We start from the raw sequence: 57,671 nt of genomic DNA on the forward strand, positions 1-57,671 counted from the left end.
TTGACTGTCCTGATCGATTCGTCCTATTCTTATTTCATTTTACTATATTTTTATGAAAATCTTAAAAAAATCAGTGAAATTCTGGATTTCACTGATTTGTATTAATAAAATTGTTTATATGGTTGATTGAAAGCTGTTAGGATTTCATCAGATGTTTGTGAATAATCTTTTGTTTCTTTCAAATCACCTTTGACAATAATACGTTCTGTAGCAGCAAGGTCTTCACAGGTTACTAATGTGATTTCATTGACCCCTTCTCTATCATCAACTTCATCAACACGATCCGGTGTCACACGTTTGACTTCACGTATTTCATAAGTATAAACTTTATTTTTATCGGTTAGATAAATCTTCATGCCATTTTTAGCATTATCTAAAGGAGAAAATAACATTTTATTAGCATTATCAACACCAAAGATATGGTGACTAGCTAGACTATAATTTCCTTCCCCCATTACTTGCTCGCGTTTCATTGTACCAGCTCCGTAGAAGAGATTAACATTATCAAGTCCTTTAAAAATCGGCAAATTCATTTCCAATTCAGGAATTGCAATTCCCCCAATAACTGGTAATTTTTGAGCATCCCATTGAGAAGTTAGAACAGCTTCCGAAGAGATAGCTTTGACAGAATCAAAGTCAAAATTGCCTTCTGTATCCTGATTTTCTTCTAATTTTTCTTTTGATACCTGGCTAACTTGATACTTATTGGTATTCCAGACTATGAAAATATTTCGAATTTGCGCATTAAAAATCAAAGCCAGTGACAGTAATATCAGAAATCCTGCTAGGATATTTGTCAGCAGATTTTTTCGCTTGTTTTTCTTTTTATTATTTTTATGAGACATTATTCTTCACCTTCTGTTTCATTTTCTGTCCCAACTTCTTCTTTTTCTGCCACCGCAACCGTTGTGAAAGTCACTATCTGAGCATCTTGATCCAGGCGCATTACTTTAACTCCCATAGTTGCGCGTCCTGTTTGTGAAATATTGGCAAGATTGGTTCGAATCATGACACCTGTATCAGTGATAATCATCAAATCCTCATCCCCTTGAACAGTCATAAGACCGGCCAGCAAGCCATTTTTTTCGGTAATTTTAGCTGTCTGCATTCCCTTACCACCACGACCTTTTGTTGGGTATTCAGTAGCGACTGTACGCTTACCATATCCTTTTTCTGTGATAATAAGAACCTCATCTTGATCAGTAATCAAGCTGGCACCAACAACTGTGTCTCCTTCACGAAGGTTAACACCTTTCACACCAGTGGCGATACGACTCATACCACGAACGGCTGATTGATTAAAGCGAACTGCATAACCAAACTTGGTACCAATGATAATATCCATATCTCCTTCCGCCAACAAGACATTGATTAACTCATCTTCATCCTTTAAATTCAGCGCTTTGAGACCATTTTGACGAATATTGGCAAATTCCTTAACACTGGTTCTCTTCACAATACCGTGACGGGTTGTAAAGAAGAGATAAGCATCATCACTGCGATCAGACTCAACATTGATAACCGTCTGAATATTTTCGTCTTCATCCAATTTCAAGAGATTGACTACTGGTAGCCCTTTGGCAGTCCGACCATACTCAGGAATTTCATAACCTTTCAAACGATAAACTCGTCCTTTATTTGTGAAGAAGAGCAGATGATCATGGGTGCTAGTTGACACTAACTCACGAACAAAGTCATCATCTTTCACTCCTGTTCCTTGGACACCACGACCCCCACGTTTTTGAGCAGTAAATTCAGCTTGGTCCAGACGTTTAATGTATCCTTTGTTAGAAAGGGTAATTAAGACATCCGATTCTTCAATCAAGTCCTCATCCTCGAGACTCAAGACCTGTCCAACCATCAACTCTGTACGGCGTTTATCGGAAAATTTACGTTTAACTTCATCCAATTCGTCTTTGATGATTTGAGAAACACGTTCAGGCTTAGCAAGAATATCCGCTAAGTCCGCAATCAGAGCCAAGAGGTCATCATACTCAGATTGAATCTTATCGCGTTCCAAACCTGTCAAACGACGAAGACGCATGTCTAGGATGGCCTGACTTTGACGTTCAGAAAGCTTAAACTTACTCATCAACTCAGCTTGTGCTTCCGCATCCGTTTCACTAGCACGAATGATACGAATCACTTCGTCGATATGGTCTAGCGCAATCAAGAGACCTTCTAAGATATGAGCGCGCGCTTCCGCTTTTTCCTTATCAAAACGTGTACGACGAACAACTACTTCTTTTTGGTGCTCGATATAAGCATCCAAAATCTGACGAAGAGACAAAATTTTCGGTATACCATTTTGGATAGCCAGCATATTGAAACCAAAGTTGGTTTGCATCTGGGTCATCTTGAAAAGATTATTGAGGATAACATTGGCTGACGCATCACGCTTGACTTCAATAACAAATCGAACACCCTCACGGTTTGACTCATCACGTACTGCTGTAATCCCCTCAATGCGTTTTTCCTGAACCAAGCGAACAATATGCTCATGCACCTTGGTTTTGTTGACCATATAAGGAAATTCTGTTACAACAATGCGCTCACGGCCAGTCTTAGTTTCTTCGATTTCGGTACGAGAACGTAGGACAATCGAACCTTTACCTGTTTCATAAGCCTTGTGGATACCTGATTTCCCCATGACAAGGGCACCTGTTGGAAAATCTGGACCAGGCAAGACTTCCATCAATTCCTTGGTAGTCACTTCAGGATTATCCATGACCAACTTCACTGCATCAATGGTTTCACCTAGATTATGAGGTGGAATATTGGTTGCCATCCCAACAGCAATACCAGTTGCTCCATTAACCAAAAGGTTTGGAAAACGCGCTGGCAAGACCAAGGGTTCCCGTTCATTGGCATCATAGTTATCAACAAAATCAACTGTATTTTTGTTGATATCACGAAGCATTTCCAGAGCAATCTTGCTCATACGTGCCTCGGTATAACGTTGAGCGGCAGCACTATCTCCATCCATGGAACCAAAATTCCCATGACCATCTACAAGCATGTAACGGTAGCTCCACCATTGAGCCATACGGACCATGGCTTCATAAATAGAGGAATCCCCGTGTGGGTGGTATTTACCCATGACATCCCCTGTAATACGAGCAGATTTTTTATGGGGTTTGTCTGGAGTAACACCCAATTCATTCATTCCGTAGAGAATGCGACGGTGAACAGGTTTTAAGCCATCTCGAACATCAGGAAGAGCTCGCGCTACGATAACACTCATGGCGTAGTCGATAAAGCTAGCCTTCATCTCCTTTGTCAGATTGACATTCACTAAATTTTTATCCTGCATTAATAAATGCCTCATTTCACAATTAGTAAGTAACAACATTATACCATAAATTCCCATCTATTTCAGCCTTTAAACCACTAAAACGTTTACATAGAGAACTATACGGCATATTCGTGACAAAGTTTTTTAAAAGTGATAGAATGAAGTTGTCTAGGGAAAATCCCCTAATAAAATTAAGGAGATGTTTAGAACAATGACTTCAACTAAACAACACAAAAAAGTTATCCTTGTCGGTGATGGTGCTGTAGGTTCATCTTACGCTTTTGCACTTGTTAACCAAGGAATTGCACAAGAGCTTGGAATTATCGAAATTCCACAATTGCATGAAAAAGCTGTTGGTGATGCGCTTGACCTTAGTCACGCCCTTGCCTTCACTTCACCTAAAAAAATCTATGCAGCTCAATACTCTGACTGTGCAGACGCTGACCTTGTTGTGATCACTGCAGGTGCGCCTCAAAAACCAGGTGAAACTCGTCTTGACCTTGTAGGTAAAAACCTTGCTATCAACAAATCAATCGTAACTCAAGTTGTTGAATCAGGTTTCAAAGGTATCTTCCTTGTTGCTGCTAACCCAGTTGACGTTTTGACTTACTCAACTTGGAAATTCTCTGGTTTCCCTAAAGAACGCGTTATCGGTTCAGGTACTTCACTTGACTCAGCTCGTTTCCGTCAAGCCCTTGCTGAAAAAATCGGTGTTGACGCTCGTTCAGTTCACGCCTATATCATGGGTGAACACGGTGACTCTGAGTTTGCCGTTTGGTCACATGCTAACGTTGCCGGTGTAAAATTGGAACAATGGTTGCAAGCTAACCGTGACTTGAATGAAGCTGACCTTGTAGAACTCTTCATTTCTGTTCGCGACGCTGCATACTCAATCATTAACAAGAAAGGTGCTACATACTACGGTATCGCTGTAGCCCTCGCTCGTATCACTAAAGCAATCCTTGACGATGAAAACGCAGTACTTCCACTTTCCGTATTCCAAGAAGGTCAATACGGAATTGAGAACGTCTTTATCGGTCAACCAGCTATCGTTGGAGCACACGGTATCGTTCGTCCAGTAAACATTCCATTGAACGATGCAGAAACTCAAAAAATGCAAGCATCTGCTAAAGAATTGCAAGCTATTATTGACGAAGCATGGAAAAATCCAGAATTCTAAGAAGCTTCTAAAAATTAATTTAACTATAGACAACTCCTTGAATCATCAGGGAGTTGTTTTTTTCTGTATTATAGTAGGTTGAAGTTGAAATAGCACCCTATCACTCTAAAACGTTGTTATAAAATGCTTTAAATTCCTAATTGATTTGTTCATATCTTATTTCAATCCATTATACATCTTCCCACAATAAAACGCATAATATCAAGGATTGTCAATACCTTATCTTATGCGTTTTTTCTGATTTCAAAGAATTTTGACTCAGCCTTCTTTTTAATTATTTTCAAAATAGGAATCAACCAACTTTTGAATGCGCCCTTCTTTAGCCGCTGGAATGGTATCTGCTAAAACAAAATTCTTCCTACTGATATCTTTAGAAAGATTGCCAAATATAAAATTAGTGGAAATGTTATAGATAATCTCAGACGGAGCAAATCCATAAACTTGATTTTCTAGGATATGTTTTAAACGTTCTTCAGGATTTGGAAATGCATCTTTTAAACCATTGCTATTATATAGTCGCTTAACCAATTCTGCAATATAGAGGCCTGACTTCATGTACAAATCAATAAATGTCTTAGATGGATCGTCAAATATCCCTGGATTTTCCTTTTCCAAATCATCCACCATTCTTTTTACCACACGTTTAGGAGTGAAAATCTGATTGGTTTTCTGTGGTGGAATATAGTCAAAAATATCTTCTTTTTGATCTTTAAAATAATCCGCCAACTCCTCTTTCTTACGAAGAAATTCTTGGATAGCTTCGTCAAATGTTGCTCGATCAAAGAGATGTCCTGCAAAATCTTGTCCACCATCTCTCAAATAACGAAATTGGTCAATCGTAATAGCAGTCACTTCAAAGAAAACATGCTCAGGAACAAAGGTATCAAAATTATCAAGTGTTAGAGATTGATTGCCATAGGCCATGATGAAACTTGGAATTGTTCGTGCAAATCCTCGAAGATGGTCACGAATCTCATCTTGAGCTGATTGTTTTAACTGTTCAACACGTTTTATCTCAACCTGTTCGATAAACTTCTCAGGCATTTTTTCCACCTCTTTTTTGAGTGTTTGCTCTAGTTTTTCTTTGTGAATGAGATTATTTTCTTCTAAACGTTTATCAAAATCTTCTTGAATCTTATCCTTTTGCTCCTTATCAACCGCTTCCTTGATTTGTTGCTGCAATTCTTGCTTGATATGAGCTTCAGAAATTTTTCTTTCGATATCATTTTTTCGAATTTCATTCTCAAATATTGCTGTAATTTGTTTCTTGATGTGGTCTGCTTCTCGAGTTTTAAGGTCATCATATCCAACTTTCAATTCCTCTACAATCACTGAAGAAACTGTCTTGCTCAAGTCATTGACTAGTTGCTTTTGAGTTTTATCCTCGTCCTTAGTGACCAGTTCAACAACAGACTGACCGAGTCCATAGACTTTTTCTCCAAAAAGTCGCATTTGTTGATTAACTACGATTTCATGGTCAACTACTGCATTTCCCTCATCATCGACTGTAACATCTGAAAAGTCTAATAGATCAGAACTATCTTGTACCTTCCCTTCCTTTTCAACTGGCAGCTCATTTAAAATATCTAGAACTGTTTGACTAGCTTGGAAAATACCGCTGATATTATCAAATAATAGATTGGACATAAAGCCACGTTTAAGAACTTCTCTAGCTTTTATCTGGCGAGGAATGGTTAGAACCGCCTTGGCATCAATTTCAACCATTTTACCAGCACGGTCTTCAGCTATGACAGGGAAGAAATTGAGTAATTCTCTGATGTTTTCTTCACGAGTTGTCGAAGTCCCGCCGCCTCCTGCAGTCGCAAGCGATAAGTTGTTGGCAAACTCATCAAAGAGAATCAAGGTTCTTTCCGGCGCAAAGTCAAATACATAGGCTCTTTCTTTGCGAAAGTGATTTCCTTTGTTATCGATCCATGAGTAAGGATTTTGAGCACGGAAGGCGGCCTGCATATAAAGTGCAGGTGATTTCAAATTCGATAACATCAATACACCTGTCCACTCAGGGATAGTGACACCTGTCGTCAATTGACCGACGGATAGGGTAATGGTTTTGTCATTACCTGCTATCGCTTTTCTAACCAAGTCCAAGGATTTGAGTTTGACTTTATCGTCTTCTTCGGACATACGTCCGTCACCAGCAGCTAGAACGATCTCATAGTTTTCATAGATGGGGTGTTCTTCTAGTAGGGCTTTTAATGCTTTGGCCGAAGCGACACGCTCCAACAGCCAAAAAGTATGCTTGAGTTCATTACGGAGTTCTTTGGTTGAAAATGGATATTTTTAATTGCTTGATAGAGTATCTAACCAATTTCTGACATCTTGCTCATGGATAAATTTACCTTTATCATCTGTAGCGAAAAATTCACTCAAGTCAAAAGCATAGTCAATATTTTCACCATCAAGTTGAGCGCCTTTCTCTAGCTCTTCACCAATCATCTGAGACATTTGATAGGTAAAGAGATTTAACTGAGGTAAGGTTTCATATGGATTTTCCTCTTCTTGCTCAGGCGACCAAATAGTTTTGGCTGCCTGCTCATCAGCATAAGACCAGTTATAGATTTGCTCCTCGGTAAACTCTCCCTTTGCCAATGCTTTAAATGGAGTTCCAGAAAGGTGTAAGGTAAAGTTTCGACGGATCTTATTAAAGGCTTGGTCAGTCTTGAAGGTATCAACTCCTTCATGAGCCTCGTCAATAACCAACAAATCCCAATGCAGATCAGTCACCCATTTGAGTTTATCGTGCTCTCCACCTAAATAAACAGAACCTTTCAAGTCTTGGAGACTGATAAAAGCAAGTTGTCTTACATCGTCATCTAAAATACCAACAAATTCTTTACGTGACAAAGTTGGACGACTCTTAAGGCTATCTGATTCAGAAACAAACTTGTAAGTCGTCTGACCTGCTATGAATGTTTCAAAATCATCATACCATGAGTTAGCAATGGCAGGGCGGTTTGTTACAATTAGGACATTGACAGCTTCCATCCGTCGAGCTAGGTCATAGGTAGACAAGGTTTTACCAAAGCGTGGTTTGGCATTCCAGAGAAACTTGCCTCCAGCATGTTCTTGGAAATAAGCTAATGTCTTAGCAACTGCTTCTTCTTGCTCTTGTCGCAGAGTATAGTCCTGTCCTTTTCCAGGTTGATAACCAGACAAATCATGCTGAACAAATTTATCGAATAGATTTTTAGATTTTTCAGGAGTTCCATTAAAATAGAACCATTCCGTCTTAGGACGACGTTCTACATCATGGAAAGACAAGAAATGGTGGAAATCATGATCCTTGAAAGTTTTCCCCTTATTAGGCTCTTCTGTGTAGGTCGCATCTCCAGTCCACAATATGTCTGTATCTATATGAGCAGTATGCGTTTGCTCCTTGATACGTTGTGTGACATCACGTTCTGTATACCCAATCTTAATCCAGCCTTCATTACTGGTTACCGTAGGTGTGGTGTAGGCATAGATTTTAGGATGAATCTCTTTAGTGGTTTTAATTTCTACTGGCATAAGTTTTCCTTTTTTGAACGTTTGCTAACCAAGTCAATTTATCTAACAAATGACTTTCTCATCTCATAAGTACAAAAAGGGTCAGGGCATCGTATGCTTCCTGACCTAATCCTATATAGTCATTTTAGATCATTGAGCACTATTTGTCAAATAAAAATACTTTTCTAATCCATCTCCCTTACATGATTCTCAATAAAGGCAATTTCTTCAGGGGAAAGGTCATATTTTTGATCAAGCTGGCGGTCAATATCAGCCACTGATTGTGTCCAATCAATGTCCGAATTGACCGTGAAGTCTTGGAGGGGGACGTAATACCAAGTTTTGCGTGAATTATGCTGAGTAACTTTCAAAACACCTAATAATACTCTAGCGAATTTAGTTTTAATAAATTTAATACAAGCATCGGCTTCAAATTTTGTTTTAAAATTACCAATAGATAAAAAAGTATCTGTATGCCCGATTAGGGGTGTTGATAAGACTTCACCTAAGGCACCACTTCCATTAGCTTCTGGTACAAAAACATTATAATTTTCGAATGTTTCCGGTAAATCTAAATATTTTTTATTAATATATCGATAAACACGTTCGGAGCCAATTCTTCCAAGTAGAGCAACATGGTCTTTTTCTTCTTTGTTTTTGAAAACAAAATCTAACTGAGTCAGTGATTTTGAAACAATTTTATTTTTTGTCCCTTTTCCTTGCAACTTTTCAGCATTTGGATAATCAGAAAAAAGTTCATCTGAAAATCTATAAATACCTTGAGGATAAACTAAATCAGAAAAAGTTTCAAAGTCTGGATGTTTTTCGATTTTTTTTACAATACTATTCAAAGATTCAAAAATAGTAAATACTCCGATTGGTCCCAAATCTTTATCAGCATCACGATAAGTTATTGCTACTCCACCCTTAATATCTGTTCCTGTGAATACTTTATCGCTTTTAAGCTCATAGAATTGAACTTTTAAATGCTTATCTTCTAGCATCTTTTCCATCCAATTTTTTGGAGTTTGACCGGCTTTAAATAAAAACCTTGCTGGGGTGATTAGTATAGATTTATCTGCGATTTTATAAGCTTCATCAATAAAATAGTGATATATCGGCTCATCTCTAGCTTCTCCTGTTTCCTGATAAGGCGGATTTCCTATCACGACATCAAATTTCATTTCACTTTCCTCGCTAGATAGGCGCTCAAAACCTATCATTCTATTCTTTTTCCAGTCTTTGATATGGGTTTTAGATTCTTCTACTTCTTGGACTTCTAGCTCATCCGCAAACAAACTCAATTGTTGAGATTGCTTTTGTTTAGCTGAATAAGGACTACTTTTTTTCAATCCATCCATCTGAAAGACATTGTAAGAAATAATAGTCGCAATTTCTTTCTTTTGCTCTAATGTTGGTTGATTTCCAGTCTTAGCTAGATAATAGTCCTCAAAAGTTGCCAAAAGATTCTCACGCGCCAAAAGGAGAGAGTCCCCTTGGTACTCATAACCATACGAAGCACGATAAGCTTCTTTTATAAGTTTATAAAAGGCGACTTCATCTGAAACCTCACGACTAATCCGTTGTAGTTTTCTATCTACAAACCCAACACGCTCAGATAATGGAATTTCCTTACCAGTCACTGTATCATATCTCGTTACCATATAGGGTGCTTCACCACAAGTTATCTCTAACCACCGTAAGTCAACATACTCTTCAAGACTTAACGAGCCTAGTTCCGATTCTACATATCCATTTTGCTTTGCGACCAACCACGTTGGTGTAAACACTTCTGCCCTTATTTTTGTCCGATCTTTTTGTTCATATTTGGATTTTTCAGATCTGGGTTGAATCAAGTTGGCATAGGTTCCCGTCACCTTACTTGGATTGATGCGATCACTTGGAGCAAATCCCTTTCCTAACAATTCATAAGAATGCGTAGCCCAAACAATTGATTTCTTTGTCGTTCGATCTTTTAAAAGAATTTTTAATAAGTCAGCCGATTCTTTAGATAAACTTTCTTCACTAATATCTATTGTCATAAGCAACCTCTCTTGTATTGTAAGCCCTATTATATCATATTTAAAAGAATGAAAATTTACTTGAAAAAAGTAATTCAATAAATATCTCTCCGATGACCAACTTCTAGAATAGCAACGACTAATTCATCATCTACAATTTGTACGATAACTCGATAATTACCAATTCTATAGCGCCATTGACCAACACGATTACCAACCAAAGCCTTTCCGTGTCGTCTTGGGTCTTCCAAAACATTGGCTTGTAAATAGTTTGTAATTAGCTTCTGCGTATAACGATCCAATTTTTTCAATTGCTTGATGAATCGTCTTGTCGGAACTAATTTATACAAATTATTCATCCTCCAAGCCTAAATCATGCATCATTTCTTCCCAAGTAATGGGTTCAACTCCTTTTTCCAAGTCTTCTAAATACTCTTGATAGGCTAAATCTGCCACACGAGCATCGTATTCGTCTTCTAGAGCTTCGAGAGTTTTGGTGCGGATCAGTTCCGACAGGGAAACTCCTTCAAACTTAGCCATTGCTTTCATAAATGTTTTATCAGCTTCAGAAACTTTTAATGTAATAGTAGTCATCTTTTGCACTCCCTTTTTTAATGGTAACACCATTGTATTACTTTTTAGGTGTTCAGTCAATATAAAAAGAACACCTTCTCAGCGTTCTTTCTATATGTCCGTCAAGGGTGTTGCGGTATCTGGTGAGGTATCATAAACCTTAAAGTCCACTCCGACTCCCAGATCAGCTTGAGCCAGCTGATTGACCATGGTCATATGAGCCAGTTCCTTGATATTGTTCTCCTTAGATAAATGCCCAAGGTAGATTTTCTTAGTGCGGTTTCCCAAGGTACGAATCATAGCTTCAGCACCGTCTTCGTTAGAAAGGTGACCGAGGTCAGATAGGATTCGTTGTTTGAGTCGCCAAGCGTAAGAACCTGCTCGCAAAATCTCTACATCATGATTGGACTCAATAAGATAGCCGTCCGCATTTTCGACAATTCCCGCCATACGATCGCTAACATAACCTGTATCAGTCAGCATGACAAAACTCTTGTCATCCTTCATAAAGCGATAAAACTGCGGTGCGACTGCATCATGGCTTACACCAAAACTCTCGATGTCGATATCTCCAAAGGTTTTGGTTTTACCCATTTCAAAAATATGCTTTTGCGACGAGTCTACCTTACCGAGATACTTGCTATTTTCCATAGCCTGCCAGGTCTTTTCATTGGCATAAAGATCCATACCATACTTGCGAGCCAAAACGCCTACTCCATGGATATGGTCTGAATGCTCATGGGTAATCAAGATGGCATCCAGGTCTTCTGGCTTGCGGTTAATTTCAGCAAGTAGGCTGGTAATTTTCTTACCAGATAAGCCTGCATCTACTAAAAGCTTCTTTTTTGAGGTTTCCAGATAAAAGGAATTTCCACTGGAACCCGACGCTAAAATACTGTATTTAAAGCCTATTTCACTCATTCTAGTCTTCTACTTCGTCCTCCCATACTTCTTCTTTCACTGCATCCTTATCATAAGGGAGCACAATGGTAAAGGTTGAACCCTTGCCATATTCACTCTTGGCCCAAATAAAGCCCTTATGTTGTTTGATAATTTCTTTAGCGATAGACAGTCCTAGACCTGTACCACCTTGTGCACGACTTCTAGCACGATCCACACGATAGAAACGGTCAAAGATACGTGGTAAATCCTGCTTAGGAATCCCTAAACCCTGGTCAGAAATGGATAAAATCATCTGGTCTTCAGTTGTCTTCATTCTGACAGTGATTTTACCCCCATCTGGCGAATACTTAATAGCATTATTTAAAATATTGTCGACAACCTGTGTCATCTTATCTGTATCAATTTCCATCCAGATAGAATTGATGGGATAATCTCTCACCAACTCATATTTTTTCTCCTTTTCCTGTCCTTTCATCTTGTCAAAACGATTGAGGATAAAGGTAATAAAAGCAGTAAAGTTAATCAGTTCCACATCCAAGTGACTGGTGGCATTATCAATCCGTGAAAGATGAAGGAGGTCCGTCACCATGCGCATCATACGGTTGGTTTCGTCCAGAGACACCTTGATAAAGTCTGGTGCTACAGTTTCACACAAAGCCCCCTCATCCAAGGCTTCAAGATAGGATTTCACGCTGGTTAAAGGAGTCCGTAACTCATGGCTAACATTGGAAACAAAGAGTCTCCGTTCGCGTTCTTCCTTCTCCTGCTCCGTCGTATCATGCAAAACAGCCACCAAACCTGAAATAAAGCCAGACTCTCGACGTATCAAGGCAAAGCGAACTCGAAGGTTCAAATATTCGCCATTGATATCTTGGGAATCTAGCAACAATTCTGGACTTTGGGTAATCAAATCACGCAATTCATAGTCTTCTTCTATCTTGAGTACTTCCAAAATGCTTCTATTCAGAACATCTTCCTGAACCAACCCCAGTTGCTTCTTGGCTGTATCGTTAATCATGATAATCTGCCCCCGACGATTGGTCGCAAGGACCCCATCTGTCATATAAAACAGAATACTATTTAGCCGCTTACTTTCTTGTTCTAGATTTTCCTGAGTGAGACGAATAACCTCCGACAAGTCATTCAAATTATTGGTAATATTGGTGATTTCAGACCCACCTTGCATATCAAGAACCTTGGAATAATCTCCTGCAATCAAATCTTTAACCTTTTGATTGACTTGCTTCAATCGAATATTATCACGTCTATTCTCCAGTAATAAGAGGGTCACAACAAGGATGAAACCTAACAAAATCAGAATAAAGATAAAATCTCTGGTAAAAATGGTTTGTTTCAGTAAATCAAGCATTATTTCTCATGTAATACCCTACACCACGGCGCGTCAAGATATACTCTGGTCGGCTGGGCGTATCTTCAATCTTCTCACGCAGACGTCGGACAGTCACATCAACCGTACGGACATCACCAAAATAGTCATAACCCCAGACAGTCTCAAGCAAGTGTTCGCGCGTAATGACTTGACCTGCATGCGATGCCAAATGATACAAAAGCTCAAACTCACGGTGGGTTAAGTCTAGTTCTTCTCCATATTTTTTAGCCACGTAGGCGTCTGGAACAATTTCTAAATCCCCAATTTGGATAGGTTGAGGTTTACTTTCTGCTTCCTGCCCATCTACTGGCATAGGTTGAGAACGACGCAGAAGAGCTTTAACACGCGCCTGCAACTCACGATTGGAGAAGGGTTTGGTTACATAGTCATCTGCACCAAGCTCTAAACCGATAACCTTATCAAATTCGCTATCCTTAGCTGACAGCATGATAATAGGCACACTACTAGTCTTCCGAATAGTCTTCGCAACTTCTAAGCCATCAATTTCTGGAAGCATCAAATCCAAAATAATAATATCTGGTTGCTCTGCTTCAAATTGCTCTAGCGCTTCACGACCGTTAAAAGCAGTTACAACTTCGTAACCTTCCTTGGTCATATTAAACTTGATAATATCCGAGATTGGTTTCTCATCATCTACAATTAGTATTTTTTTCATATGTTCACCTTTTTCTCTACTATTATACCAAAAAAATAACAAGAAGACACGATAGCTAGTCTTTGTTACTGTCTAAGTTGGCTTTTGCATAAGCCTGCCAGATTTTTTGTTGGGGTTTGGCAAGTGGGTAATTCTTAAATTCTTCTGGTGAAAGCCAGCGAACTTCCCTATCTGAAAAATCATGGAAGTCAGTCACCTGACCGGCTACAATTTGAACATGCCACTTGCGATGGCTAAAGACATGCTTGACAGTCTCAAAATAAACATCAAGCCAAGCAACATCTAGGTCATAGTCCTGCTGGAAACTCTCCTCTGGACTGGGGCCAAAATTCACACTTTCTTCTGCAACCTGATGAAAGAGGTCAAACTGCTCTTCTTGCGAAAAGTTATCAACTTCTATCAATGGGAAATGCCAAAAACCTGCCAATAGCTTTTCACTTTCATTTTTTTCAAGTAAAAATTGTCCCTGAGTATTTTTGACCACCAAGGCTTTTAGATAAATGGGAACTGGCTTTTTCTTGGGAGCCTTGATTGGATAACGGTCCATGGTTCCATTCTGATATGCCGCACTAAAGTCCTTGACTGGGCTTTCTTCAGGTCTGGGATTTACAGGAGACTCAATATCAGACCCCAAGTCCATCAAAGCTTGATTAAAATCACCCGGACGCTCTGGGTCAATCAAGATCTCCATCATTGCCTGAAAAATTTTGCGATTACTTGGAATCCCAATATCATGGTTGACTTCAAACAGACGCGCCAAGACCCGCATGACATTACCATCTACAGCTGGCTCAGGCAAGTTAAAAGCGATACTGGAAATAGCTCCTGCTGTGTAAGGGCCAATCCCTTTCAAACTGGAAATTCCTTCATAGGTATTTGGAAATTGGCCACCAAAATCAGTCATAATCTGCTGGGCTGCAGCCTGCATATTGCGTACTCGAGAATAATATCCCAGTCCCTCCCAAGCCTTCAACAAACGCTCTTCAGGCGCATTCGCCAAACTTTCGACAGTTGGAAACCAGTCCAGGAATCTTTCGTAGTAAGGGATAACTGTATCCACCCTGGTCTGCTGGAGCATAATTTCAGAAACCCAGATATGATAAGGATTTTTACTTCTACGCCACGGTAAATCTCTTTTGTTTTCATCATACCAACTGAGAAGTTTCTGACGAAAAGAAACAATCTTCTCCTCCGGCCACATGACAATACCGTATTCTTTCAAATCTAACATATCTCTAGTATAACACAGAAGGTTTTAACTGTCCTTTTCCTAGTATTAATACTCTTCGAAAATCTCTTCAAACCACGTCAACGTCGCCTTGCCGTATATATGTGACTGACTTCGTCAGTCTTATCTGCAACCTCAAAACAGTGTTTTGAGCAATCTGCGGCTAGTTTCCTAGTTTGCTCTTTGATTTTTATTGAGTATAAAAAGCCTCTTCCCAAGGGAAAGAGGACTAAATTTTATTGATGAACTGCTTGCAGCAAATAAGAAATAGGTAGGGCAAAAATATTTAAACTCAAAAAACGCATAATATCCGGTGTTGAAAAACCTTGATATTATGCGCTCTATTATGGGAAAATTTACTTCATTTTCTCCTGAAATTGAGTTTTTACCCAGTCTCTCAAAGTCAATTTCAATCCACTAGAACAAGCCTAGTACAGTTCCATCGCTTTCAACATCCATGTTGAGAGCTGCTGGACGTTTTGGAAGACCTGGCATGGTCATAACATCGCCAGTTAAAGCAACGATAAAGCCTGCACCTAATTTTGGCACCAATTCTCGAATGGTAATTTCAAAGTTTTCAGGTGCTCCAAGGGCATTTGGATTGTCTGCGAAGCTATACTGGGTCTTAGCCATACAGATTGGTAATTTGTCCCATCCGTTTTGAACGATTTGAGCGATTTGTATTTGAGCTTTCTTCTCAAAGTTCACTTTGCTACCACGGTAGATTTCAGTAACAATCTTTTCAATCTTTTCTTGAACAGAAAGGTCATTGTCATACAAACGTTTATAGTTAGCTGGATTTTCAGCGATAGTCTTGACAACCGCTTCAGCAAGAGCTACTCCACCTTCCGCGCCATCAGCCCAGACACTAGCCAATTCAACTGGTACATCGATTGAGGCACAAAGTTCTTTCAAGGCTGCGATTTCTGCTTCAGTATCAGAGACAAATTCATTGATTGCTACAACTGCTGGAATACCGAACTTACGGATGTTCTCAACATGGCGTTTCAAGTTGGCAAAACCGGCACGAACTGCCTCTACGTTTTCCTCTGTCAAAGCATCTTTAGCCACACCACCATTCATCTTAAGGGCGCGAAGGGTTGCGACAATGACAACTGCATCTGGAGATGTTGGCAAGTTTGGTGTCTTGATATCAAGGAATTTCTCAGCACCAAGGTCTGCACCAAAACCAGCTTCAGTAACTGTGTAATCAGCCAAGTGAAGGGCTGTGCTTGTTGCCAAGACTGAATTACACCCATGAGCAATATTGGCAAATGGACCACCGTGTACAAAGGCAGGTGTACCGTAAATTGTCTGAACCAGGTTCGGTTTAATCGCATCCTTCAAAATCAAAGCCAAGGCACCTTCAACCTGCAAATCACCTACAGAAACAGGTGTTCGGTCATAGCGATAACCGATAACAATATTAGCCAAACGGCGTTTCAAGTCCTCGATATCCGTTGCTAAGCAAAGAATTGCCATGATTTCGGAAGCAACGGTAATGTCAAAGCCATCCTCACGTGGAATACCGTTTAGAGGGCCACCAAGGCCAACAGTCACATGGCGGAGCGCACGGTCGTTCAAGTCCACAACACGTTTCCAAAGGATACGACGTTGGTCAATTCCCAGCTCATTGCCTTGGTGCAAGTGGTTGTCAATCAAGGCAGAAAGGGCGTTGTTGGCAGTTGTAATGGCATGCATATCCCCAGTAAAGTGGAGATTGATGTCCTCCATTGGTAGAACTTGAGCGTAACCACCACCTGCCGCACCACCCTTAATCCCCATTACTGGACCAAGAGATGGTTCGCGGATAGCGATCATCGTTTTCTTGCCAATCTTATTCAAGGCATCCGCAAGACCAATGGTAATGGTTGATTTTCCTTCACCTGCAGGTGTTGGGTTGATGGCAGTAACCAAAATCAATTTCCCAGCTGGATTGCTCTCAACTGCACGAATTTTATCAAAGCTGAGCTTAGCCTTGTACTTTCCATACAACTCTAAATCTTCGTAAGAAATACCAAGTTTCTCTACAACATCAACGATTGGCTTCAACTCAATACTCTGTGCGATTTCAATATCTGTTTTCATTCAAAACTCCTCTAACCTCTTATATGATAATTCATTATATCACAAAACAAGATTTTTAACATCCTCAAACTCTCTAAACGTTCGTAAATATCCATTTTTTTAAGGTTTTTAGAGCCCTTTCTTAAATTTTATATGGCTTTATAGTTTGAAACTATAGTAAATATTCGTTTCTACCAAAAATTTATCACTTTCATTTTACTTACCGTTTATTTTTGTGTACAATAGTGCTATGAAAATTTTAGTTACATCGGGCGGTACCAGCGAAGCTATCGATAGCGTCCGCTCTATCACTAACCATTCTACAGGTCACTTGGGGAAAATCATCACAGAAACCTTGCTTGCTGCAGGGCATGAAGTTTGTTTAATGACGACAAAACGAGCTTTGAAGCCAGAATCCCATCCCAACCTAAGTATTCGAGAAATTAACAATACCAAGGACCTTCTACTGGAAATGCAAGAACGTATTCAGGATTATCAGGTCTTGATCCACTCAATGGCTGTTTCTGACTACACTCCTGTCTATATGACAGGGTTTGAGGAAGTTCAGGCTAGCTCCAATCTGGAAGAATTTTTAAGCAAGCAAAATCATCAGGCTAAGATTTCTTCAATTGACGAGGTTCAGGTTTTGTTCCTGAAAAAAATACCCAAAATCATCTCTCTAGTCAAGGAATGGAATCCTGCTATTCATCTGATTGGCTTTAAACTGCTGGTTGATGTTACCGAAGATTATCTGGTTGACATTGCTAGAAAAAGTCTTATCAAGAACCAAGCAGACTTGATTATCGCAAATGACCTGACTCAAATCTCAGCAAAGCAGCACAGAGCTATCTTTGTTGAGAAAGATCAGCTTCAAACAGTCAAGACTAAAGAAGAAATTGCAGAACTCCTCCTTGAAAAAATTCAAGCCTACCATTCATAGAAAGGAAAGCTATGGCAAACATTCTCTTGGCTGTAACGGGATCAATCGCCTCTTACAAGTCGGCAGATTTAGTCAGTTCTCTAAAAAAACAAGGTCATCAAGTCACTGTTTTAATGACTCAGGCTGCTACAGAGTTTATCCAACCTTTGACACTAGAGGTACTCTCACAGAATCCTGTTCACTTGTATGTCATGAAGGAACCTTATCCTGACCAAGTAAATCATATCGAACTTGGAAAAAAGGCGGATTTATTTATCGTGGCCCCTGCAACTGCTAACACTATTGCAAAACTAGCCCACGGCTTTGCGGACAACATGGTGACCAGTACGGCTCTAGCCTTGCCCAGTCATATTCCTAAACTAATAGCTCCTGCTATGAATACAAAGATGTATGACCATCCGGCAACTCAGGCTAATCTGAAAACATTAGAAGCCTACGGCTATCAGCTGATTGCTCCTAAGGAATCCCTACTAGCTTGTGGCGACCACGGACGAGGAGCATTAGCTGACCTCACAATTATTTTAGAAAGAATAAAGGAAACTCTCGATGAAAAAACGCTCTAATATTGCACCCATTGCTATCTTTTTTGCAACCATGCTCGTGATACACTTTCTGAGCTCACTTATCTTTAACCTTTTTCCATTTCCAATCAAACCGACCATCGTTCATATTCCTGTCATTATTGCCAGCATTATTTACGGTCCACGCGTTGGGATTACACTTGGATTTTTGATGGGGCTACTTAGCTTAACTGTTAACACGATTACAATTCTACCGACAAGCTACCTCTTCTCCCCATTCGTACCAAACGGAAACATCTACTCAGCTATCATTGCCATCATCCCACGTATTTTGATTGGTTTAACTCCGTATCTAGTTTATAAACTGATGAAAAATAAAACTGGTCTGATTCTAGCTGGTGCCCTTGGTTCACTTACCAATACAGTCTTTGTCCTTGGTGGAATTTTCTATCTTTTTGGAAATGTTTTTGATGGTAATATCCAAAAACTCCTAGCAACCGTTATCTCAACAAATTCGATTGCCGAATTAGTTATTTCCGCAGTTCTAACCCTAGCCATTGTTCCAAGACTACAAACCTTGAAGAAATAAAAACAATCTCCGCTTTCAAGATTGAAGGTGGAGATTTTGCTCTATACAGTTTCTTTTTAGTGAAATCTTTACTAACTTTTAACTAAAAAATGATCTATAAACCCAAGTAAATCCTTGCTTTATTGTCTGGTTTATTGTACTATACTAGTGTATAAACAGCTAAAAAGGAGATTCTTATGAATACACGGAAAAAGACACAATTTATGACAATGACTGCCCTCTTAACGGCTATTGCGATTTTGATTCCAATTGTTATGCCTTTTAAGATTGTCATTCCACCTGCTTCTTACACTTTGGGGAGCCACATTGCTATTTTTATCGCCATGTTCTTATCGCCCTTGATGGCTGTTTTTGTCATCCTAGCCTCTAGTTTTGGATTTTTGATGGCTGGCTATCCCATGGTGATCGTTTTTCGAGCTTTTTCCCATATCTTTTTTGGGACTTTGGGAGCTCTTTACCTACAAAAATTCCCCGATACCCTAGATAAACCAAAATCTTCCTGGATTTTCAACTTTGTTTTGGCTGTTGTTCATGCCCTTGCTGAAGTATTAGCCTGTGTCCTTTTTTACGCAACTTCGGGTACCAATGTAGAAAATATGTTCTATGTTCTCTTTGTGCTAGTTGGATTTGGCACAATTATCCATAGTATGGTAGACTATACATTAGCACTAGCTGTCTATAAAGTGCTTCGAAAACACCGTTAAAAGGAAGAACTATGACAAAAGATCGCAAACAAGCCCTGCTCCAACTCTTGAAAGAAGCTCCTAAAGCCCTCAACGGCCAAAGTTTGGCTGAACATTTTCATGTCACACGTCAGGTCATTGTACAGGACATTGCAATTTTGAGAGCCGATGGTGCTCCTATCCTATCAACTAATCGTGGCTACATCTATAAGCAAGTTGATACCAATCCTTATGTCCATAAACTTTTCAAGGTGAAACATGAAGTTGAAGAAATCGGTCAGGAACTCCTTGCTATCGTAGATAATGGAGGGCGTGTCCAGAATACCTTGATTGACCATCCCGTTTATGGAGAAATTGAAACCTTGCTGAAACTGTCTTGTCGCAGAGATGTGCAACATTTTCTAGAACAAGTCGAGCATTCTGACTTTAGACCTCTGTCTGAATTGACAGATGGCATTCATTACCACCTAGTCGAAGCCGAAACACAACAAGACCTCCACTATATCGAGGAGGCCTTGGATCAGCTCGGTTATTTAGTAAAAGACTAGAAGATTTTCTTCTCCCAATCGTCTTCTGTACGGCGAGGGTAGAAAAATTCAGATTTGTCCGAAGCTTCCATCATCTCCATCAAAGGTAGCATATCATAGGCCAGATCCAAGTTTGGAATCTGGTCTTTTTGCACCCAAAAGCTCAAATAGTAACAATGATATTTAAAAACCACATGGAATGAAAATTAACAACTACCTACTTACTAAAAATATATCACCAGTTATGTTGATCAACATTATCCTTAGTCACAAGATAAATTGGAGAAACTGTTTCTTTTTCTAGTTTTTTCCCTTGATAATGATCGATTGCTGATTGAATAGCAATTTCACCCATCTTAGCTGGTTGCTGAGCAATAGTGGCAGTAATATCACCTTTTGCAATAGCATCATGTGCATCTGGTTGACCATCAATACCAACAATTAATACATTGCTAAGACCAGCTGCTTTTACTGCTTGTGCAGCTCCTAACGCCATCTCATCATTCTGTGCAAAGATTGCTTGTACTTCTTTGTTTCCTTGAATCATATTTTGCGCTGTATTCAAAGCTTTTGCGCGATCAAAATTAGCGGATTGACTAGAAAGAACATCTAAATTTGTCTTTGAAATTTGTTCAAATCCTTTACCTCTATCTACTGTTGCAGAAGCGCCAGGGACTCCTGATAATTCAAAAGTTTTTGCTTTTTCTCCCAATTGCTTGGTAATAAATTCTGCAGCCATTTTACCTGCTTCTACGTTATCAGAAGCAACAGTTGTCAAGATTTCACCGCCATTACTACCGCGGTCAATTAAGATTACTGGAATATTTGCATTATTAGCAGCTTTAATAGATGTTACAATTGCATCAGAATCAACTGGATTAATTAGTAAAGCATCTACATTTTGACTAATAAAATTCTGAATATCATCTGCTTGTCTAGCAGCATCATCTTGTGCATCTGCTATCTTCAAAGTTACTTCTTTTTCTCCTGCGGCTTTTTCAAGACCATCTTTCATAGCCACAAAATAGGGATTGTTAGTAGTCGAAATAGAAACTCCTAATTTTAATTCTTTTGCCGACTTTTGAGTCGTAGATTTGTTATCATTTGATGAATTTCCTAAACCAGTTTTTCCACAAGCTACTAAAGCAAAAATAAATGTTACAAACAAAGCAAAAATGCTAATTTTTTTAATAATTTTCATGTTATTACTCCTCGTAATATATATCTATAGGGATAGTTTCCATCCCGACTATTGTTCGTCATCTAATAAATTATTACTATTTCCAAAAAAATTGAAAATGATTCTACTGTTTTACAACTTTAAAACGATCAATCAGAACAGCAATTAAAATTACAACTCCTTTTACTACTTGCTGCCAAAATGCTGAAACACCAATAATATTAAGTCCATTATTCAAAACTCCAATAATTAAAGCACCTATTAGAGTCCCCAGTATACGACCTTTACCTCCTGATAATGAGGTTCCCCCAAGAACAACAGCTGCAATAGCATCCATTTCATAACTAGCACCTGCTGTTGGTTGAGCAGAACTTAAGCGTGATGTTATAATCAATCCAGAAATTGAAGCCATCATACCTGAAATTGAATAAATAATAATTTTCACTTTATTTAGTTTCACACCTGATATATATGCTGCTTTTTCATTCCCCCCTATAGCATACACAGATTTACCAAATGCTGTTTTATGAAGTAAAACATATAAAACAATAAATACAATAAACATAATAATTACAGGAAATGGAATTCCGACTATGTAACCTTGCCCCAAAAATTGAAATAAGAATGTATCACTTAATCCTTTTGTAATAGGATTCCCATTTGTATAAACAAGTGTTGCTCCCCTAAAAATAGTCATAGTTGCTAAAGTGACGATAAATGGAGCTAATTTCCCGTAGGAAATCAATAACCCATTCATCATACCTAGAATGCAACCCAAAATTAAAGAGATGAGAATTGCTAACGCAACAGGCATTCCAGATCCTAATAGGCCAGCGGTTAGCGCACTGGACAAGGCTAAAATTGATCCAACTGATAAATCAATTCCACCTGTTAGAATAACAAAGGTCATTCCAAAAGCGATCAGTGCATTTGATGTTACTTGCAATAGTAAATTTAACAGATTATTTGCTGTTAAAAAATTTGAATTGATAATAGTGATAACAGCCATTAAAATTATCAATGCTATTACTGTTGTCAATTCTGACATATACTTCATAGTATTTTTCACACTATTGTCCTCCTGTAGCTAGTTGCATAACTTTTTCTTGTGTAGCTTCTTGACGTGTTAATTCTCCACTAATTCTTCCTTCATGCATGACCATAATACGATCACTGACTCCGATCACTTCTGGTAAATCTGAAGATACCATAATAATCGGCACACCTCGTTCAGCCAATTCATTCATTAATTGGTAAATTTCACGCTTAGCACCAACATCTACCCCACGAGTTGGCTCATCTAGAATCAGTACTTTTGGAGCAATACCTATCCATTTTGCTAAAACTACTTTCTGTTGATTACCACCAGAAAGTGTTCCAACTTCCTTATCTGGATAACCTGATTTAATTCGTAACCTATCTATTAAACGTTGTACAAATATATCACTTGTTTTATTATCGAAAATGCCATTTTTAACAAAATCACGAGTACTAGGTAAAGTCATATTATCTTTAATAGAAAAATCTAAAATCAATCCCTCATCTTTACGATCTTCTGTTAAGAAACCAATTCCATGCTTAATTGCTTCAAAAGGATTTTTAATTATCAGTTGTTCTTCGTTTATTATAATTTGACCAGATTTTAAAGAATCAATTCCAAAAATTGCTCGCATTATTTCAGTACGACCAGCACCCATCAAACCAGAAAAACCAAGAATTTCCCCTTGACATACATAGAAAGAAATATCCGTAAAAGCATCACCAGAAAGATTCTTAGCTTGAAAAACAACATTCCCAATCTCAGCCTTTTTTTCTGGATAATAATCTTCTAATTCACGACCTACCATCTTCTGAACTAATTCATCCGCATTAGTTAACTTCGTTTTCTTAGTATCAATTACAAATCCATCCCTCATAACAGTTATAAGATCTGTAATCTTAAAGATTTCTTCCATCCGATGTGAAATATACACAATACCTACACCATCAGATTTTAATCCTTCTATCACTTTAAAAAGTGTTTCAGTTTCACGATCAGTTAAAGCTGCTGTGGGTTCATCCATAATTAACAAGGAAACTTCTGATAATAGACATTTTGCTATTTCTATCATTTGTTGTTGTCCGACTGATAATTGACCAATGATTGCATCAAGAGGAATAGAGATATTAAGACGTTTAAATGCTTCTTTAGCTTTCCTTTCCATACTAGCTTTATCTAAAAACCCAATCGAATTTTTTATTTCTCTTCCTAAAAAAAGATTATCAAGTACAGTCATATCTGGCCAAGTATTCATTTCTTGATGAATAAAACTCAGTCCAAACCGTTCTGCCTCTTGAGGATTAGAAAATGTTTTTTCTTTTCCATCAATAAAAATAGTTCCTGAAGTAGCTGGAAAAAGTCCAGTTAAAATATTCATTAAGGTTGATTTGCCTGCACCATTCTCTCCCATTAAAGCATGAACTTCTCCTGAATTAAGAACCAAATCAATACTTTCTAAAACACGATTATTCCCAAAAGATTTTGAAATGTTCTTCATTTCAATTTTCATAGGCAACCCCCTTCTAAATAATAACTCCTGATTGCAAGATTATATTCGAATATGGTGTATCTTCCCCAGTGCGAATAACTGCCTTAACTTTAGTATTCATAGCTTTCAATTCTTCATGACTAATATATTCAATAATTATATTCGATCCTAAAAGATCTAGAACTGCTTGCCACTGTTCTTTGTTTTTTTCCTTAATTTCTTCTGCTAAGAAAATTTTTTCAATAAGTACATGATCTGAATATTCTTTTAAAACTTCTAAAAAACTTGGACTACCTTTTCTTAATGCTAAATCAATTTTATCAACACCTTTTGGAACTGGCAATCCTAAATCTCCGATACAGACCAAATCCATATGACCTAAATCATCAGCTAGTTTTGCTATATTACTATTTAAAATCCCATATTTCTTCATATCCTGAATGCTCCTTTACTTCTTTCAAACTCGGCATGCCTCCTTGCGCTCCAAATCTTTGAACAGAAAGATGTGAAGCAATCGTTGCAAAGGACAATGCAACATTCATCTCTTTTCCTTTTGAGATAGCATAAGCAAAAGCACCATTAAACGTATCTCCTGCTCCTGTAGTATCAACTACTTCTGCTTTTATAGCAGGAATCTTCTGAACTGCTGTCCCATCATAATAAATAGAACCTTCAACTCCTAATGTCACAATCATTTTATTAGGATAAATTTTAATAATTTCTTCTAATTTCTTATCTGGAAAAAGCTCTGAACATTCATGCTCATTAGGAGTAATAAAATCACAAAAAGGAATCATCTCTATGTCTGTTTCTCTAGCTGGTGCAGGATTGTAAAGTACCTTAACTTTATTTTCTTGACAAAATTTAGCTATAGATAGGTTGGCTTCATGTGGTATTTCATTCTGTAATACAACAATACTTGCATCACTAATCAATTCCCACTCATTTTTCCAATCATTTGTTTTAACTAAATTATTCGCTCCGGGATAATAAATAATCCTATTATCACCTCCATATAAAGTAATTTGTGCAACTCCTGTAGATTGTGGTACCGTTCCCACATGTTCTGTAGAAATATTATTATTTTGCAGATTACTTAGTAAATCTGCTGAAAAAATATCTTCTCCGACGTTTCCAAATATGTAAATATGATCTTCTACACTGGATAATCTACCAATAGCTACAGCTTGATTTGCACCTTTTCCACCTGGAACTATATTAAATGAATCCCCAAAAATCGTTTCACCTCCTTCTGGAATCCTTTTTGTTCTCATAACTAAGTCCATTGAAATACTTCCAACAACAACAATTTTACTCATTACTTTCTCCTTAATGTATTTCTTTCTACGTATCTAACAGGTAGTTTAATTTTAGCTTCATCTATAGAGAACTTATTTGCCATATTATAGATTAGCTTTGCAGCCTGTTCTCCCATTTTATATGATGATTGGTGAATAGTTGATAAAGAAGGGTAAATAAATTGACTAAGTACAATATCATCATAACCAATGATTTGAATATCATCTGGAATTTTTTTACCAATTGCTAAAATTTCATGAATATAAGCTATCGCATGAATATCAGAAGGTGCTATAATACTATCGATATTTGGATTTCTTTTTAGATTCTCTTTAGCTTCTTTTTGAATTTTTTCAAAGTCAAACGTTTCACTTTCTTCAATACAAATTTCTAAAGATTTATTCCTCAAATAGTTTAAACTTGCTTCAAACCGTTCCGCGATATTCTCGGCTTTATCATCTAAAACTTTAATAATCAGAACTTGTTTAGCACCTGCATTACAGATTGCTTCAGCAGCCAAACGACCACCTGACTGATTATCAGAAAAAACACCGTAACCTGTATCTTTACTAATCCGGTCAACCACAACAACAGGTAATGATAAATCTGGATATTCTTTTGTGAAGTCATGTGTAGTAATAATTCCAGCAGCATTTGTTTTCAACAGTAAGTTAACATATTCACTCAAAGATTCTTGGTCTGAAATCGTACCAACCATAATTCTATAACCTTTATCTTTCAAATATGATTCAGCTCCTCGAACCAATCTTGGGAAGAAGGGATTTGAAATATCTGGTAATAAGAGTCCTACCATTTGGTTTTTTTTAGTTTTCAAAGATTGTGCTAATACATTTGGTGTGTAATTTAATTTTTTAATCGCATTTTTTATTTTCTCTCTCGTATCATCTCCAACATAACCTTTTTTTGATATATATCTTGAAACCGTTGATTTTGATACTCCAGCTTCTTCAGCAACCTGTTTTATTGTAGTCATCACTCCTCCTTCTTACGCTGTGGAACCGTTCCCTTATTCTATAGTAAACGTTTTCTTTTGATTTGTCAATACTTTTCTAAAAATATTTTAAATTTATTTCATAGTACATATATTTTTCCAAATATATTATTACTATTACACAAGAAACACAACAAGACCTCCACTATATCGAAGAGGCCTTGGATCAGCTCGGTTATTTGGTAAAGGATTAGAAAATTTTCTTTTCCCAATCGTCTTCTGTACGGCGAGGGTAGAAAAACTCCGACTTGTCCGGAGCTTCCATCATCTCCATCAAGGGTAACATATCATAGGCCAGATCCAAGTTTGGAATCTGGTCTTTTTGCACCCAAGAAACTTCTCCCTCTTCTGAAGATTGAAGGGTACCAGAGAACTCAGTTGCCTTATAACAAACGACAATGTAGCGCCCGCCTGTATCTAGTGGCCAGTTCTTGATACCGACCAGTTGAGGATTTTGGATAGTCAATCCTGTTTCTTCGTAGATTTCACGAATGACAGACTCCGCGAAAGACTCGCCATTTTCTACATGGCCTCCTGGAAAGGCATAACCAGACCAGCGATTGGTTTCAGGAGAGCGATACTGCATCACCACGCGCTGAGTTTCTAAGTCTTCAATCAGACAAATGTTTGTTAAAATCGTTAATTGGGAACGGGACATAAATTTACTCGCTTTCTAAGTTATTAAATTTTCAGACTTGGTACCAGTGCCATTAGCTTCTACTTTTTAAAATTATTTAGAATAGAGTACCATCCGTTTTTCCTTTATAGGCTTTCCAAGTTCAAGTATTTTTTCTTGTCCATCAAAAGTAAAACCCATTTTTTGATAGAAAGCAATGGCTCGCTTGTTATCTTTCAATACCCATAAGAAAATTTCAGAAAAATGATTCAGAGCAGTCAAAGCTGTTTTCATTAACTTTTGTGCTATGCCTTTTCCGTAATAGTCTTTTAAAACATATAAAGCAGTAATTTCACCAGCTTGAATAGTCTCATCACGAAAGTTACCATAACTGATAAAACCAACTACCTTCAGATCACCTATCGCAATCAATGTATTTTCTGGATACTTTTGACTAAAGAATCGACATCTTTCTAATGTCATTGTCTCCTGAAATTCTGCAGGCAAAAGGTCATCATAAGCCTCTCTCCACGTTTGCCAGTGAACGAGGGATTTACCTTCTATCTCTTCAGGAGTTTCCATTGATTTGATAATAACCGTCATTTATTTTCTCCCAGTCTTCTCTCAAAATACCATATTTAATACTATCAAAATATTTACCTTGATAATAACGAACTTTTGGAATATGAGCTTCTTTTTTCATTCTTAATTTTTCAGCAAGTTTCATCATACCAAGATTTCCTGACCAAGTTGTCAAACCCAGATGCTCCAACTCCAAGTAATCCTGAAACGTCCTATCTATCCACTGCAACATAGCAACTTTCCCAATACCAGTGTTCCAGAATTTTTTATCATAAATACCAATTCCCAATTCCATCCATCTTGTTTCTTTACATACCCAATAACGCGAAACAGTCCCAACTAGTTTATCATCAACAAAAATACCAAGGCGATTTGAGTGGCTTAAAATGGATTCTGATTTTTGTAGTTCGAATTCTTTAAAATTTGAAAAATACTGATAATCATCATAATAGGGAGCATCATACTGTTTCCAAACTGGATTAAGCTGTGAATAAGCCATTTCCCATAAAGACATCAAATCTTCTTTCTTTAACTTTCTTAAATAAATCATACTATTCCCCTAATCCAAGGCCTTGACTTCCAGCATCATATCACGAATCTGAGCTGCTAGTTCAAAGTCAAGCACTTCAACTGCTTCTTGCATTTGTTTCTCAAGCTTTTTGACTAGTTCTTTGCACTCTTGTTTGTTGAGGCTATTGATGTCGACTTCCTTGTCCTCTTCCTTAGCAACTGCCTTGGTCACAGCAATCAGGTCACGGATTTCTTTCTTGATTGTCTGAGGCACAATACCGTGTTCTTCATTATAAGCCATCTGGATTTTGCGACGACGGGCAGTTTCATCGATAGCACGTTGCATAGACTGGGTAACCGTGTCCGCATACATGATGACATGCCCTTCACTGTTACGGGCAGCACGACCAATGGTCTGGATGAGTCCACGTTCGTTACGAAGGAAACCTTCCTTGTCAGCATCGAGAATAGCTACGAGACTCACTTCAGGAACATCAATCCCTTCACGTAGGAGGTTGATTCCAACCAAGACGTCAAAGACACCCAAGCGCAGGTCACGGATGATCTCCGTCCGTTCCAAAGTCTTGATATCCGAGTGCATGTACTTGACCTTGATGCCCATTTCCTTGAAGTAGTCAGTCAAGTCTTCTGCCATTTTCTTAGTCAAAGTTGTGATAAAGGTTCGTTCGTTCTTTTCAACACGGGCATTGATTTCACCCAAAAGGTCATCAATCTGTCCCATAGTCGGACGGACTTCCACCTCAGGATCCAAGAGTCCCGTTGGACGAATGATTTGCTCAATTACTGTCTCGGTCTGTTCATTTTCATAGTCGCCCGGTGTCGCTGAAACGTAAACAATCTGATGGACATGGCTTTCAAACTCTTCACGACGGAGAGGACGATTATCCAGAGCAGACGGCAAACGAAAACCATAATTTACTAGCATTTCTTTACGCGAACGGTCTCCATTGTACATGCCCTTGATTTGTCCCATGGTCATGTGGCTCTCATCAATCATGATCAAGAAATCATCTGGGAAGAAATCGAGAAGGGTATAAGGAGGCTCACCCTCACTCCGTCCATCCATGTGACGTGAATAGTTCTCAACCCCGTTGGTATAGCCCATCTCACGCAACATTTCGATATCATACTCTGTCCGCTGTTTCAAACGTTGGGCTTCAAGTAGTTTGCCTTCCTTTTCAAAGACAGCTAGTTGCTCTTCTAATTCGCCCTGAATTTTAGCAATGGCAACTTCCATGTGGTCGTCATTGGTCACAAAGTGTGTCGCTGGAAAAATCGCCAAATGATCCACTTCTCCTAAGACCTGTCCTGTCAGAGCCTCAACCTCACGAATACGGTCAATTTCGTCTCCAAAAAATTCTACTCGAAAAGCGTGCTCATCACGAGAGGCTGGGAAAATCTCTACCACATCCCCACGCACACGAAATCTTCCCCGTTGGAAATCAATATCGTTTCGCTCAAACTGGATGTCAACTAAGTCATTCAAGAGTTTATCACGAGAAATCTCTAGACCAGGACGGAGACTAACGACACTGTCAGCGTATTCCTTGGGCGAACCCAGACCATAGATACAAGAGACCGAGGCCACGACAATAACATCATTACGCTCCAAAAGGGCTGAAGTCGCTGAGTGGCGGAGCTTGTCAATCTCGTCATTGACAGAACTATCCTTCTCAATGTAGGTATCACTAGAAGGGACATAGGCCTCAGGTTGGTAATAATCATAGTAAGACACAAAGTACTCAACTGCATTTTCAGGGAAAAATTCCTTAAACTCCCCATAGAGCTGGCCTGCTAGAGTTTTATTGTGGGCAATAACCAGAGTTGGTTTATTGACTTTGGAAATGACCTGACTCATGGTATAGGTCTTCCCTGTTCCGGTCGCCCCCATCAGAATCTGAGCTTTTTCTCCACCCTCAATGTTATCAACCAACTGTTCGATAGCTTGTGGTTGATCTCCTGATGGTTGATATTTTGATACTAGTTTAAATTGATTATCTGTAATGCGGTTAATCATAAGAATCCTCTCTCCATGTGCTATTCCTATTTTAGCATACTTGTAGCATTTTCACGAAGAAAAGGACGGACCGAAGTCACATCCTTTCATTTTCTTTCTTTAATTGATAAGCGAGATAAAGAATCAGCAGAAACAAAATAATACTGGACACGATGGAACCCTCAATACCAAAAGACCCACCAGATAGCCAGTCTTGATTGCCTTGTGGAGTAAATTTCATGATTGAGGTTCCTGAAGACTGACCACTAACTAATACTCCAAAGAGGTTTCCCTGTGCGAAATTCCAGGCTCCATGAATACCACCTATACCCCATATAGTATCTGTTTTAAGAAGATATAGGGACATGGCAACTCCGAATAAAAAGAGATTCACTAAAGATAGAGGGGTGAGACCAGAATTTCCCACATGAAGCAGGGTAAAAAATATGCTAGATATGACAACAGCAAGTTTTAGATTGGTTCTTGAGGCCAATTGAGGAAGGAGCCAAGCACGGGCCACCACTTCTTCTGCTGTCCCCTGTAAAATCCAAAATGGGATAGTAAAGACAACAAAGGTAAGCGAATAAGGATTCAAATGAATAGACTCAAAACGATATTGCCCCAAGGCTACTAAACCTAACAAAGTAAGAAGAAAAAGTGCCAAACCTAGACCAAATCCTTTAAGGAGATTGCTGAGGAAATTCTCTCTATAAAATCCCAAAGTTCGAATAGGTCTTTTCTCAACTTTTCTAGTCCATCTAAACACAGTATTGAGAATGAAACCAAAGGCCAGTAAATCTAAAATTAAATGAAAGTCACCTGTTTTATCCGTCAAGCTCTGATGCAAGGTCTGCAAATAGGTTGCAAGATTTTGACCAACCTCTCCAAAATTTCTAGCAAGTCCGATGAGAGCTAACAAACTAATACCATACAGAGTATAAGCCACAAACTCTCCTATGAAGACAAAAGCAAAGGCTAACAAGGGGCTTGTGTAAATGTTTAAACTCATTTTTGAAGCTTGGAAGTCTTTAAATATTCTTTTGTTCTTCATATCCCTATCCTCTTTTCTTCTATATATACTATTATTATAGCACTTTTTAATAGCAATTCAAGAAAGAAAAGAAAAAACAATGTTACATTTTCTGACACAGGAATATAAAAATTTGCCTTTTTTTACTTTTTCTGATATAATGGGAAAATATTCGGAAAAGGAGACTAAAAATGAAGAAAAAATTTCTAGCATTTTTGCTAATTTTATTCCCAATTTTCTCATTAGGTATTGCAAAAGCTGAAACGATTAAGATTGTTTCTGATACCGCCTATGCACCTTTTGAGTTTAAAGATTCAGATCAAACTTATAAAGGAATTGATGTTGACATTATTAACAAAGTCGCAGAGATTAAAGGATGGAACATTCAGATGTCCTATCCTGGATTTGACGCAGCGGTCAATGCGGTTCAAGCTGGTCAAGCTGATGCTATCATGGCAGGGATGACAAAGACGAAAGAACGTGAAAAAGTTTTCACCATGTCTGATACTTACTATGATACAAAAGTTGTCATTGCAACTACTAAGTCACACAAGATTAGTAAATATGACCAATTAAAAGGAAAAACTGTTGGTGTTAAAAACGGAACAGCCGCTCAACGTTTCCTTGAAAGTATCAAGGATAAATACGGTTTTACTATTAAAACATTTGACACTGGTGATTTGATGAACAACAGCTTGACTGCTGGTGCCATCGATGCCATGATGGATGACAAACCTGTTATCGAGTATGCCATTAACCAAGGGCAAAACCTCCATATTGAAATGGATGGGGAAGCTGTAGGAAGTTTTGCTTTCGGTGTTAAAAAAGGAAGCAAATACGAACACCTGGTTACTGAATTTAACCAAGCCTTAGCTGAAATGAAAAAAGATGGTAGTCTTGATAAAATCATCAAGAAATGGACTGCTTCATCATCTTCAGCAGTGCCAACTACAACTACTCTTGCAGGCTTCAAAGCCATTCCTGTTAAAGCTAAATACATCATTGCCAGCGATTCTTCTTTTGCACCTTTTGTTTTCCAAAATTCAAGCAACCAATACACTGGTATTGATATGGAATTAATTAAGGCCATCGCTAAAGACCAAGGTTTTGAAATTGAAATCACCAACCCTGGTTTTGATGCCGCTATCAGTGCTGTTCAAGCTGGTCAAGCAGATGGTATCATTGCTGGTATGTCTGTCACAGATGCTCGTAAGGCGACTTTTGATTTCTCAGAATCCTACTACACTGCCAATACTATCCTTGGTGTCAAAGAATCAAGCACCATTGCTTCTTATGAGGATTTGAAAGGAAAGACAGTTGGTGTTAAAAACGGAACTGCTTCTCAAACCTTCCTAACAGAAAATCAAAGCAAATACGGCTACAAAATCAAAACCTTCGCTGATGGTTCTTCAATGTATGACAGTTTAAATACTGGGGCAATCGATGCCGTTATGGATGATGAGCCTGTTCTCAAATATTCTATCAGCCAAGGTCAAAAATTGAAAACACCAATCGCTGGAACTCCAATCGGTGAAACAGCCTTTGCTGTTAAAAAAGGAGCAAATCCAGAATTGATTGAGATGTTCAACAACGGACTTGCAAACCTTAAAGCAAACGGAGAATTCCAAAAGATTCTTGATAAATACCTAGCTAGCGAATCTTCAACTGCTTCAACAAGCACTGTTGATGAGACAACTATCTGGGGCTTGCTTCAAAACAACTACAAACAACTCCTTAGCGGGCTTGGTATCACTCTTGCTCTAGCTCTTATCTCATTTGCTATTGCCATTGTTATCGGGATTATCTTCGGTATGTTTAGCGTTAGCCCCTACAAATCTCTTCGTGTGATTTCTGAGATTTTCGTTGACGTTATCCGTGGTATTCCATTGATGATTCTTGCAGCCTTCATCTTCTGGGGTATTCCAAACTTCATCGAGTCTATCACAGGCCAACAAAGTCCAATTAACGACTTTGTAGCTGGTACTATTGCCCTATCCCTCAATGCGGCTGCTTATATCGCTGAAATCGTTCGTGGTGGTATTCAGGCCGTTCCAGTTGGCCAAATGGAAGCCAGCCGAAGCTTGGGTATCTCTTATGGAAAAACCATGCGTAAGATTATCTTGCCACAAGCAACTAAATTGATGTTGCCAAACTTTGTCAACCAATTCGTTATCGCTCTTAAAGATACAACCATCGTATCTGCTATCGGTTTGGTTGAACTCTTCCAAACTGGTAAGATTATCATTGCCCGTAACTACCAAAGTTTCAAGATGTATGCAATCCTTGCTATCTTCTATCTTGTAATTATCACGCTTTTGACTAAACTAGCGAAACGCTTAGAAAAGAGGATTCGTTAATGGCAAAATTAAAAATTGATGTAAATGATTTACACAAAAGCTACGGAAAAAATGAAGTTTTAAAAGGAATTACGACCAAGTTCTATGAAGGAGATGTTGTTTGTATCATCGGTCCTTCGGGTTCTGGTAAGTCAACTTTCCTTCGTAGCCTCAATCTTTTGGAAGAAGTTACTAGCGGTCACATCACTGTGAACGGTTATGACTTAACTGAAAAAACAACCAACGTTGACCACGTCCGTGAAAATATCGGAATGGTGTTCCAACACTTCAATCTCTTCCCACACATGTCTGTATTGGACAACATCACCTTTGCTCCTATTGAGCACAAGTTGATGACTAAGGAAGAAGCTGAAAAATTGGGAATGGAGTTGCTTGAAAAGGTTGGGCTAGCAGATAAGGCTAAGGCCTGTCCAGATAGCCTGTCAGGTGGTCAAAAACAACGTGTGGCCATCGCTCGTGGACTAGCAATGAATCCAGACATCATGCTCTTTGATGAACCAACTTCTGCCCTTGACCCTGAGATGGTCGGAGACGTACTAAACGTTATGAAGGAATTGGCTGAGCAAGGTATGACCATGATTATCGTAACCCATGAGATGGGATTTGCTCGTCAGGTTGCCAACCGAGTTATCTTTACTGCGGACGGTGAATTCCTTGAAGATGGGACACCTGATCAAATCTTTGACAACCCACAACACCCACGTCTGAAAGATTTCTTGGACAAGGTCTTAAACGTTTAAATGCAAACTGTAAGGATTTCCTTGCAGTTTTTTTCTATCTCGTATTGAAATTTTTGATTTTTCGGAAAATTATGTTAGAATTAAGTTTATGAAATGAGGTTTCCTCATACCTAGCAAAACTAGGAATAAAAATAGAAATTAGGTAGCTAGATGTCATCTAAGGTTATTGTTACAATTTTCGGTGCGAGTGGAGACCTGGCTAAACGCAAGCTCTACCCTTCCCTATTTAGACTATATAAATCCGGCAATCTTTCCAAACATTTTGCCGTCATTGGAACTGCCCGTCGTCCTTGGAGCAAGGAATATTTTGAATCTGTTGTAGTCGAATCTATCCTTGATTTGGCAGATAGTACCGAACAGGCTCAAGAGTTCGCTAGCCACTTCTACTATCAAAGTCATGATGTCAACGATACAGAACACTACATTGCTTTGCGTCAATTGCAGGCTGAACTAAATGACAAGTACCAAGCTGAACACAACAAGCTCTTCTTCTTATCTATGGCACCTCAGTTCTTTGGAACTATTGCCAAACACCTCAAGTCTGAAAATATCGTAGATGGTAAAGGTTTTGAACGCTTAATCGTTGAAAAACCATTTGGTACAGATTACGCAACTGCAAGCAAGTTGAATGACGAGCTCCTAGCAACATTTGACGAAGAACAAATTTTCCGTATTGACCATTATCTTGGGAAGGAAATGATCCAAAGTATCTTTGCAGTTCGCTTTGCAAACTTGATTTTTGAAAACGTTTGGAACAAGGACTTTATCGACAATGTTCAAATTACCTTTGCGGAGCGCTTAGGCGTAGAAGAACGTGGTGGCTATTATGATGAATCTGGTGCCCTCCGTGACATGGTACAAAACCACACTCTACAACTCCTTTCCCTTCTTGCCATGGACAAGCCAGCAAGCTTCACAAAAGATGAGATTCGTGCTGAAAAGATTAAGGTTTTTAAAAACCTCTATCATCCAACTGATGAAGAACTTAAAGAACACTTTATCCGTGGTCAATACCGCTCTGGTAAGATTGATGGCATGAAATACATCTCTTATCGTAGCGAGCCAAATGTAAATCCAGAATCTACAACTGAAACCTTTGCATCTGGTGCTTTCTTTGTAGACAGCGATCGATTCCGTGGTGTTCCTTTCTTCTTCCGTACTGGTAAACGTCTGACTGAAAAAGGAACTCATGTCAACATCGTCTTTAAACAAATGGACTCTATCTTTGGTGAGCCACTTGCTCCAAACATTTTGACCATCTATATCCAACCAACAGAAGGATTCTCTCTTAGCCTAAATGGGAAACAAGTAGGAGAAGAATTCAACTTGGCTCCTAACTCACTGGATTACCGTACAGATGCGACCGCAACTGGTGCTTCTCCAGAGCCATACGAGAAATTGATTTATGATGTCTTAAATAACAACTCAACTAACTTTAGCCACTGGGATGAAGTTGGTGCGTCATGGAAATTGATTGACCGTATCGAAGAGCTCTGGGCTGAAAATGGTGCCCCACTTCATGACTATAAAGCTGGAAGCATGGGACCTCAAGCCAGCTTTGACTTACTTGAAAAATTCGATGCCAAATGGACTTGGCAACCAGATATTGCCTATCGTCAAGATGGTCGTTTAGAATAAAAAAATTTCCTGCAAGTTTGTAGCTTGCAGGATTTTTGCTTCTGATTAGATTAAACCTTCCAAGAGACCTTTCATAAAGTTTTCTGAGTTAAACTCTCCAATATCATCGATTTTTTCACCAAAACCAATCAATTTTACAGGAATATTGAGTTCTTCTCGGATGGCTAGAACAACACCACCTCGAGCAGTTCCATCAATCTTAGTCAAGACAATTCCTGTCAAAGGGGTGATTTTTGAAAATTCTTTAGCCTGTACCAGGGCATTTTGACCAGTTGAAGCATCTAATGCTAAGAAGGTTTCATGCGGTGCTTCGGGCACAACACGTTTGATGATGCGTCCAATCTTCTCCAACTCAGCCATGAGGTTGTCCTTGTTTTGCAAACGACCAGCGGTATCAATCATGAGAATATCGATACCTTCAGCTACAGCACGTTCCATACCATCAAAGACCACACTGGCTGGGTCAGCTTTTTCAGGTCCAGTCACAACTGGAACGTCCACACGACGGCCCCATTCAGCTAGCTGGGCTACCGCTCCTGCACGGAATGTATCTGCCGCAACCAACATGACTTTCTTACCTGCTTGTTTGTAGCGGTGGGCTAGTTTCCCGATAGAAGTTGTTTTCCCAACACCATTCACACCAACAAAGAGCATGACTGTCAAGCCATCTTGGAAGTGGATGCTTTCATCGTAGCTACCATCCTTTTCATAAAGCTCAACCAATTTCTCAATGATGACACGGCGCAGTGCATCAGGTTTCTTGGCGTTTTCAAGCTTGGCTTCGTAGCGTAACTCATCTGTTAAGTTAGAAGCGACCTGTACACCAACGTCACTCATGATCAGCAGTTCTTCCAGTTCCTCGAAAAATTCTTCGTCAACAGAGCGGAAATTAGCAAAGAAGGCGTTCAAGCGAGCTCCGAAGCCTGTACGAGTTTTCTTAAGACTGCGGTCATATTTTTCCTGAACAGTTTCTTCTGCTTGAGGCCTTTCTGCTTCAAGAACTTCAGAATTATTTTCTTCTACAGTTTCTAGGAGCTCAGTATTCTCTTCCTCTGGGACTTCTTCTGAGTTTAGCAATTCTTCGACTTCTTCTTGAGAAACTTCTACAACTGGCTCTGAATTCTGACTCTCTTCAACTGTCTCTTGATTATCCTCTTCTTCGAGCAAAGATTCTTCAGAACTTTCAACCTCTGCTTCTTCTTGAGAAACTTCCTCAGCTTCTGTAAGAGAAGACTCAACATCTTCAGACAAATCAAGATTTTCCAGAGCTTCTTTTACAACTTCTTCGATTTTAGGTTCTTCTTTTTTTCCGAATAGACGGTCAAACAATCCCATATCTTAGTTCTCCTTCAGCACGTATTCTTCGATAGCCCAGGCGACAGCTTCCTCATCGTTGGTCATTGGCGTCACTACATTTGCGACAGCCTTGACTTCAGGAACAGCGTTTTGCATAGCAACACCGAGCCCTGCCCATTCAATCATAGAAAGGTCATTGGCTTCATCACCACAGGCCATAACTTGGCTTTGGTTGATTCCGAGATGGTTGATTAGTTTTGCCAAACCTGTTGCTTTATGAACATTCTTTGGTGACCACTCTAGCAACATTTCACGTGATTTAAAGATTTCATATTGGTCAAACAATTCTGGAGAAATCTTCTGAATGGCTGTATCCAAGGGTTCTTGAGCAAAGGCAGTCACACACTTATTGTAAGTCATTTGACTAGATAAGTCTTCAAAGTCCAATGGAACAAAGGTCAAAGCTGGATTGAATTTAGCATAAAGACTTTCTTGGTCCGATTGGATTTGATAAACTGTTCCTTCTGAGATGGCATCAAGAGGTAGTGATAATTTCTCTGTTTCTTCATACAAACGTGCCACATCATCATATGAAAAGACTGTTTTATCAAGGATTTCACCTGTATTTTTCTGAACCAAACCACCATTAAAAGTAATCGTATACTCATCTTCCTGACCGTCAGTCCCTAACTCATGGAGAAAGAAATCCATAGCTTTTAAGGGACGACCAGTTGTCAATACGACCTTGATACCACGATCACGCGCAGCTTTCAAAGTTGCCTTGGTACGATCCGTCAGCCTTTTATCAGTAGTCAGCAAGGTCCCGTCCAAGTCCAATGCAATCAATTTTATATCTGCCATTACAAGCCCTCCATATAAGCTATAACCGACTGGTCCTTATGGTGACCAATCACAGTCTCTGCTAATTCTAAAATTTCTGGTCGTGCATTTTCAGGAGCTACAGGATGTCCCACAACCTGCATCATATGCAAGTCATTTAGATTGTCTCCAAAAGCCATAACCTGATCCATTGTGATAGCAAGTTTTTTGGCTAATTCAACAATGGCCACACCCTTATCGACATAGTCCAGAACAATATCAATGGATTCAAAGCCAGTTGTCATGGCCTTAACACCAGGGACATTTTCGTTTACCCAAGCTTCACCAGCTTCCAGCGTTTCTTCTGTGAAGTTGGTTGTAAATTTGAAAATGTCATCTTTAATATCTTCTAGACTCGCTACTTTTTGGATATTTTCATTATAATGCTGGCTCACTTTTAAATAAGTCTCATCAACCGTATCTAGCACATAAGAGCCCTTTTTACCAGTCAAAAGGAGCTTATTGATATCTACATAAGGTGACGTTTTCAGCTTTTCAAAAGTTGCCAGATAAAAGTCACGAGACATAGTCGCTTCATACAAGTCCTGACCTTGATACTCTACCAAACTGCCATTTTCCGCGATGAAAATAATGTCATCACGTACATCAGCAAATAATTTTTCCAGAGACAGAAATCCCCGACCCGAAGCCACCGCAAAGTAAATCCCTTTTTCCTTGTAGGAAGCCAAGAGAGACTTGAGACGATCCATATCAAAGCGTCCATTCCCATCTAGGAAGGTTCCGTCCATATCCGTTGCTACTAGTTTAATCATAAATTCTTCATACTCCAATTAATAAATCCACCTTCTATTATACCATAGAAAAAGCAAATAGCGCCTAATCCATTTGAGATTAGACGCTTGATAAACTCCCGACTTTATCACTTAATTTTTATCCAATATTACTTAACCCTTTAGTATAACTGGATTTTTTCTAAATTCCCAAACTAACTTCCACCGCCAATAAAAGTTGAAATTAATCTGATAAAAATCGAAAAAACAAGTGGAATTCCAAGTCAGAGTAAGTTCCACTTGTTTATCGTCCAATAACAAGGAAGAGATGCTCGTCTTTCAAAATTGTCTTAAAGGTTTCTTCAGAATTGAGCCTGTATTCAATAGCCTTCCCTAGTTCTGAACCCTGTAAAACTGACTGGATCCGGCACCAAACAAAGAAGTCTTCCATTCAGGGTTGGAGCTTTTCTTGACGTTTCTGTAGTCGTTCATCAATCGACAATGTATCCCATCAATAAGCTAAGCCTTTAGCACCTAACGATGATTTCCCCACTTGCTTGGGCGTCGCTTCAAAAAACTCCTTTCTCACATGTGCCCAACAACCAACAAGTGCAGCTTCTTCCAGTTGACGATAAGCGGACGAGCATCTCGCAGTTTACCAAGCTTAGCATCGCTTTGCTCCTAAACCTTGGACTGCTATCGCATAAGCAGAATAAGCTCCCTGAGATTCCTGCACTACTAAACCACTCCGTCGCTGATCATGATGGTAAAGCGTGATACCTTGTTGCTCATCTTTCCCTGACAAAAAAGTCTAATAATAGGTCTGCTGGCTATCACTTTTTAAGACCCAATAAGAGGTTTCTTTCGGATGAGGAAGAGGTTGTTATAGAAACTTTTCTTCTATAGTTACTTATCTTATAAAAAACATGTTATAACATAGTATATTGACATTGAAATAGTACACCGTTGTTTCTAAAAGATTGTTAGAAATTGGTTTAACTTCCCCAATAAATTTGTTCAATTTTTATTTCATTTCGCTATAAATCGTAATATACTTTGATTTTCTCAAATATTATGTTATCGCAACTTCTCAAAAGTAAAATATTATTATTTAATCCCTATTAAATATATCTCTTGTATAAACTTTTTCTAATACATCAGACAATTCATCTGAAATTCTATTTGAAATAATAACATCCGATGTTTTTTTAAATTCTTCCAGATTCGTTACAACTTTAGCATCAAAAATCTCTTTTGAAGACAAAAACGGTTCATAAATAATAATATTTACATTATATTTCGTTAATTGTTTAATCACATTTTCAGTTGACGAATCACGAATATTATCAGAATCTTTTTTAGCTAGCAAACGATAAATGCCTACATTGTATATATTATTTTTTGTTATTTGTGTTGCTATAAACTCTGATCTTTTTTGGTTACTTAATACAATAGAATCTAACAAAACAGTTGGAAGGCCTTCACATTCACTTAACATATGTTTTGTATCTTTAGGTAAACAGTATCCTCCATAACCAAAACTAGGATTATTGTAAAATTCTCCGATTCTTTCTTCAGAACAAATTCCTTCAATGATATTTTTAGTATTTAACCCTTTCATAATGGAAAAACTATCAATTTCATTGAAGAACGCAATTCTCATTGCAAGGTATGAATTTGAAAATAACTTAATTGCTTCAGCTTCAGCTGAATTTGTCAGTAGAATCGGGGCAACTTCATTTAACGAGAACTCCGATAATAATCTTCCAAATCTTTGACAATATTCAGCTCTCCCTCCCAAAATAATTCTAGATGGAAATAAGTTATCTAATAATGCTTTTCCTTCACGCAAAAACTCTGGAGAAAAAATGATCCGATCTGTGTGAAATTTTGTATTCAAATAATTCGTAAATCCGATTGGCACTGTAGATTTTATAACTATATATGCAACAGGATTAATACTTAGGCAATCAGCTATAACTGATTCTATACCCTCAGTATCTAATACTCCTTTATTTTCATCAAAGTCTGTTGGTATTGCTATTATGATACAATCAACTTTTTCAAAGTACTTCTCATCATAAATACAAGCTTCGAATTTCAAATCTTTATTTAAAAAATATCTCTCCAACTCATAGTCGATAAATGGACAAATTTTATTATTAAGCTGTTCGACTTTCTGTAAATTAATGTCTAATCCAACCACGTCATGTTCCTGAGATAACAGGACAGATAAAGTCAAACCGACGTACCCCATACCAACTGTAGTTATTTTCATAATAGACCTTCTACTACTTTCTTATCTGTTTACATTCAGCGCACCCACTTGATTTAGTTTTTTTAAACCTAATTTATAAGTGGTTGGATTTAATTCATAGGTAATGAACTTTCTATTTTTCTTAAAAGCACACAAAGATGTAGTCGCTTGCCCCATAAACGGATCCAACACAACATCACCTTCCAGAGAATAAATATCAATAAGTTGATTGACAATTTGTTCTGGAAAAGCTGGTGGTCTTGTAGAATAATCCCAAGGTATATTCCAAATGCAGTCAATAAATTTAGTGCCCTCAATGTTTCTATCCCACACTATAAATTCTGACTTTTTCTTAAAAATCAATATGTATTCATAGTTATTTAGAATCAAAGACTCATTATTCGAATAACTTGAAGGATATTTTTCAACTTGATTTTTGATATATGAAGTATTATTCAAATTCCATATTATTGTCCCTTCAATATAGAAATTATGCTCCGCAAAGAATTTTTCAATTTCATGTTTGATATCGTAATACATATTTTGATTTTTTCTGCTAATTTCTACAGAACTGCAAATATTGATGCAAATTGTTCCTGTTTCTTTTAATATTTTACTACATCTTTCCCAAACACTATTTAGACTCTGAATATAGCCTTTATATGTTTCTGTTAACCCAATCTGATCATCGTGTTGATAATCAACTAAATTAAAATATGGTGGAGAAGTGATTATTAAATCAACAGAATCATTTTCTACATCTTCCATAGCTCTGGAATCACCTTAATAAGCCTTATTCTCTGTTTTCATGTTTTTTACTCCTTTTAGTTTTTTCTATTAACATATACGAGATTAATATCATTACCATCATAAAACAAGAAATCAATAAGATAGTTATTCTCATATTAAATATTTGAATTCCTACACCAATTATCGGATTTACCAACATTGTAACAAGACTAATTGAAAAGGATAGTCCTGATATAACTGTTGCTCTTGAATTGTCATCAACCCAAAGATGTAACATCTCCATGATAATAGGATCAAGAATATCTATGATAATGTACAACAGTAGAAAACTAAATATAAATGTGGCATTGAAAGGCAAAATTTGAAAAATAATGGAAATCATTAGTATCAATGATAGCAGCATAATTAATTTAGAAACTCTTATTTTTGATATTTTATAAGCTTGAGTTGCTACTATGCCACCAATGATACTATAAATCATAAACATAGCTCCATTAATAGATGTAGAAAATCCTATTTTAGAAAAATAATCTGGTAATAAAGCAAATACTACGTTAATTGCTGAGACAATAACCGTAGTAAAAGCGAACATGAAAAGAATTTTAGTAGATTTTAGCAACCTATGAAAAACTGAAAATAATTCTTTAAATTTCGGAACACCATTTTGATTAAGATCTTCTATAGAGTGTTTCTGATTATCTGGAATAGATATGATGATTATCATTGAACCTATAAGTGTAAAAGATTGTATAAAATATGGTAAACATCTTGTAATGCTATATAAACCACCTCCTATAAATGTAGCAATCCCCAAAGTCAGAGCGCTGATTAATTGTAACTTTCCTCGTATTTTCCCATAACTCTCCTCCTTGCCTTCACTTCTTAGAGATTCAAAAAACAAGGCATCATCAGCTCCACTTAAAAAAGCATTTCCTACTCCTTCTAAAACAAATGCACCTAGTATAACATAGTAAACATAGTCCTTCATTAGCAAGATTGATGAAAGAGTTAATAATGGAGTAATTGATAACAGAACTAGTCCCAATAGAACGATTTTCTTCTTACTAAACCTATCTCCTAAAATTCCGGAGGGAATCTCTGAAACTAATTGTGAAAATAGAAAAATAGATTGAAAAAATGCAAATTGTACTAAAGATAATCCCAAAAACTGAACAATAAAGATAATATTTACTATTCTAGTAAATCGTAAATTTGTAAAAATGATATATAGATAATATTTTAACTCTGATGAAATTTTATTGCTTCTCATACCACATTCCTTCTAATTCATCTTTTACTAACCAAAAATTATCAACATCAAAAGATTTAAAAATAGCTTCCAATTCTATTCTATTCATAAATTCATGAAACAATGGATCAGATTTTCTAGTTTTATTCAAAGATGCTGATTCAAAAATACCTATTTTCCCATTATTACTCCTATGCATGCGATTTCTACAACTAAGAGATGGCATATCTATATATATTTTGGGATATATTTTATTACTGATTCTCCAGGCTTTGCCAATTGCTTTACACTGACTTAACTCTTCACAAACTATAATTTCTTCAAAATTTTCTTCAAAATATTCTGAAATGAATTCTGGTAAATACGAAATGATTGATCTACGAAAATGAAGTAATAGTTCTGGTCCAAATACAATATTCTTTGCACTAGGCACTAAATCATACAAACCTTTTAATTCATCATCACTAAAGTTATGTTTTTTTAATATCTTATCAATCATTTTATAAGATAAATCTCTTCGAATTATTTTTATTTCAATGCCTACACGTTTTCCTAGCTGTTCAAAAAATATTTCTAAGCGTTTAACAAATTGTTGCCATCTTTCTTTTTCACAATCATCTTTACATGATTCAATAGGTGTATCCACATATATTGCACAATTTAAATTTTTCATGATGGCCTCATTAATAGGCATCAGTATATCAAAGTAAAAATTGATAGCCAGATTATCAATTTTTGCATCACAGCGATCAATACAAGCCCCCCCAACAACAAGACTGTTATTTGGAGAAAAATTACTTGTTTCATCAAAAACTATTAAATTATCCCTAAAACTAGCATCATAATTTAAGTCATTTAATGAAATTATCTGATTTAAATCTTTTTTATACATTTTTTTCACTAGTAAATTGGAAAAATCAATATCTTCAATCACAGGCATGTATTATCTTCCTTTCAATAGTCCTTTTTCAAGCATAATTCTAATAATTGAACGAATACCGCTCTCTTCCTTATATTGAATTTCATTTTTTGATTCATACACCGAACCTTCATTAATATATGATATTATATTGTCGAAGATTTCTTCTTTATATCTTGTACTAATATTAGAAAATGCTTCTCTTACTTTAGTCACACCTTCACTTTCTTCAAGTAACTCATCTGTTGAAAATAAATATCCATACTTAGATAAGGTATTACAATTCCCAGAGATTTGATTATATTTTTCAAGCAATAATGCCTGAGAATAATTTGAAGGCAAAAAATAATGTGGTTTTAAGCCTAATTCTAAACTCTCTAAATAAAATGTCAAACCAGGTGTTGTAAATATCCTACTTGCTTCACATGACGCTGATAGAAACTCTTTATGGGACATTACTTTAAATGTAACATTGTAGTCAAAACGGTTGTTTGATTCAATCCATTTTTTCTGCGTCATGTTACAAGCACAATCAATCTCATATTTATCAATATTAGGTATTTTTGAAAAAAGTTTTAGATAAAATAACATGTACTTTTTGAAAAATACATCATTTTCATATGGAGTAACTATACCAGCGAAATTTAATAGAATTTTATTGTTTTTGAAATCTTTTGTTTTTGTTATTCCTTCCGTATTAATAATAGGATTTATTGTTTGGATATTCTTATACTGCGATAAATTATTGGGATCAATAAAAGCATTTTGAACAAAATAAATATCATATTCGTTAATCCCATCTAGGGGTTTTTCCCACATCCAACTTAGACTATCAACAAATACACTTTTTACATTTAAATTTGTATCTCGTTGAATTTTAGGAATATTCAGATTCATAACATTAATTAAGAGTTCATAATTCTTAATATCTACTATTTTCAAAAAGCTTTCAGACCTAATTTCATCAGTATCACACTCGATGTATTCTAATCTATTACCAAAGTTGGTCTTAAAAAAATTTATAGATTCTCCATTTCCGCAAAATGTAATCTCTTTATATCCCATCTTCAATAGCTCTTTGATAATAGAATATAATTTTGAAGACGGACCAAAACCAAAATTTGTAGTTACTGTCAAAATTCTCATAACAATCACCTAATAAATATATGCTTTTCTATGTACTTTAATATTTTTAACCATTCAAGTTTATCTGGAAACTCATCTTCAGAATCATAATAAATAACATGAACCTGAGTACCTGTTGTGTGTAAACCTTCATACAATGGTGTTTTTGAACCGATTCTTTTGTTAATTCCTAAGACAATAGGAATAGAGTGCGCTGAAGCCCAACCAAGTTCCACAGCACATCCATAACTATTATTTGGAAAAGTAATATATACATTACTTTGTTTCAGTATCGAATAATCTCTAAGGGTACATTCTAAAGAATCTGCAATCTTTTTGCCAAATTCTTCTTCCTCTAGAGCACAAAACACATTATGACCATACGATCTCAAATCAGAAATAATCCCCTTAATTCTGGACTTTGTCGCAGTTTCTAACGGACTTTTCAAGTTCGGATTAATTATTCCTGTGATTGGTGTACCTAAAAAAATATCCATTGTTATTCATTCCTTTCTTTCGTTTCATTCAATGCACAACACTGAGTTAAAAAGTATTGTGCTCTTTGTTTAAAACTATAATATAAAACGTGAAAACATATCACTATTACAAATCGCGACGAGGCGATTAAGTGAGTGCTTCAGCCAATACATTTGAAAAAATCCATCATTATAACTGTAGTTCATCCTATTAGGTACAACCAACTGTGACCATAATACTAAAAAAATCAAAGAGAAAACTAGGAAGCTTGTCTTGTACATCTCAAAATACTGATTTTATAATGAAGATAAGACTAGAATGCTAATTAATAGATTTACAGATAAATATCTGATATCTTGTATTGCTTTACGATTTCTTAAGATTATAATTAGTAAATTTATTATTAGATAAGCGACTTGTTTATAAAAAGAAATAGGCCTTTCTCAAATTTGGTGAAGGAATACTCCTCGTGTTTCAATTACTCAAAATTAGAGTAAATAATAAATATATTACATTTATATTTTTTCAAACTTTCCCTCACAATTATTTATTAAATTGAAGAAACATCTACTAATAGCTATTCCCCCATTCTGAATAATAAATAGCTTAAGATAATAGCTTTGAAGTAAAGTATCCTCGTTAAAACAGATCTCTCCTTCAACTACTTTAGTTCCAATATTTTTAAAACGTATTCTTTTCAACTCTGGTGAGGTATTTGATGACTTTTCTACATATGTTGGTAGCTGTACTCCTAAGTAAACATCTCCTCTATGTTGTGGAGTAATAACAATCTTATATTTTATTCTTAATCTTTCTCTATCATAATTATCACACATAAAATCTACTTCTGGCATGCCTGTCATTGAAGTATTTTTATCACCGCACCTATAACAATAGAAAGAATTAATATTGAATAAATTGTTAGTTTCTGGAATATAGTTGCAACCAACACCCGAACTTCCACAACAACATATTTTTTTGAAAATACTACTTTCATCAATTATAGACCTAAAAATATTATATCGATCAAATTCGAAAAGCTCGTCATTTTGGTTCTGAATCATTATTTCAGCTATCTTTTTAGAAATAGGATTTACTCTATTTATTAAATTTTGTTCAAAATTTAAATATTTTTCTTCTGTCACTCCATAGGTACCTCTGCGTGTCATTTGCATGTAATCTGCTAAAACATTATTAGATAACTTTTTTACCTCATGTTCACTACTTAATAACCCAGACGAAACATATGAAGCAAGTCGCGATAAAATCATTTTGCTACTTTGGGTTAATCGGACAATCCCATTTATATTTTCAAGTGATTGATCTACTTTTCTAGTATTTGGGAGTCCAATATTAACAATTGAAACAAACGGCTGTACATCATTTAATTTATTATGAAGTTTGGTTCCAATATTTGTCAAATTTGAATCTGAAAAAATTTCATATATCTCTGGATTATCAATCGATTGAACAGCAATAGAAGCAACAATATTTCTTGCTATTCCATCGATAGCATCTAATGTTAAGTTGAATCTAGAATCATACAATCTACAATCATTAAACGGAAAATTACTACAAGATAATAAAAATAATGTTTCAACATTTATAGAGCTAATACGTATTGCTTTACTCTCATCCTTAAAAAAAGATTGCCCTTGATGGCCCCAAGAAGGAGCAAATTTTTCTTGTTGAGGAATTAATTTATTAAAACCATGCAAAGTGAAATCAGCTAAATTTAGATGATCTTCTTTTCCATGTCCATGAAAAACTAATTCTGACCAAGATTTTTCTTCCAAAAGATTTTTTATATTTTCATTTTCAAGCCTTTTTATATCAAAAATATCCCATTTGTTTTTTGTTTCACTAAATTCATTTAACTTTTTATGCGAAAAGACTGCTTTTCGTACTTCTTTTTCACTTTTTGAGTAAAACTGCTTTCCTATCATCCAAGACAATGAAGATAGATCTCTTCCTGTCAGTATGTACAGTTCAATATTATTTTTCTTACAATATTCTAATATAGTCAAAATTTTATATTGTGAAAAATCTTTATATAGTCCTATTACTACCAGATTTTCTATGTTTATCATCTCATTTAAAGAGGTCACCCACTTCTTACAAAATAACCTACAGTTTTTATAAAACTCTAAATCAGAAGATAGAGTGATCCCTGCATCGCATTGGTAAATTGGCGTTGTTTTATAGCATTCGGAATATTCATTGTTAATTCGCTTGATATTATGAAGTAAATCTTCTCTTTTGTGGTCAACAAAAATAGGAATTTCTCCTTGAAAATTTAAACCCATAGTATTAAAAGCATTCGAATACTCTTGTACATTATTTGATATTTTAAATAAATTCTGTTTTTTCAATTAAAGCCTCCCAAATTATAAATACCGTATTTTATACTATGTATCTATAAAATCTTAAGTCTTTAGAATATTCTAAAGACTTAAGTGTACACTTAAGCATTTTACCCACCAACAATTATAATAATATCCATCACCAAAACCAAAATCGGCAAAAATTTTGAAATTTTCTTCATACTCGGACTTCCTTTCCGTTTTTATTTATTGTACAATAAATAAAAACGGATTTAATTTTTGTTGGGAAAATGGGAAATTATGAAATCAAAACTTGGCATCACACTTAGAAAAGTTCGTAAAGGAAAACAAATTAGTCTATGCTCTGTAGCAGATGAACACCTTTCAAAATCTCAAATATCTAGATTCGAACGTGGGGAATCAGAGATATCTTGTATTCGACTTATCAATATTTTAGACAAATTACACATTACTTTAGATGAGTTTCTTGTTTTACATAATGAAGATTATACTAATACTGAATTATTCGCTAATTTGGTTCAATATATTCGTAAGCAATATTCATCACAAAACATCAAAAATATAGCTGCTCTACTTTCTGACTCATCACATTACACTTTAAATTCTTTCGATAAAACAATGATAAAATCCATTCTACATACAATGGATTCCAGCATTATTCCATCAAATAAAGAATTACTTCAATTGACAGATTATCTCTTTAAAGTTGAAAAATGGGGTTACTATGAAATCACTTTATTAGGTAACTGTGTACGAACAATAAACTACAACTCCTACTTCCTATTAACAAAGGAAATGTTGAACAATTACATCTACTCTTTGTTGAATAAAACAAATAAGCGAATTGTCACTCAATTGGCCATCAATTGTCTAATTCTTAGCGTAGATAAGGAAGAATTTTCAAACTGTACTTGTCTAATCACCGAAATAAAAGCATTATTAGATAATGAATTAAACTTTTATGAACAGACAGTTTTTCTCTATGCAACTGGTTACTTTGAATTTAAGCGTCATTTAGATAGCGGAATTGAAAAAATGAAACAGGCCATACAAGTCCTTGATATTTTAGGAGAAAACAAGTTAAAATTACACTATACTAGCCATTTCGATAAACTGGTAAACAAAGAATAGATGAAATGATTCTCTACTATTTAACATTTTACAAATCAAGGGTGTCTCCATAAACTCGCAACATCTCTAATGATTTTACCCTGATAGCAATAGACAGTTAAAAAGCCCTGAAATCAGCTAAATTTCAAGGCTTTCTTTATAGGCTATTGTATCAATTTACTTATTCCGATTTCTGTTGCTACTAGTTTAATTGTCATCCTTCAATACCTTCTAAATCTTTTAACTTAACTGAAACAATTTTTGAGACACCTGACTCTTGCATGGTCACTCCATAGATGGAATCAGCCGCTGCCATGGTTCCTTTACGGTGGGTCACAACGATAAACTGGCTGTCCTTGTCAAATCGATTGAGGTAATCCCCAAAACGTTTAACATTGGCTTCATCCAGCGCAGCTTCCACCTCATCCAAGATGACAAATGGAATGGTCTTGACACGAATAATGGAGAAGAGCAAGGCAAGAGCTGATAAGGCTTTTTCCCCACCACTCATGAGATTAAGCGACTGGATTTTCTTACCTGGAGGTTGAACAGAAATCTCCACACCAGCTGTTAAAAGGTCGCCCTCAGTCAATATCAAGTCTGCCTGACCTCCGCCAAACATCTGTTTGAAGGTCACTTTAAAGGACTCACGAATGGCTTCAAAAGTTGATTTAAAGCGTTCTTTAACCTCATCATTCATCTCTGTAATGGTCTCAAGGAGCAGGTTTTTCGCTGACAAAATGTCATCTCGCTGGCTATTGAGGAAAGCCAGACGGCTGTGAACTTCTTCGTACTGTTCAATGGCATCCAAATTGACAGGACCCAGTGAGCGAATAGCCTTCTCCAAATCCTGCACCTCTTGCTCTGACAGATTGAGATTTTCCAATTCATGCGCCTTTTCTAGAGCTTCAGTATAGCTAATCTGATACTGGTCTGTTAATTGACCTTGTAAATAGCGCAAGCGCTCGCTGACCTTTTCTTTCTTGGATTCAGCACGTGTTTGCTTGCGAATCCACTCTTCATTCTGCTGGCGAGCCTGATCCAAATGACTAGCAATATCATCCAGTTGACCTTCAATATCATCCAACTCAAACTGCTTACGAATTAAACCTTGTTGGAGGTTTGTTTTCTGCATTTTGGCTTCTTCTACCTGTTGACTGAGCAATTCTGTATCAACTTTCTCAAGATTGTCAACCTTTTCTTGAAGAAGGCGCTGGATTTCCTCTTGTTCGATATTCAGATTATCCAATTCCTTGCCTAGACGGTCAATATCAGCCACTTCATAACGTTTTTGCCCTTGCAGTTCTGTCTTAAGCAGGCGAGCTTGCGCTAGCTCTTCCTGCAAATTTTGATAGCGTTCTTGGATGGCATTTTTGTTGGACTTAATTTCTTCAATCTCAGCTTCCAGATTTTGCTTGTCACTGGCAATGGTAGCAAGGCGATCTTGGCATTTTTCCTTATCTGCTTGCCAATCTCCGTCAGAAAGACGATCTAATTCCTCTTCTTGGAGTTTCCAAAGAGTTTCCAGTTCTTCAACTTGCTGACTGGTCTGCTGATAGGCGAGGGACAAGCCTTGCTCCTGAATACGAGCCTGCTCTCCCTGATATTTAATAGCTTCTAATGATTCGGTCAATCTAGCCATCTGGTCTTGTAAGATCTTCAAACTCGACTCTTCTGAACGAAGACTTGCTTCCTCTTCAGCAATTTCTTTTTGCAATTGCTCCAGTTCTGGCTTGATAAAAATACTGTTATTCTGGCGATTGGCACCACCCGCATAGGAACCACCTGTTCGCAACTCTGTTCCATCCAATGTCACCATACGAACCTGATAACGAACCTGGCGAGCTGCTTCACGCGAATGCTCTACAGTATCAAAAATAGCCGTCGTAGCTAGCAAGTTCTTGAAAATAGCTTCCAACCTATTATCGAATGTCACCAACTCATCTGCCATGCCCAGAAATCCCGGACTTGCAGCGATAGCATCTTGATTCTGGCTAGAAATCGTACGAGCCTTAATCGTTGTCAAAGGAAGGAAGGTTGCACGACCAGCCCTGTTGCGTTTGAGGAAATCTATAGCCTTAGTCGCCGCGTTCTCATCCTCTACGATGATGTGCTGACTGCTTGCTCCAAGCGCAATCTCTAAGGCAGTTTGATAATGAACATCAAAAGTCAGATGCTCACTAACTGCCCCAATAATCCCACCAAGGCGGTCTTTTTCTTGGAGGACACTCTTAACACCTGCATAAAAGTTACTGTGATTTCTCAGGATATTTTCCAAACTTTGGGCTCTAGCCTGCTTGTTTTTAAGACTGTCCAGACGGTCAAATAGTTGACTTTGCTGAGCTTGATAGGAAGCTTTCTGCTCCTCTTGCTCCTTGGCAATAGCTTGGTAGTCAGCCAATAATTTCTGAACATGCTCCTTGGCAGTTTCAAGCTCCGCCTTTTGCTGACTAGCCTTCTCTTTAGCTGTAGCCAGCTGTTCTTTCAGCTTTTCTAATTGATCTGCTTGTTTTTGAGAAAGCTGACGACTATTTTCCAACTCATTCTCAATACGAGTCAGTTGGTTTGAGACATCCGCTTCTTCTTGTAAAAGAGCTACAAAGCGTTCACGCAAAAGCTCAATCATCTGATCAGGATCATCTGAAAAAGCCAGCAATTCAGCCTCTAGTCGATTGAGTTTTTGATTATTTTGGACTAGATTTTCCTCTAACAGAGCTAAAGAGCTTTCTTTATCAGATTTTTCTTGGCTGAGTAAATTTCTCTTATCCTCCAAAGCAGCCAAACGAGCTTGTGCTTCCTGTTGATTCAGGGCTACTTGCTCAGATTCTAATTTCGATAGGGCTAATTTTCTCTCTAAATCACTAATCAGACTGGTCAAATCCATCAAACTGCCTTGGTCTTTAGCCATTTCAGCCTGTAAATCTTGGCGTTGCTTTTTAAGAGTTTGATTTTCTTCTTCTAATTTTTCACGCTTTTGGTAATAGCTTGTCAAGAGTTCCTGAACCTGTACCAACTCTTCTTCTGTCGACTCTAGTTCAGACTTATTTTCCTTGATTTGAGCAACAAGGACATCCAAGTAAATAGCCTTGCGTTGACCTTCCAAATCTAAAAACTTACGAGCATTTTCTGCTTGCTTCTCAAGAGGCTTGATTTGATTATCCAACTCATAGATAATGTCCTCTAAGCGGTCTAGATTATCCTGAGTTTGTTGCAATTTGCTCTCAGTCTCTTTTCTACGAGTTTTGTATTTCAAAACTCCAGCAGCCTCTTCAAAAATAGCTCTGCGTTCTTCAGGCTTGGAGTTGAAAATTTCCTCAACCTTCCCTTGGGAAATGATAGAGAAGGAATCTCGTCCCAATCCAGTATCCAAGAAAAGATCATGAATATCACGCAGACGGACTTTCTTGCCGTCAATCTTGTATTCGCTATCTCCACTACGATAGATATGACGTTCTACCCTGATTTCTTGGCCTGCATCCTTGATAAATCCGTCATGATTATCCAGAGTCACAACTACAGAAGCATAATTGAGCGGTTTGCGACTTTCGGTCCCAGCAAAGATGACATCCGGCATCTTGCCCCCACGGAGACTCTTGACACTTGACTCCCCCAAGGCCCAACGCAGACTTTCTGTAATATTGGACTTTCCAGATCCATTGGGTCCAACGACTGCCGTCACACCTTGGTCAAAGACGACCTTGGTCTTATCAGCAAAAGACTTGAATCCCTGAATTTCGATTTCCTTTAAATACATGAATCCAGCCCTTTCTCAACGGCATTTTTGGCAGCTTCCTGCTCTGCTAATTTCTTAGAACGACCTTGACCTTGACCAATGCTCTTACCTTCAACAAGAACTTCTACATCAAATACCTTATCGTGGGCAGGACCCGTTTCAGAAATCACCTGATAACGAATAGCCACATCCCCATTGACCTGAAGTAACTCTTGGAGATGGGTTTTGTAGTCTGTAATCATCTCAAACTCACCTGCTTCAACCTTAGGAATCATGACTTGATAGATAAATTCCTTGACCTTGGTCACATCCTTGTCCAAAAGGAGGGCACCAAGAAAGGCTTCAAAGGCATCACCAAGAATGGTGTCACGGTTGCGACCACCAGATTTTTCTTCCCCTTTACCCAGCTTGATAAACTGGTCAAACTGGCAATCACGCGCAAAACCAGCCAAACTCTCCTCGCGAACAATCATGGCACGGAGTTTTGATAGGTCACCTTCAGGCTTTTTAGGATATTTTTTATATAGATATTCTGAAATCAATAACTGTAGAACAGCGTCTCCTAAAAATTCCAAGCGTTCATTGTGTGAAATTTTTAAGAGGCGGTGCTCATTGGCATAACTCGTATGAGTAAAGGCAGTTTCCAGTAAATTTTTGTCTGCAAATTCGATTGCAAAATGATTCTTTAGTACAGTTTGTAATTCTTTCATACCAACCTCTTTCTAACTGATAATAGTCCTTTTTATTATATCAAAAAAAGCCCCCTGAGTCACTCTAAAACGGGACTGGAAAGCATTTGGGCATTCTTTAGATAGAGATTTTCAGTTTTATACTAAGAGCAAACTAGGAAGCTNNTGCTTTGAGGTGGTAGATAAGACTGACGAAGTCAGTTACATATATCTACGACAAGCCAATGCTGATGTGGTTTGAAGAGATTTTCGAAGAGTATTAGGGCTAAATTTGGGGTAATATAAAGAAAAAAGCCCTATTTAAAGGCTTTTTTAGGATATTTACATCCACCCTGAGGGAATCGAACCCCCATCTCAAGAACCGGAATCTTACGTGATATCCATTACACTAAGGGTGGAAACTTGTTTTATTATAACAGAAATTTGCTCTAATAACAAGTTTTTTTTCTAGTGAGATAGGCCGTCTTAGTGGGAAGCATCCCCATTCCAGATAGAGTTTTTCACGATCACATAATCAACGTGTTTAAGGTCAGCAACCTGACGTCCACCTGCGTATGAAATGGCACTTTGCAAATCTTGTTCCATCTCAGTTAGAGTGTCTTGCAAATGACCTTTGGCAGGAAGCAAGATGCGTTTGCCTTCCACGTTTTTGTAGGCTCCTTTTTGATATTGTGAAGCTGAACCATAGTATTCTTTGAACTGTTCACCATCAACTTCAATCGTTTTCCCTGGACTTTCGATGTGTCCAGCAAAGAGGGAACCAATCATGACCATGCTAGCACCGAAACGGATAGACTTGGCAATATCTCCGTGAGTACGAATTCCACCATCTGCGATAATCGGTTTACGTGCAGCCTTAGCACACCAGCGTAGAGCAGCCAACTGCCAACCTCCTGTGCCAAAACCAGTCTTGACCTTGGTGATACAAACCTTACCAGGACCGATTCCGACCTTAGTAGCATCCGCACCAGCATTCTCCAATTCACGCACAGCTTCTGGTGTTCCCACATTTCCAGCAATGACAAAAGTATCTGGTAATTCTTTCTTGATGTGTTGAATCATAGAAATCACGCTATCTGCATGACCATGAGCAATATCAATCGTGATGTATTCTGGAGCATCAGCCTTGAGCTGGCTAACAAAATCATACTCATAGTCTTTAACACCGACAGATATAGAAGCAATGAGACCTTGTTCGTGCATGCGTTTAATAAAAGAAATGCGTCCTGCTTCATCAAAACGGTGCATAATGTAGAAGTAACCACCTTTAGCCAGTTGCTCTGCTACATTTTCATCCAAAATCGTCTGCATATTAGCTGGCACAACAGGTAGTTTAAAGGTGTGATTTCCTAGAGTGACGCTTGTGTCCGCTTCTGCACGGCTTTTAATCACACATTTATTTGGAATCAATTGAATATCTTCGTAATCAAAAATTGGAAATTCATTTAACATATCGATGTCTCGTTTCTTTTGTAATGACCTACCTATGCTCTCGCATCCCTACGCCTTTTCCGCCGTTTCCTTAATTCATTATAAACTAAAGTACAGTTTTTGTCAAATCATTTTATAAATTAAATTATATTGTTCGGGTTTTACTTGTGTTATAAAACAAATGAAAGAGGAGAGATTATTTTCTCCCCACTTCTTTAGTAATATTACTTTTAAATATTTCTTCGGAGTTTTCCATCTTTTCACAAAATTCACGATAGGATGAAGAATTCTGAGGAATTTGAATAGACCATTTCTTCAACAAAGCTCCATAACCTGCTAGCTTCCCTATCTCATTATAAACAAACTTGTCCTCGCTCGGAAAAACCAGACCAGCCTTCTCAGCTTTTAAAATATAAGAATAGGAAATCAGTTGGAACAAGTCCTCACGGTTTATTCCTTTTTCAGTATCTTCAAGATTTTTATATTTAGCGTCTAACACAATTTTTAAATCTCTATTATAGAAATCTGGATAAACTTTTCGTTCTCGACTAGAAAATACTGAAATTCCGTCCGTCTTATCTTTATTTCGTGGATGGATGAAATCTTTTGGCAACAAAGTATGAACATACTCTTCCCAAAGCCAGGCAACATCAAAAAGAATACCATGAATTTTTTGATCTTGATAGCCTAAACCGTGCTTTTCTTGGTTTAGAATCATCAGACAAAGTTCTTGTAACTTTCTGTACTCGTGAAAGTATGCATGACGTATAGGTTTAGATTGATTTCCCCGAGTAATCTTAGCACGATCAGCTAGTTTATAAGAAGGAGTTACCCGCACGATTTCTGCTACATTTTCACGACTAGTTAAGAGACTATCAAGAACCCCTTGCCCAATGCTTTTCTGATGCTTAATGTATTCAATAGTGTGACGGATTAGCTGCATGAGAGGATTATCATAGGTGAACTCTCTTGTTGTGTAGGCAATATTTCCCGTGAAAGGAAGATTTTTCTTGAGATGGTTTCTTACATCCATCACTCCCTTAACATGACTGTCGTTATGAGAAAATCTCTGGTATTCCTTATAAAGACCTTTTCGGAGAGCAGCTTGAAGATACTTGGGAAAAAGATACATCAGAAGTTGATAGAGTCTATCTTCACGCGACAAAGCTACATCTAAACTAGTGAGATTGATATGAAGAACCTTTTGTAAAAGATAATGCAAAAAATGATCATTGCTCTTATCAGAAAAGCGAGAAGATATCGTTAATCTTTCCTGACCATAGCCCAGAAAACCAATTACATTTCCTGTCTTAATTTCCTGATTGACCGTTTCCAAAATCTTTTGTTTCTTATTCAAATCTGGAGAATATTGTAGGTCATTTGGGAAAACAAAGATACTATCCTCTCGAGAAAGGTTGTCCAGTGTTCTATCAAGAAGTGCTTGACTTAGTTTGGGATATTCTGCGACAAAGTCTTCTTTAGCAATTTCATGATGATTATCAGTTATCCTCATCTTTATTTTCATCGCTTTCTTCGTCATCTGTATGTTTCTGAATAGTTTGCTCATTTTCTTTTAAATCAAACGCTTTTTTCAATATTTTTAGTTTTTCAACTTCCTCATAGGAACCACGTAGATAATCTTCCAAAAGCGGTTTAAGGTAATCAGACCAAAGTAATTCATAGTCAAAATCTACATCCTTCAACTTAAGGAAATAACTTGGCCCGATATGATAATGACTGTTTAATTCCTGAACATTTTCAATTGCAGCATTCAAGTTTCTTAGTCGAGTCTTAGCTTCTTCAGCACGCTCACCTAGTTCTTTATCTAGAATATAAAGTTGACTTTCAGCCGTAACTTCAACAAATCGGAAACGACGACGCATAGCAAAATCAAAGGTGTCCACCGAGCGGTCAATATCATTCATTGTTCCAATTATATAGACATTCTCTGGAATATAGAACTTGTCATCAGTCTTGTGTAAGTTAGCATACTGAGTAGAAACACTTCCCTTTTCACCACGATAGCCAGGGTCAATAGAAAAAAAGAGTTCTCCAAAAATCTTAGAAATCTCACCACGGTTGATTTCATCAATGATAAAGACGAATTTTTTGTCTGTATCAATTGTTGGAAACACATAATCACATAAGCCATAACTTTCTTTCATGTGATCTAAAACGATTTTTTGATAAGTTTCGTACTTTAACTTAGTCTCCTCACCCTTGTACAAAAGATACACTTTTTCTTTGGTAGCAACAGGAGAATCAAACTTCACATTCCCTTGACTATTTAAACTGGCTGGAACCGAACTACGAGGGAAGAAATATTGTCCTTGCTTTTCATTGATAGCATTCGTTAGCTTAGCCCACGTTTCTTCAAAATTATCTTGACCTCCAGTCTTCTGAGCTTCTTTTGCCTTCTGGCAAAACTCTTTAAAAATACCATCTTGTAATTTAAACTCAATAGCTCCATCCCCATTTGATACTGGTCTCAAACCCTCTACAAAATCCGTATAATCATAAGATGGATGAAACTGTACAAAGCCGATTTGCTCCTCATGACCTTCCGTTAACTCTTTAGCAATTTCTTGAGCAAGATAAGTTTTTCCTGTACCAGGTGCACCACGGAGAATGAGGTTTTTGGATTGCAATAAAATATTTTTATATTTGTTAATATTTTCTAACATGTTTACATCTTTCTTCTCTTTTTTCACATAGAAACTAGTAAAATTGTCGTAAAACTCTTTTAAAATATCATTAGGTTCCGCGGTTGATTCCAATTCTAAATCTTTGACAAGGTATTTATAACCTAAATCTTCATCTTGATTATTACTGTACCATTTTACTATTTTAAATTCTGTGAGTTTAAATCTCTGAAAACCACATCTTATATTTATCCATGAGTTATCCATGTCACTCAATCGATAACCAAAATAAGGTGATTTAATATATCCATTACCACTCCTTGGACCAAAATGACCTGTGTTAAGCATTTCAACTTTGTATGGAATACCTTCGATGGTTAGAGCAGGATAAATATGTTCAGCTCCATCTAATTTTTGAGAACGTTTCAT

Annotated in this window: 48 protein-coding genes, 1 tRNA gene and 3 pseudogenes (1 of these 52 running past the window's edge); 11 read left to right on the forward strand and 41 right to left on the reverse strand. The window is 37.3% G+C overall.

Annotated elements, in window-relative coordinates; translation table 11 throughout:
* Nucleotides 1-101: 101 nt before the first annotated feature.
* Nucleotides 102-845, reverse strand: coding sequence for a sortase SrtA (gene srtA, locus HT699_RS00015; RefSeq protein WP_000018518.1), 744 nt, complete (start codon nucleotides 843-845; stop codon nucleotides 102-104).
* Nucleotides 845-3,313, reverse strand: a complete 2,469-nt coding sequence (gyrA, locus tag HT699_RS00020) for a DNA gyrase subunit A (RefSeq protein ID WP_001153001.1) — start codon at nucleotides 3,311-3,313, stop codon at nucleotides 845-847. Before gyrA ends, srtA begins: the two co-directional genes overlap by 1 nt.
* A gap of 193 nt (nucleotides 3,314-3,506) precedes the next feature.
* Between gyrA and HT699_RS00025 the strand changes: the two genes are divergently transcribed.
* Nucleotides 3,507-4,475 (forward strand): L-lactate dehydrogenase, encoded by a 969-nt coding sequence (locus tag HT699_RS00025; RefSeq protein ID WP_000204723.1) that lies wholly within the window; start codon nucleotides 3,507-3,509, stop codon nucleotides 4,473-4,475.
* Between the two features lie 270 nt (nucleotides 4,476-4,745).
* Here HT699_RS00025 and HT699_RS00030 read toward each other — a convergent pair.
* The 9 genes and pseudogenes from HT699_RS00030 to HT699_RS00070 form a co-directional block, all read right to left on the reverse strand.
* Nucleotides 4,746-8,003, reverse strand: a pseudogene (locus HT699_RS00030) (DEAD/DEAH box helicase family protein).
* A 164-nt stretch (nucleotides 8,004-8,167) separates the two neighbouring features.
* Complete coding sequence (locus HT699_RS00035; protein WP_172933991.1) at nucleotides 8,168-10,024, reverse strand: Eco57I restriction-modification methylase domain-containing protein; 1,857 nt, start codon at nucleotides 10,022-10,024, stop codon at nucleotides 8,168-8,170.
* Nucleotides 10,025-10,098: 74 nt separating this feature from the next.
* Nucleotides 10,099-10,353 carry a type II toxin-antitoxin system RelE/ParE family toxin gene (locus HT699_RS00040; protein ID WP_007285186.1) on the reverse strand — a complete coding sequence of 85 codons (255 nt, stop codon included), beginning with the start codon at nucleotides 10,351-10,353 and terminating at the stop codon, nucleotides 10,099-10,101.
* A 1-nt stretch (nucleotide 10,354) separates the two neighbouring features.
* Complete coding sequence (locus tag HT699_RS00045) at nucleotides 10,355-10,597, reverse strand: DUF6290 family protein (RefSeq protein ID WP_000208079.1); 243 nt, start codon at nucleotides 10,595-10,597, stop codon at nucleotides 10,355-10,357.
* Between the two features lie 90 nt (nucleotides 10,598-10,687).
* A complete protein-coding gene (locus HT699_RS00050) occupies nucleotides 10,688-11,497 on the reverse strand; it encodes an MBL fold metallo-hydrolase (RefSeq protein ID WP_001289495.1) in 810 nt (269 codons plus the stop codon).
* Nucleotide 11,498: 1 nt separating this feature from the next.
* On the reverse strand, nucleotides 11,499-12,848 hold the full coding sequence (vicK, locus tag HT699_RS00055) for a cell wall metabolism sensor histidine kinase VicK (RefSeq protein WP_000886221.1): 1,350 nt from the start codon (nucleotides 12,846-12,848) through the stop codon (nucleotides 11,499-11,501).
* Nucleotides 12,841-13,545 (reverse strand): response regulator YycF, encoded by a 705-nt coding sequence (gene yycF, locus HT699_RS00060; RefSeq protein WP_000722069.1) that lies wholly within the window; start codon nucleotides 13,543-13,545, stop codon nucleotides 12,841-12,843. Before yycF ends, vicK begins: the two co-directional genes overlap by 8 nt.
* A gap of 55 nt (nucleotides 13,546-13,600) precedes the next feature.
* Entirely contained in the window at nucleotides 13,601-14,776 is a 1,176-nt protein-coding gene (gene mutY, locus HT699_RS00065; protein ID WP_023940174.1) for an A/G-specific adenine glycosylase, read from the reverse strand.
* Between the two features lie 414 nt (nucleotides 14,777-15,190).
* Nucleotides 15,191-16,861 (reverse strand): formate--tetrahydrofolate ligase, encoded by a 1,671-nt coding sequence (locus tag HT699_RS00070; RefSeq protein ID WP_172933992.1) that lies wholly within the window; start codon nucleotides 16,859-16,861, stop codon nucleotides 15,191-15,193.
* Nucleotides 16,862-17,090: 229 nt separating this feature from the next.
* Here HT699_RS00070 and coaB point away from each other — a divergent pair, with 229 nt between their 5' ends.
* The 5 genes from coaB (at nucleotide 17,091) to HT699_RS00095 (ending at nucleotide 20,121) form a co-directional block, all read left to right on the forward strand.
* On the forward strand, nucleotides 17,091-17,780 hold the full coding sequence (coaB, locus tag HT699_RS00075) for a phosphopantothenate--cysteine ligase (protein WP_172933993.1): 690 nt from the start codon (nucleotides 17,091-17,093) through the stop codon (nucleotides 17,778-17,780).
* 11 nt (nucleotides 17,781-17,791) lie between these two features.
* Nucleotides 17,792-18,343 carry a phosphopantothenoylcysteine decarboxylase gene (coaC, locus tag HT699_RS00080; protein ID WP_172933994.1) on the forward strand — a complete coding sequence of 184 codons (552 nt, stop codon included), beginning with the start codon at nucleotides 17,792-17,794 and terminating at the stop codon, nucleotides 18,341-18,343.
* Complete coding sequence (locus HT699_RS00085; protein WP_138705570.1) at nucleotides 18,327-18,890, forward strand: ECF transporter S component; 564 nt, start codon at nucleotides 18,327-18,329, stop codon at nucleotides 18,888-18,890. The genes coaC and HT699_RS00085 overlap by 17 nt, the downstream gene beginning before the upstream one ends.
* A 176-nt stretch (nucleotides 18,891-19,066) precedes the next feature.
* On the forward strand, nucleotides 19,067-19,594 hold the full coding sequence (locus HT699_RS00090) for an ECF transporter S component (RefSeq protein ID WP_119943469.1): 528 nt from the start codon (nucleotides 19,067-19,069) through the stop codon (nucleotides 19,592-19,594).
* Between the two features lie 11 nt (nucleotides 19,595-19,605).
* On the forward strand, nucleotides 19,606-20,121 hold the full coding sequence (locus HT699_RS00095; RefSeq protein ID WP_050242751.1) for a transcription repressor NadR: 516 nt from the start codon (nucleotides 19,606-19,608) through the stop codon (nucleotides 20,119-20,121).
* Here HT699_RS00095 and HT699_RS00100 read toward each other — a convergent pair.
* The 7 genes and pseudogenes from HT699_RS00100 to HT699_RS00130 all read right to left on the reverse strand — a co-directional run.
* A pseudogene (locus tag HT699_RS00100) lies at nucleotides 20,118-20,258 on the reverse strand (NUDIX hydrolase); the annotation flags it as partial. The gene HT699_RS00095 and the pseudogene HT699_RS00100 sit on opposite strands and share 4 nt — an antisense overlap.
* A 77-nt stretch (nucleotides 20,259-20,335) precedes the next feature.
* Nucleotides 20,336-21,301, reverse strand: a complete 966-nt coding sequence (locus HT699_RS00105) for a substrate-binding domain-containing protein (protein WP_119946655.1) — start codon at nucleotides 21,299-21,301, stop codon at nucleotides 20,336-20,338.
* Nucleotides 21,302-21,404: 103 nt separating this feature from the next.
* Nucleotides 21,405-22,349 (reverse strand): ribose ABC transporter permease, encoded by a 945-nt coding sequence (rbsC, locus tag HT699_RS00110; protein WP_119943467.1) that lies wholly within the window; start codon nucleotides 22,347-22,349, stop codon nucleotides 21,405-21,407.
* A gap of 1 nt (nucleotide 22,350) precedes the next feature.
* Nucleotides 22,351-23,829: a sugar ABC transporter ATP-binding protein gene (locus HT699_RS00115; protein ID WP_119946654.1), complete on the reverse strand. Its 1,479-nt coding sequence runs from the start codon at nucleotides 23,827-23,829 to the stop codon at nucleotides 22,351-22,353.
* 13 nt (nucleotides 23,830-23,842) lie between these two features.
* Nucleotides 23,843-24,241: a D-ribose pyranase gene (gene rbsD, locus HT699_RS00120; protein WP_000759835.1), complete on the reverse strand. Its 399-nt coding sequence runs from the start codon at nucleotides 24,239-24,241 to the stop codon at nucleotides 23,843-23,845.
* Nucleotides 24,216-25,127: a ribokinase gene (rbsK, locus tag HT699_RS00125; RefSeq protein ID WP_172933996.1), complete on the reverse strand. Its 912-nt coding sequence runs from the start codon at nucleotides 25,125-25,127 to the stop codon at nucleotides 24,216-24,218. Before rbsK ends, rbsD begins: the two co-directional genes overlap by 26 nt.
* Nucleotides 25,127-26,101 (reverse strand): LacI family DNA-binding transcriptional regulator, encoded by a 975-nt coding sequence (locus tag HT699_RS00130; RefSeq protein WP_023940189.1) that lies wholly within the window; start codon nucleotides 26,099-26,101, stop codon nucleotides 25,127-25,129. Before HT699_RS00130 ends, rbsK begins: the two co-directional genes overlap by 1 nt.
* 143 nt (nucleotides 26,102-26,244) lie before the next feature.
* Here HT699_RS00130 and HT699_RS00135 point away from each other — a divergent pair.
* Nucleotides 26,245-26,313, forward strand: a pseudogene (locus tag HT699_RS00135) (DNA-binding transcriptional regulator); the annotation flags it as partial.
* On the opposite strand, the gene HT699_RS00140 reads toward HT699_RS00135, so the two are convergent.
* The 5 genes from HT699_RS00140 to HT699_RS00160 all read right to left on the reverse strand — a co-directional run bounded on the left by HT699_RS00140 (nucleotide 26,310) and on the right by HT699_RS00160 (nucleotide 30,895).
* Nucleotides 26,310-26,777, reverse strand: a complete 468-nt coding sequence (locus tag HT699_RS00140; RefSeq protein ID WP_119946652.1) for an 8-oxo-dGTP diphosphatase — start codon at nucleotides 26,775-26,777, stop codon at nucleotides 26,310-26,312. The pseudogene HT699_RS00135 and the gene HT699_RS00140 sit on opposite strands and share 4 nt — an antisense overlap.
* A 72-nt stretch (nucleotides 26,778-26,849) precedes the next feature.
* The gene (locus tag HT699_RS00145) at nucleotides 26,850-27,338 is read right to left on the reverse strand and encodes a GNAT family N-acetyltransferase (RefSeq protein WP_101514435.1); all 489 of its coding nucleotides are present in this window, start codon (nucleotides 27,336-27,338) and stop codon (nucleotides 26,850-26,852) included.
* Nucleotides 27,304-27,867, reverse strand: a complete 564-nt coding sequence (locus tag HT699_RS00150; RefSeq protein ID WP_000639828.1) for a GNAT family protein — start codon at nucleotides 27,865-27,867, stop codon at nucleotides 27,304-27,306. Before HT699_RS00150 ends, HT699_RS00145 begins: the two co-directional genes overlap by 35 nt.
* Before the next feature lie 9 nt (nucleotides 27,868-27,876).
* On the reverse strand, nucleotides 27,877-29,865 hold the full coding sequence (uvrB, locus tag HT699_RS00155; RefSeq protein ID WP_101514436.1) for an excinuclease ABC subunit UvrB: 1,989 nt from the start codon (nucleotides 29,863-29,865) through the stop codon (nucleotides 27,877-27,879).
* A 76-nt stretch (nucleotides 29,866-29,941) separates the two neighbouring features.
* On the reverse strand, nucleotides 29,942-30,895 hold the full coding sequence (locus tag HT699_RS00160) for a CPBP family intramembrane glutamic endopeptidase (RefSeq protein ID WP_101514437.1): 954 nt from the start codon (nucleotides 30,893-30,895) through the stop codon (nucleotides 29,942-29,944).
* A 170-nt stretch (nucleotides 30,896-31,065) separates the two neighbouring features.
* Here HT699_RS00160 and HT699_RS00165 point away from each other — a divergent pair, with 170 nt between their 5' ends.
* The 3 genes from HT699_RS00165 to zwf all read left to right on the forward strand — a co-directional run bounded on the left by HT699_RS00165 (nucleotide 31,066) and on the right by zwf (nucleotide 35,609).
* A complete protein-coding gene (locus tag HT699_RS00165) occupies nucleotides 31,066-33,231 on the forward strand; it encodes an ABC transporter substrate-binding protein/permease (protein WP_054392839.1) in 2,166 nt (721 codons plus the stop codon).
* A complete protein-coding gene (locus HT699_RS00170) occupies nucleotides 33,231-33,971 on the forward strand; it encodes an amino acid ABC transporter ATP-binding protein (RefSeq protein WP_001096329.1) in 741 nt (246 codons plus the stop codon). Before HT699_RS00165 ends, HT699_RS00170 begins: the two co-directional genes overlap by 1 nt.
* Before the next feature lie 150 nt (nucleotides 33,972-34,121).
* Nucleotides 34,122-35,609, forward strand: a complete 1,488-nt coding sequence (gene zwf, locus HT699_RS00175; RefSeq protein ID WP_172928878.1) for a glucose-6-phosphate dehydrogenase — start codon at nucleotides 34,122-34,124, stop codon at nucleotides 35,607-35,609.
* Nucleotides 35,610-35,654: 45 nt separating this feature from the next.
* Here the strand turns inward: zwf and ftsY are convergent, their stop codons facing one another.
* The 12 genes from ftsY to shp3 all read right to left on the reverse strand — a co-directional run bounded on the left by ftsY (nucleotide 35,655) and on the right by shp3 (nucleotide 47,837).
* Nucleotides 35,655-36,944: a signal recognition particle-docking protein FtsY gene (gene ftsY / locus HT699_RS00180; protein ID WP_172933997.1), complete on the reverse strand. Its 1,290-nt coding sequence runs from the start codon at nucleotides 36,942-36,944 to the stop codon at nucleotides 35,655-35,657.
* A gap of 3 nt (nucleotides 36,945-36,947) precedes the next feature.
* On the reverse strand, nucleotides 36,948-37,766 hold the full coding sequence (locus HT699_RS00185; protein WP_172928882.1) for a Cof-type HAD-IIB family hydrolase: 819 nt from the start codon (nucleotides 37,764-37,766) through the stop codon (nucleotides 36,948-36,950).
* On the reverse strand, nucleotides 37,766-38,557 hold the full coding sequence (locus HT699_RS00190; RefSeq protein ID WP_050208167.1) for an HAD family hydrolase: 792 nt from the start codon (nucleotides 38,555-38,557) through the stop codon (nucleotides 37,766-37,768). The genes HT699_RS00185 and HT699_RS00190 overlap by 1 nt, the downstream gene beginning before the upstream one ends.
* A 622-nt stretch (nucleotides 38,558-39,179) precedes the next feature.
* Nucleotides 39,180-39,320, reverse strand: coding sequence for a hypothetical protein (locus HT699_RS11950; RefSeq protein ID WP_212750423.1), 141 nt, complete (start codon nucleotides 39,318-39,320; stop codon nucleotides 39,180-39,182).
* Nucleotides 39,321-39,626: 306 nt separating this feature from the next.
* Nucleotides 39,627-40,793, reverse strand: a complete 1,167-nt coding sequence (locus HT699_RS00205; RefSeq protein ID WP_000705670.1) for a nucleotide sugar dehydrogenase — start codon at nucleotides 40,791-40,793, stop codon at nucleotides 39,627-39,629.
* A gap of 21 nt (nucleotides 40,794-40,814) precedes the next feature.
* On the reverse strand, nucleotides 40,815-41,540 hold the full coding sequence (locus HT699_RS00210; protein WP_220041573.1) for a site-specific DNA-methyltransferase: 726 nt from the start codon (nucleotides 41,538-41,540) through the stop codon (nucleotides 40,815-40,817).
* A 25-nt stretch (nucleotides 41,541-41,565) separates the two neighbouring features.
* Complete coding sequence (locus HT699_RS00215) at nucleotides 41,566-42,792, reverse strand: MFS transporter (protein ID WP_054422894.1); 1,227 nt, start codon at nucleotides 42,790-42,792, stop codon at nucleotides 41,566-41,568.
* Nucleotides 42,779-43,711: a hypothetical protein gene (locus HT699_RS00220; RefSeq protein WP_001144047.1), complete on the reverse strand. Its 933-nt coding sequence runs from the start codon at nucleotides 43,709-43,711 to the stop codon at nucleotides 42,779-42,781. The genes HT699_RS00215 and HT699_RS00220 overlap by 14 nt, the downstream gene beginning before the upstream one ends.
* Nucleotides 43,712-43,714: 3 nt before the next feature.
* Nucleotides 43,715-44,836 (reverse strand): hypothetical protein, encoded by a 1,122-nt coding sequence (locus HT699_RS00225; protein WP_001221832.1) that lies wholly within the window; start codon nucleotides 44,834-44,836, stop codon nucleotides 43,715-43,717.
* Between the two features lie 5 nt (nucleotides 44,837-44,841).
* The gene (locus HT699_RS00230; protein ID WP_000350878.1) at nucleotides 44,842-45,312 is read right to left on the reverse strand and encodes a hypothetical protein; all 471 of its coding nucleotides are present in this window, start codon (nucleotides 45,310-45,312) and stop codon (nucleotides 44,842-44,844) included.
* 495 nt (nucleotides 45,313-45,807) lie between these two features.
* Nucleotides 45,808-47,664: a hypothetical protein gene (locus tag HT699_RS00235; RefSeq protein ID WP_000744515.1), complete on the reverse strand. Its 1,857-nt coding sequence runs from the start codon at nucleotides 47,662-47,664 to the stop codon at nucleotides 45,808-45,810.
* A 101-nt stretch (nucleotides 47,665-47,765) separates the two neighbouring features.
* Complete coding sequence (gene shp3, locus HT699_RS00240) at nucleotides 47,766-47,837, reverse strand: peptide pheromone SHP3 (RefSeq protein WP_001812431.1); 72 nt, start codon at nucleotides 47,835-47,837, stop codon at nucleotides 47,766-47,768.
* A 79-nt stretch (nucleotides 47,838-47,916) separates the two neighbouring features.
* Between shp3 and HT699_RS00245 the strand changes: the two genes are divergently transcribed.
* Nucleotides 47,917-48,768, forward strand: coding sequence for an Rgg/GadR/MutR family transcriptional regulator (locus HT699_RS00245; protein WP_172933998.1), 852 nt, complete (start codon nucleotides 47,917-47,919; stop codon nucleotides 48,766-48,768).
* 193 nt (nucleotides 48,769-48,961) lie between these two features.
* Here the strand turns inward: HT699_RS00245 and smc are convergent, their stop codons facing one another.
* The 6 genes from smc to HT699_RS00275 all read right to left on the reverse strand — a co-directional run.
* Complete coding sequence (gene smc, locus HT699_RS00250) at nucleotides 48,962-52,501, reverse strand: chromosome segregation protein SMC (RefSeq protein WP_172933999.1); 3,540 nt, start codon at nucleotides 52,499-52,501, stop codon at nucleotides 48,962-48,964.
* Nucleotides 52,492-53,190, reverse strand: a complete 699-nt coding sequence (rnc, locus tag HT699_RS00255; protein WP_000661493.1) for a ribonuclease III — start codon at nucleotides 53,188-53,190, stop codon at nucleotides 52,492-52,494. Before rnc ends, smc begins: the two co-directional genes overlap by 10 nt.
* Before the next feature lie 305 nt (nucleotides 53,191-53,495).
* Nucleotides 53,496-53,567: transfer RNA gene (locus HT699_RS00260), tRNA-Arg, on the reverse strand.
* Between the two features lie 67 nt (nucleotides 53,568-53,634).
* A complete protein-coding gene (locus tag HT699_RS00265; protein ID WP_100104556.1) occupies nucleotides 53,635-54,621 on the reverse strand; it encodes a GMP reductase in 987 nt (328 codons plus the stop codon).
* Between the two features lie 175 nt (nucleotides 54,622-54,796).
* Entirely contained in the window at nucleotides 54,797-56,113 is a 1,317-nt protein-coding gene (locus HT699_RS00270) for a 3-isopropylmalate dehydrogenase (protein ID WP_172934004.1), read from the reverse strand.
* On the reverse strand, nucleotides 56,100-57,671 hold the 3' portion of the coding sequence (locus tag HT699_RS00275; RefSeq protein WP_172934000.1) for an AAA family ATPase. The gene runs 411 nt beyond the window's last position; the window shows 1,572 of its 1,983 coding nt (coding positions 412-1,983); the start codon falls outside the window, past its right edge — the gene reads right to left on this strand; the stop codon is at nucleotides 56,100-56,102. Before HT699_RS00275 ends, HT699_RS00270 begins: the two co-directional genes overlap by 14 nt.

The organism is Streptococcus sp. 1055 (genome assembly GCF_013276815.1).
GTDB classification, from domain to species: Bacteria; Bacillota; Bacilli; order Lactobacillales; family Streptococcaceae; genus Streptococcus; species Streptococcus pseudopneumoniae.

Bases quoted from the DNA above. Each gene is read 5' to 3' on its own strand.
- HT699_RS00045 (WP_000208079.1), bottom strand. From the start codon at position 10,597: ATGACTACTATTACATTAAAAGTTTCTGAAGCTGATAAAACATTTATG.
- gyrA (WP_001153001.1), bottom strand. From the start codon at position 3,313: ATGCAGGATAAAAATTTAGTGAATGTCAATCTGACAAAGGAGATGAAG.
- HT699_RS00185 (WP_172928882.1), bottom strand. From the start codon at position 37,766: ATGGCAGATATAAAATTGATTGCATTGGACTTGGACGGGACCTTGCTG.
- yycF (WP_000722069.1), bottom strand. From the start codon at position 13,545: ATGAAAAAAATACTAATTGTAGATGATGAGAAACCAATCTCGGATATT.
- rbsK (WP_172933996.1), bottom strand. From the start codon at position 25,127: ATGAGTAAAATTGTTGTTGTTGGAAGTATTTCAATGGACTTAGTTATG.
- HT699_RS00220 (WP_001144047.1), bottom strand. From the start codon at position 43,711: ATGCCTGTGATTGAAGATATTGATTTTTCCAATTTACTAGTGAAAAAA.
- ftsY (WP_172933997.1), bottom strand. From the start codon at position 36,944: ATGGGATTGTTTGACCGTCTATTCGGAAAAAAAGAAGAACCTAAAATC.
- HT699_RS00115 (WP_119946654.1), bottom strand. From the start codon at position 23,829: ATGAAAATTGAAATGAAGAACATTTCAAAATCTTTTGGGAATAATCGT.
- uvrB (WP_101514436.1), bottom strand. From the start codon at position 29,865: ATGATTAACCGCATTACAGATAATCAATTTAAACTAGTATCAAAATAT.
- HT699_RS00085 (WP_138705570.1), top strand. From the start codon at position 18,327: ATGAAAAAACGCTCTAATATTGCACCCATTGCTATCTTTTTTGCAACC.
- coaB (WP_172933993.1), top strand. From the start codon at position 17,091: ATGAAAATTTTAGTTACATCGGGCGGTACCAGCGAAGCTATCGATAGC.
- smc (WP_172933999.1), bottom strand. From the start codon at position 52,501: ATGTATTTAAAGGAAATCGAAATTCAGGGATTCAAGTCTTTTGCTGAT.
- HT699_RS00140 (WP_119946652.1), bottom strand. From the start codon at position 26,777: ATGTCCCGTTCCCAATTAACGATTTTAACAAACATTTGTCTGATTGAA.
- HT699_RS00225 (WP_001221832.1), bottom strand. From the start codon at position 44,836: ATGAGAATTTTGACAGTAACTACAAATTTTGGTTTTGGTCCGTCTTCA.
- HT699_RS00230 (WP_000350878.1), bottom strand. From the start codon at position 45,312: ATGGATATTTTTTTAGGTACACCAATCACAGGAATAATTAATCCGAAC.
- HT699_RS00095 (WP_050242751.1), top strand. From the start codon at position 19,606: ATGACAAAAGATCGCAAACAAGCCCTGCTCCAACTCTTGAAAGAAGCT.
- HT699_RS00190 (WP_050208167.1), bottom strand. From the start codon at position 38,557: ATGATTAAACTAGTAGCAACGGATATGGACGGAACCTTCCTAGATGGG.
- HT699_RS00270 (WP_172934004.1), bottom strand. From the start codon at position 56,113: ATGAGGATAACTGATAATCATCATGAAATTGCTAAAGAAGACTTTGTC.
- HT699_RS00105 (WP_119946655.1), bottom strand. From the start codon at position 21,301: ATGAAAATTATTAAAAAAATTAGCATTTTTGCTTTGTTTGTAACATTT.
- rnc (WP_000661493.1), bottom strand. From the start codon at position 53,190: ATGAAAGAATTACAAACTGTACTAAAGAATCATTTTGCAATCGAATTT.
- vicK (WP_000886221.1), bottom strand. From the start codon at position 12,848: ATGCTTGATTTACTGAAACAAACCATTTTTACCAGAGATTTTATCTTT.
- HT699_RS00215 (WP_054422894.1), bottom strand. From the start codon at position 42,792: ATGAGAAGCAATAAAATTTCATCAGAGTTAAAATATTATCTATATATC.
- srtA (WP_000018518.1), bottom strand. From the start codon at position 845: ATGTCTCATAAAAATAATAAAAAGAAAAACAAGCGAAAAAATCTGCTG.
- HT699_RS00170 (WP_001096329.1), top strand. From the start codon at position 33,231: ATGGCAAAATTAAAAATTGATGTAAATGATTTACACAAAAGCTACGGA.
- zwf (WP_172928878.1), top strand. From the start codon at position 34,122: ATGTCATCTAAGGTTATTGTTACAATTTTCGGTGCGAGTGGAGACCTG.
- HT699_RS00145 (WP_101514435.1), bottom strand. From the start codon at position 27,338: ATGACGGTTATTATCAAATCAATGGAAACTCCTGAAGAGATAGAAGGT.
- HT699_RS00265 (WP_100104556.1), bottom strand. From the start codon at position 54,621: ATGTTAAATGAATTTCCAATTTTTGATTACGAAGATATTCAATTGATT.
- HT699_RS00245 (WP_172933998.1), top strand. From the start codon at position 47,917: ATGAAATCAAAACTTGGCATCACACTTAGAAAAGTTCGTAAAGGAAAA.
- coaC (WP_172933994.1), top strand. From the start codon at position 17,792: ATGGCAAACATTCTCTTGGCTGTAACGGGATCAATCGCCTCTTACAAG.
- HT699_RS00035 (WP_172933991.1), bottom strand. From the start codon at position 10,024: ATGACAATAGATATTAGTGAAGAAAGTTTATCTAAAGAATCGGCTGAC.
- HT699_RS00070 (WP_172933992.1), bottom strand. From the start codon at position 16,861: ATGAAAACAGATATTGAAATCGCACAGAGTATTGAGTTGAAGCCAATC.
- HT699_RS00205 (WP_000705670.1), bottom strand. From the start codon at position 40,793: ATGAAAATAACTACAGTTGGTATGGGGTACGTCGGTTTGACTTTATCT.
- HT699_RS00025 (WP_000204723.1), top strand. From the start codon at position 3,507: ATGACTTCAACTAAACAACACAAAAAAGTTATCCTTGTCGGTGATGGT.
- HT699_RS00160 (WP_101514437.1), bottom strand. From the start codon at position 30,895: ATGAAGAACAAAAGAATATTTAAAGACTTCCAAGCTTCAAAAATGAGT.
- HT699_RS00210 (WP_220041573.1), bottom strand. From the start codon at position 41,540: ATGGAAGATGTAGAAAATGATTCTGTTGATTTAATAATCACTTCTCCA.
- HT699_RS00130 (WP_023940189.1), bottom strand. From the start codon at position 26,101: ATGACTACAATAAAACAGGTTGCTGAAGAAGCTGGAGTATCAAAATCA.
- HT699_RS00150 (WP_000639828.1), bottom strand. From the start codon at position 27,867: ATGATTTATTTAAGAAAGTTAAAGAAAGAAGATTTGATGTCTTTATGG.
- rbsD (WP_000759835.1), bottom strand. From the start codon at position 24,241: ATGAAGAAATATGGGATTTTAAATAGTAATATAGCAAAACTAGCTGAT.
- mutY (WP_023940174.1), bottom strand. From the start codon at position 14,776: ATGTTAGATTTGAAAGAATACGGTATTGTCATGTGGCCGGAGGAGAAG.
- HT699_RS00090 (WP_119943469.1), top strand. From the start codon at position 19,067: ATGAATACACGGAAAAAGACACAATTTATGACAATGACTGCCCTCTTA.
- HT699_RS00165 (WP_054392839.1), top strand. From the start codon at position 31,066: ATGAAGAAAAAATTTCTAGCATTTTTGCTAATTTTATTCCCAATTTTC.
- HT699_RS00050 (WP_001289495.1), bottom strand. From the start codon at position 11,497: ATGAGTGAAATAGGCTTTAAATACAGTATTTTAGCGTCGGGTTCCAGT.